This is a genomic window from Accumulibacter sp. (assembly GCF_036625195.1).
GTDB lineage: Bacteria > Pseudomonadota > Gammaproteobacteria > Burkholderiales > Rhodocyclaceae > Accumulibacter.
Genome location: NZ_JAZKUG010000001.1, coordinates 2861974 through 2916378, shown reverse-complemented (window position 1 = coordinate 2916378; position 54405 = coordinate 2861974). Strand labels below are relative to the sequence as shown.

58 protein-coding genes (2 of these 58 cut by a window edge) are annotated in these 54405 nt (G+C 66.3%); 24 read left to right on the top strand and 34 right to left on the bottom strand.

Annotated features, from left to right (window positions below; genetic code table 11):
* The 6 genes from V5B60_RS13010 to V5B60_RS12985 all read right to left on the bottom strand — a co-directional run.
* Nucleotides 1-464 carry the 5' end (the start) of a sensor domain-containing protein gene (locus tag V5B60_RS13010; RefSeq protein WP_332347463.1) on the bottom strand. 2605 nt of this gene lie to the left of the window's left edge, so the window shows 464 of its 3069 coding nt (coding positions 1-464); its start codon is at nt 462-464; the stop codon falls past the left edge of the window.
* Nucleotides 465-467: 3 nt separating this feature from the next.
* Entirely contained in the window at nt 468-1784 is a 1317-nt protein-coding gene (locus V5B60_RS13005) for a diguanylate cyclase domain-containing protein (RefSeq protein WP_332347462.1), read from the bottom strand.
* Nucleotides 1781-2311: a response regulator gene (locus V5B60_RS13000; protein ID WP_332347461.1), complete on the bottom strand. Its 531-nt coding sequence runs from the start codon at nt 2309-2311 to the stop codon at nt 1781-1783. Before V5B60_RS13000 ends, V5B60_RS13005 begins: the two co-directional genes overlap by 4 nt.
* The gene (locus tag V5B60_RS12995; protein ID WP_332347460.1) at nt 2308-3954 is read right to left on the bottom strand and encodes a sensor histidine kinase; all 1647 of its coding nucleotides are present in this window, start codon (nt 3952-3954) and stop codon (nt 2308-2310) included. The genes V5B60_RS13000 and V5B60_RS12995 overlap by 4 nt, the downstream gene beginning before the upstream one ends.
* Nucleotides 3951-5588, bottom strand: coding sequence for a sensor histidine kinase (locus V5B60_RS12990; protein ID WP_332347459.1), 1638 nt, complete (start codon nt 5586-5588; stop codon nt 3951-3953). The genes V5B60_RS12995 and V5B60_RS12990 overlap by 4 nt, the downstream gene beginning before the upstream one ends.
* Before the next feature lie 245 nt (nt 5589-5833).
* On the bottom strand, nt 5834-7627 hold the full coding sequence (locus tag V5B60_RS12985) for a GspE/PulE family protein (protein ID WP_332347458.1): 1794 nt from the start codon (nt 7625-7627) through the stop codon (nt 5834-5836).
* Nucleotides 7628-7792: 165 nt separating this feature from the next.
* Between V5B60_RS12985 and V5B60_RS12980 the strand changes: the two genes are divergently transcribed.
* Entirely contained in the window at nt 7793-8305 is a 513-nt protein-coding gene (locus tag V5B60_RS12980; protein WP_332347457.1) for a hypothetical protein, read from the top strand.
* A 75-nt stretch (nt 8306-8380) separates the two neighbouring features.
* Here the strand turns inward: V5B60_RS12980 and V5B60_RS12975 are convergent, their stop codons facing one another.
* The 4 genes from V5B60_RS12975 to V5B60_RS12960 all read right to left on the bottom strand — a co-directional run bounded on the left by V5B60_RS12975 (nt 8381) and on the right by V5B60_RS12960 (nt 12029).
* Nucleotides 8381-8890 carry a DNA-deoxyinosine glycosylase gene (locus V5B60_RS12975; protein WP_332347456.1) on the bottom strand — a complete coding sequence of 170 codons (510 nt, stop codon included), beginning with the start codon at nt 8888-8890 and terminating at the stop codon, nt 8381-8383.
* The gene (gene htpG, locus V5B60_RS12970) at nt 8890-10809 is read right to left on the bottom strand and encodes a molecular chaperone HtpG (protein WP_332347455.1); all 1920 of its coding nucleotides are present in this window, start codon (nt 10807-10809) and stop codon (nt 8890-8892) included. The genes V5B60_RS12975 and htpG overlap by 1 nt, the downstream gene beginning before the upstream one ends.
* Nucleotides 10810-10985: 176 nt before the next feature.
* Nucleotides 10986-11561, bottom strand: a complete 576-nt coding sequence (gene greB, locus V5B60_RS12965; RefSeq protein ID WP_332347454.1) for a transcription elongation factor GreB — start codon at nt 11559-11561, stop codon at nt 10986-10988.
* Nucleotides 11562-11708: 147 nt separating this feature from the next.
* The gene (locus tag V5B60_RS12960) at nt 11709-12029 is read right to left on the bottom strand and encodes a hypothetical protein (protein ID WP_332347453.1); all 321 of its coding nucleotides are present in this window, start codon (nt 12027-12029) and stop codon (nt 11709-11711) included.
* Nucleotides 12030-12095: 66 nt separating this feature from the next.
* Between V5B60_RS12960 and V5B60_RS12955 the strand changes: the two genes are divergently transcribed.
* Genes V5B60_RS12955 through V5B60_RS12940 form a run of 4 tightly spaced genes read left to right on the top strand, consistent with a single transcriptional unit; the run spans nt 12096 to nt 14232 of the window.
* On the top strand, nt 12096-12794 hold the full coding sequence (locus V5B60_RS12955) for an AzlC family ABC transporter permease (RefSeq protein WP_332347452.1): 699 nt from the start codon (nt 12096-12098) through the stop codon (nt 12792-12794).
* A gap of 44 nt (nt 12795-12838) precedes the next feature.
* Nucleotides 12839-13141: an AzlD domain-containing protein gene (locus V5B60_RS12950; protein ID WP_332347451.1), complete on the top strand. Its 303-nt coding sequence runs from the start codon at nt 12839-12841 to the stop codon at nt 13139-13141.
* 31 nt (nt 13142-13172) lie between these two features.
* Entirely contained in the window at nt 13173-13382 is a 210-nt protein-coding gene (locus V5B60_RS12945) for a DUF465 domain-containing protein (protein ID WP_332347450.1), read from the top strand.
* 34 nt (nt 13383-13416) lie between these two features.
* The gene (locus V5B60_RS12940; protein ID WP_332347449.1) at nt 13417-14232 is read left to right on the top strand and encodes an alpha/beta fold hydrolase; all 816 of its coding nucleotides are present in this window, start codon (nt 13417-13419) and stop codon (nt 14230-14232) included.
* Here the strand turns inward: V5B60_RS12940 and V5B60_RS12935 are convergent, their stop codons facing one another.
* From V5B60_RS12935 to V5B60_RS12925, 3 genes are read right to left on the bottom strand one after another with little or no spacing between them, the layout of a single operon-like run.
* Nucleotides 14233-15147 (bottom strand): DMT family transporter, encoded by a 915-nt coding sequence (locus tag V5B60_RS12935; RefSeq protein ID WP_434735330.1) that lies wholly within the window; start codon nt 15145-15147, stop codon nt 14233-14235. It lies immediately after the preceding gene.
* On the bottom strand, nt 15131-16852 hold the full coding sequence (locus V5B60_RS12930; protein ID WP_332347447.1) for a potassium channel family protein: 1722 nt from the start codon (nt 16850-16852) through the stop codon (nt 15131-15133). Before V5B60_RS12930 ends, V5B60_RS12935 begins: the two co-directional genes overlap by 17 nt.
* A gap of 21 nt (nt 16853-16873) precedes the next feature.
* Nucleotides 16874-17257, bottom strand: a complete 384-nt coding sequence (locus V5B60_RS12925) for a DUF6394 family protein (protein ID WP_332347446.1) — start codon at nt 17255-17257, stop codon at nt 16874-16876.
* A 188-nt stretch (nt 17258-17445) separates the two neighbouring features.
* On the opposite strand from V5B60_RS12925, the gene V5B60_RS12920 reads away from it, so the two are divergent.
* Nucleotides 17446-17715 (top strand): BrnT family toxin, encoded by a 270-nt coding sequence (locus tag V5B60_RS12920; RefSeq protein ID WP_332347444.1) that lies wholly within the window; start codon nt 17446-17448, stop codon nt 17713-17715.
* Nucleotides 17684-17974 carry a BrnA antitoxin family protein gene (locus V5B60_RS12915; protein ID WP_332347441.1) on the top strand — a complete coding sequence of 97 codons (291 nt, stop codon included), beginning with the start codon at nt 17684-17686 and terminating at the stop codon, nt 17972-17974. The genes V5B60_RS12920 and V5B60_RS12915 overlap by 32 nt, the downstream gene beginning before the upstream one ends.
* A 279-nt stretch (nt 17975-18253) precedes the next feature.
* On the opposite strand, the gene V5B60_RS12910 is transcribed toward V5B60_RS12915, so the two are convergent.
* From V5B60_RS12910 to V5B60_RS12900, 3 genes are all read right to left on the bottom strand, one after another.
* A complete protein-coding gene (locus tag V5B60_RS12910) occupies nt 18254-19135 on the bottom strand; it encodes a hypothetical protein (RefSeq protein WP_034942133.1) in 882 nt (293 codons plus the stop codon).
* Complete coding sequence (locus tag V5B60_RS12905) at nt 19135-20850, bottom strand: AAA family ATPase (RefSeq protein WP_332347437.1); 1716 nt, start codon at nt 20848-20850, stop codon at nt 19135-19137. Before V5B60_RS12905 ends, V5B60_RS12910 begins: the two co-directional genes overlap by 1 nt.
* A 123-nt stretch (nt 20851-20973) precedes the next feature.
* Entirely contained in the window at nt 20974-22485 is a 1512-nt protein-coding gene (locus V5B60_RS12900) for a sigma 54-interacting transcriptional regulator (protein ID WP_332347436.1), read from the bottom strand.
* 177 nt (nt 22486-22662) lie between these two features.
* Here V5B60_RS12900 and V5B60_RS12895 point away from each other — a divergent pair, with 177 nt between their 5' ends.
* The gene (locus tag V5B60_RS12895) at nt 22663-23298 is read left to right on the top strand and encodes a putative metalloprotease CJM1_0395 family protein (protein WP_332347434.1); all 636 of its coding nucleotides are present in this window, start codon (nt 22663-22665) and stop codon (nt 23296-23298) included.
* 16 nt (nt 23299-23314) lie between these two features.
* Complete coding sequence (locus V5B60_RS12890) at nt 23315-23794, top strand: OsmC family protein (protein WP_332347432.1); 480 nt, start codon at nt 23315-23317, stop codon at nt 23792-23794.
* Between the two features lie 30 nt (nt 23795-23824).
* Here V5B60_RS12890 and V5B60_RS12885 read toward each other — a convergent pair whose 3' ends face one another.
* The 3 genes from V5B60_RS12885 to V5B60_RS12875 all read right to left on the bottom strand — a co-directional run bounded on the left by V5B60_RS12885 (nt 23825) and on the right by V5B60_RS12875 (nt 26783).
* Nucleotides 23825-24757 carry a branched-chain amino acid transaminase gene (locus V5B60_RS12885; protein ID WP_332347430.1) on the bottom strand — a complete coding sequence of 311 codons (933 nt, stop codon included), beginning with the start codon at nt 24755-24757 and terminating at the stop codon, nt 23825-23827.
* Nucleotides 24758-24933: 176 nt separating this feature from the next.
* Nucleotides 24934-25836: a transcriptional regulator GcvA gene (gene gcvA / locus V5B60_RS12880; protein ID WP_332347429.1), complete on the bottom strand. Its 903-nt coding sequence runs from the start codon at nt 25834-25836 to the stop codon at nt 24934-24936.
* A gap of 107 nt (nt 25837-25943) precedes the next feature.
* Nucleotides 25944-26783 (bottom strand): cytochrome C assembly family protein, encoded by an 840-nt coding sequence (locus V5B60_RS12875; protein ID WP_332347427.1) that lies wholly within the window; start codon nt 26781-26783, stop codon nt 25944-25946.
* 30 nt (nt 26784-26813) lie between these two features.
* Between V5B60_RS12875 and ffh the strand changes: the two genes are divergently transcribed.
* Nucleotides 26814-28169 carry a signal recognition particle protein gene (ffh, locus tag V5B60_RS12870; RefSeq protein ID WP_332347426.1) on the top strand — a complete coding sequence of 452 codons (1356 nt, stop codon included), beginning with the start codon at nt 26814-26816 and terminating at the stop codon, nt 28167-28169.
* A gap of 29 nt (nt 28170-28198) precedes the next feature.
* Here ffh and V5B60_RS12865 read toward each other — a convergent pair whose 3' ends face one another.
* Together V5B60_RS12865 and V5B60_RS12860 are read right to left on the bottom strand one after the other, a co-directional pair.
* Entirely contained in the window at nt 28199-28801 is a 603-nt protein-coding gene (locus V5B60_RS12865) for a lytic transglycosylase domain-containing protein (protein ID WP_332347425.1), read from the bottom strand.
* Nucleotides 28789-30513, bottom strand: a complete 1725-nt coding sequence (locus V5B60_RS12860) for a proline--tRNA ligase (RefSeq protein ID WP_332347423.1) — start codon at nt 30511-30513, stop codon at nt 28789-28791. Before V5B60_RS12860 ends, V5B60_RS12865 begins: the two co-directional genes overlap by 13 nt.
* Nucleotides 30514-30749: 236 nt before the next feature.
* On the opposite strand from V5B60_RS12860, the gene V5B60_RS12855 reads away from it, so the two are divergent.
* The 3 genes from V5B60_RS12855 (at nt 30750) to coq7 (ending at nt 32630) form a co-directional block, all read left to right on the top strand.
* Nucleotides 30750-31295: an RNA pyrophosphohydrolase gene (locus tag V5B60_RS12855; protein ID WP_332347421.1), complete on the top strand. Its 546-nt coding sequence runs from the start codon at nt 30750-30752 to the stop codon at nt 31293-31295.
* Complete coding sequence (locus tag V5B60_RS12850) at nt 31292-31867, top strand: CNP1-like family protein (RefSeq protein WP_434735329.1); 576 nt, start codon at nt 31292-31294, stop codon at nt 31865-31867. The genes V5B60_RS12855 and V5B60_RS12850 overlap by 4 nt, the downstream gene beginning before the upstream one ends.
* A gap of 139 nt (nt 31868-32006) precedes the next feature.
* The gene (gene coq7 / locus V5B60_RS12845; protein WP_332347417.1) at nt 32007-32630 is read left to right on the top strand and encodes a 2-polyprenyl-3-methyl-6-methoxy-1,4-benzoquinone monooxygenase; all 624 of its coding nucleotides are present in this window, start codon (nt 32007-32009) and stop codon (nt 32628-32630) included.
* Here the strand turns inward: coq7 and V5B60_RS12840 are convergent.
* The gene (locus tag V5B60_RS12840) at nt 32627-33046 is read right to left on the bottom strand and encodes an OsmC family protein (protein WP_332347416.1); all 420 of its coding nucleotides are present in this window, start codon (nt 33044-33046) and stop codon (nt 32627-32629) included. The two genes, coq7 and V5B60_RS12840, sit on opposite strands and share 4 nt — an antisense overlap.
* Nucleotides 33047-33624: 578 nt before the next feature.
* Here V5B60_RS12840 and V5B60_RS12835 point away from each other — a divergent pair.
* The 3 genes from V5B60_RS12835 (at nt 33625) to V5B60_RS12825 (ending at nt 35910) form a co-directional block, all read left to right on the top strand.
* The gene (locus V5B60_RS12835; protein WP_332347414.1) at nt 33625-34050 is read left to right on the top strand and encodes a hypothetical protein; all 426 of its coding nucleotides are present in this window, start codon (nt 33625-33627) and stop codon (nt 34048-34050) included.
* 161 nt (nt 34051-34211) lie between these two features.
* The gene (locus V5B60_RS12830) at nt 34212-34334 is read left to right on the top strand and encodes a hypothetical protein (protein ID WP_332347412.1); all 123 of its coding nucleotides are present in this window, start codon (nt 34212-34214) and stop codon (nt 34332-34334) included.
* Complete coding sequence (locus V5B60_RS12825; protein ID WP_332347411.1) at nt 34315-35910, top strand: hypothetical protein; 1596 nt, start codon at nt 34315-34317, stop codon at nt 35908-35910. Before V5B60_RS12830 ends, V5B60_RS12825 begins: the two co-directional genes overlap by 20 nt.
* A 246-nt stretch (nt 35911-36156) precedes the next feature.
* Here the strand turns inward: V5B60_RS12825 and V5B60_RS12820 are convergent, their stop codons facing one another.
* The 3 genes from V5B60_RS12820 to V5B60_RS12810 all read right to left on the bottom strand — a co-directional run bounded on the left by V5B60_RS12820 (nt 36157) and on the right by V5B60_RS12810 (nt 37785).
* Nucleotides 36157-36405 carry a hypothetical protein gene (locus V5B60_RS12820; RefSeq protein ID WP_332347409.1) on the bottom strand — a complete coding sequence of 83 codons (249 nt, stop codon included), beginning with the start codon at nt 36403-36405 and terminating at the stop codon, nt 36157-36159.
* 412 nt (nt 36406-36817) lie between these two features.
* A complete protein-coding gene (locus V5B60_RS12815) occupies nt 36818-37057 on the bottom strand; it encodes an FAD-dependent oxidoreductase (RefSeq protein ID WP_332347407.1) in 240 nt (79 codons plus the stop codon).
* Between the two features lie 290 nt (nt 37058-37347).
* Complete coding sequence (locus tag V5B60_RS12810; RefSeq protein WP_332347406.1) at nt 37348-37785, bottom strand: hypothetical protein; 438 nt, start codon at nt 37783-37785, stop codon at nt 37348-37350.
* On the opposite strand from V5B60_RS12810, the gene V5B60_RS12805 reads away from it, so the two are divergent.
* The 3 genes from V5B60_RS12805 to V5B60_RS12795 all read left to right on the top strand — a co-directional run bounded on the left by V5B60_RS12805 (nt 37776) and on the right by V5B60_RS12795 (nt 39409).
* A complete protein-coding gene (locus tag V5B60_RS12805) occupies nt 37776-38366 on the top strand; it encodes an SCO family protein (protein ID WP_332347404.1) in 591 nt (196 codons plus the stop codon). The genes V5B60_RS12810 and V5B60_RS12805 overlap by 10 nt on opposite strands.
* A gap of 18 nt (nt 38367-38384) precedes the next feature.
* Nucleotides 38385-38807 carry a DUF1318 domain-containing protein gene (locus V5B60_RS12800; RefSeq protein WP_332347402.1) on the top strand — a complete coding sequence of 141 codons (423 nt, stop codon included), beginning with the start codon at nt 38385-38387 and terminating at the stop codon, nt 38805-38807.
* 143 nt (nt 38808-38950) lie between these two features.
* On the top strand, nt 38951-39409 hold the full coding sequence (locus V5B60_RS12795) for a copper chaperone PCu(A)C (protein WP_332350554.1): 459 nt from the start codon (nt 38951-38953) through the stop codon (nt 39407-39409).
* Between the two features lie 29 nt (nt 39410-39438).
* On the opposite strand, the gene trhA is transcribed toward V5B60_RS12795, so the two are convergent.
* Complete coding sequence (gene trhA, locus V5B60_RS12790; protein WP_332347400.1) at nt 39439-40056, bottom strand: PAQR family membrane homeostasis protein TrhA; 618 nt, start codon at nt 40054-40056, stop codon at nt 39439-39441.
* A 245-nt stretch (nt 40057-40301) separates the two neighbouring features.
* Between trhA and V5B60_RS12785 the strand changes: the two genes are divergently transcribed.
* Both V5B60_RS12785 and V5B60_RS12780 read left to right on the top strand, forming a co-directional pair.
* On the top strand, nt 40302-41747 hold the full coding sequence (locus tag V5B60_RS12785) for a DUF2868 domain-containing protein (RefSeq protein ID WP_332347399.1): 1446 nt from the start codon (nt 40302-40304) through the stop codon (nt 41745-41747).
* Nucleotides 41747-43237 carry a GTPase domain-containing protein gene (locus tag V5B60_RS12780; protein ID WP_332347397.1) on the top strand — a complete coding sequence of 497 codons (1491 nt, stop codon included), beginning with the start codon at nt 41747-41749 and terminating at the stop codon, nt 43235-43237. Before V5B60_RS12785 ends, V5B60_RS12780 begins: the two co-directional genes overlap by 1 nt.
* Nucleotides 43238-43310: 73 nt before the next feature.
* On the opposite strand, the gene V5B60_RS12775 is transcribed toward V5B60_RS12780, so the two are convergent.
* Entirely contained in the window at nt 43311-44168 is an 858-nt protein-coding gene (locus V5B60_RS12775) for an amino acid ABC transporter substrate-binding protein (protein WP_332347395.1), read from the bottom strand.
* A 419-nt stretch (nt 44169-44587) separates the two neighbouring features.
* Between V5B60_RS12775 and V5B60_RS12770 the strand changes: the two genes are divergently transcribed.
* Entirely contained in the window at nt 44588-44977 is a 390-nt protein-coding gene (locus V5B60_RS12770) for a VOC family protein (RefSeq protein ID WP_332347393.1), read from the top strand.
* A 117-nt stretch (nt 44978-45094) separates the two neighbouring features.
* Here the strand turns inward: V5B60_RS12770 and V5B60_RS12765 are convergent, their stop codons facing one another.
* The 4 genes from V5B60_RS12765 to V5B60_RS12750 all read right to left on the bottom strand — a co-directional run bounded on the left by V5B60_RS12765 (nt 45095) and on the right by V5B60_RS12750 (nt 49404).
* Complete coding sequence (locus V5B60_RS12765; protein ID WP_332347391.1) at nt 45095-45499, bottom strand: response regulator; 405 nt, start codon at nt 45497-45499, stop codon at nt 45095-45097.
* A gap of 130 nt (nt 45500-45629) precedes the next feature.
* Nucleotides 45630-46049, bottom strand: a complete 420-nt coding sequence (locus V5B60_RS12760) for a hypothetical protein (RefSeq protein ID WP_332347389.1) — start codon at nt 46047-46049, stop codon at nt 45630-45632.
* Between the two features lie 271 nt (nt 46050-46320).
* Nucleotides 46321-46959, bottom strand: coding sequence for a response regulator transcription factor (locus V5B60_RS12755; protein WP_332347387.1), 639 nt, complete (start codon nt 46957-46959; stop codon nt 46321-46323).
* 6 nt (nt 46960-46965) lie between these two features.
* Nucleotides 46966-49404, bottom strand: a complete 2439-nt coding sequence (locus tag V5B60_RS12750; RefSeq protein ID WP_332347385.1) for a sensor histidine kinase — start codon at nt 49402-49404, stop codon at nt 46966-46968.
* Between the two features lie 452 nt (nt 49405-49856).
* Between V5B60_RS12750 and V5B60_RS12745 the strand changes: the two genes are divergently transcribed.
* Both V5B60_RS12745 and V5B60_RS12740 read left to right on the top strand, forming a co-directional pair.
* Nucleotides 49857-50093 (top strand): GlsB/YeaQ/YmgE family stress response membrane protein, encoded by a 237-nt coding sequence (locus V5B60_RS12745; protein ID WP_034942166.1) that lies wholly within the window; start codon nt 49857-49859, stop codon nt 50091-50093.
* Between the two features lie 94 nt (nt 50094-50187).
* Entirely contained in the window at nt 50188-51114 is a 927-nt protein-coding gene (locus V5B60_RS12740) for a restriction endonuclease (RefSeq protein WP_332347383.1), read from the top strand.
* Between the two features lie 555 nt (nt 51115-51669).
* On the opposite strand, the gene V5B60_RS12735 is transcribed toward V5B60_RS12740, so the two are convergent.
* The 3 genes from V5B60_RS12735 to V5B60_RS12725 all read right to left on the bottom strand — a co-directional run.
* Complete coding sequence (locus tag V5B60_RS12735) at nt 51670-51990, bottom strand: hypothetical protein (RefSeq protein WP_332347381.1); 321 nt, start codon at nt 51988-51990, stop codon at nt 51670-51672.
* Nucleotides 51991-52120: 130 nt separating this feature from the next.
* Complete coding sequence (locus V5B60_RS12730; RefSeq protein ID WP_332347379.1) at nt 52121-52864, bottom strand: hypothetical protein; 744 nt, start codon at nt 52862-52864, stop codon at nt 52121-52123.
* Nucleotides 52865-53002: 138 nt separating this feature from the next.
* Nucleotides 53003-54405 carry the 3' portion of a hypothetical protein gene (locus tag V5B60_RS12725; protein WP_332347377.1) on the bottom strand. It continues 52 nt past the right edge of the window, so the window shows 1403 of its 1455 coding nt (coding positions 53-1455); its start codon lies beyond the right edge, outside the window — the gene reads right to left on this strand; the stop codon is at nt 53003-53005.

Here is a 54405-nt window from a genome sequence, read left to right as displayed (position 1 = left end):
AGCAAGGCACTGACCAACACGCCGGTCAAGGTGGCCAGAGCGAGCGCTGCCCACCCTCCTAGAAGCCAGCCACCGGTGATGATCAGAAGCGGATAGAGGATCACCAGCGAGCCACGCAAGCCGCCATAGGACAGGGTGATGCCGACGACAGCAAGCCAGGTGCCCCAGACGAGGACGGCGAGGGAAGCGCGCAGGTTCCCGACCGCGAGAAAGCGCAGCGTCGCAGCCGCGACGACGATCAAGGCAGCCGGTCCGAGCGAGCGCAGAGGCTGCTCCGGAATCAGCAGCAGAATGGTTGCAAGCACTCCGCAGGCCGTGAGCAGGATCGCCCAGCCCGTATATTTCAGGAAGGCGATCGACGGCGCCCAGTACAGCGGCTGATCATCGTCACCACCGACAGGGGCGGTCGCCGGCGCGGGCGAGCGGTTCTCTTCTGCACGGCTCGCCGATTTGCTGACTGCCACGCGTCAGGCTCCCGCAGCTTCGGTCACTACCCGGAAGAACCGGTAGCAGTTGCGCCCGGCCTTCTTCGCGTAATACATCGCCGTATCGGCATTCTTCAGCAACTGGCCGACGTCCTCGCCGTGCTGCGGGTAGACGGTGATGCCGATGCTGACCGAGATGGCGATCGCGTGCGGACCGATCAGGAAGGGCCGCCTGAGTGCCGCCAGTACCTTGTTGGCGACCAGAACGGCATCCATCGCCCGTTCGAGCTGCGCCAGCAGGATCACGAACTCGTCGCCACCGAGACGCGCCACGGTATCCGTTTCGCGCGGCACACAGGATTTCAGGCGCAGGGCCACCTCCTGCAGCAACAGGTCGCCGACGTCGTGCCCGAGCGTGTCATTGACCGGCTTGAACTGGTCGAGATCGAGGAACATCAGGGCAAGCGTCGCCCGGTCCCGGCGCACCTGCGCCAGCGCCTGCGCCAGGCGATCGCTGAGCAGCGCGCGATTCGGCAGATCGGTGAGCTGATCATGGTGGGCGAGGTGCTGGACGCGCTCCTCGCTTGCCTTGCGCTCAGAGATGTCCTGCTTGATGGCGACGAAGTGCTGGATGCGGCCGTTGATGTCGGTCACCGGCGAGATCGTCAGCGCTTCGTCATAGAGGCTGCCGTCCTTGCGCCGGTTGACGAGCTCGCCGCTCCAGACCCGTCCGTCGAGAATCGTCTCCCACATGCGCTGATAGAACTCTTGGTCCTGCTGGCCGGCGTTGAGCATTTCGCTCGGCCTGGTTCCCACGGCGTCTGCCAGGCTGATGCCGGTCATCCGGGTGAACGCCGGGTTGGCCCACACCACCGTCGCATCGACATCGGTGATGACGATGCCGTTGGCGGCGGAGTTCAGCGCCGCCTCGAACAGGCGCAGGCGTGACTCGAGCTTCTGGCGCACGACGGCATGCCGGATCGCACGCCCAAGCCCGTCATGTTCGAACTGTCCCTTGACCAGGTAATCCTGCGCGCCGGCCTCCAGAGCCGCCGCCGCCAACTGATGGTCGTCGGCCCCGGTGAGGACGATGATCGGTACGTCGGGCACCACCGAGCGCATCATCTGCACCGTCGCGATCCCAGCCGAATCGGGCAGCGAGAGGTCGAGCAGGACGACATCGGGTCTGGCGGCCGTCGCCATGCGCACGCCATCGACCAGCGTCGACGCCCATGCCAGCGGCTCGCGGTCGCCGAGGCGGAGCAAACCGGCGCGGCGGATGCTCGCCTGGATCAGGCCAAAGTCGCCTGCGTCATCCTCGACCACCAGGATCGAGACTTGCGGCGTCGACTCGCTCATTTCCTCTTCTCCATGCCATAGACCGCCGTGGTGACCTTGTTGCCATTGTGCGCCAGCAATGCCTCCCGTGACCAGTGCTCGCCGAGCCGCCGGATATCGTCGATGAACACGCCGACATCGGCGGTCTTGACGATGTAACCAGCGGCGCCGAGACGACGGGTGGCAAGCACGTCCCGTTCGACTGCCGAGGTGCTCAGGACGACGACCGGAATACTGCGCAGCGAGTGATCATCCTTGATCTCGGTGAGGAACTCCCGTCCATCCATGCGCGGCATGTTGAGGTCGAGCAGGATCAGGTCAGGGCGTCTCGCCGACAGGTAGCGACCCCCCTGCCGGCGCAGATACTCAAGCGCCTCGCGTCCATCGACGACATGCTCGACCTCCGCCTCGACCCGGCTTTCACGCAGCGCGACACGCAACAGATGGGCGTCCGCCGGCTCGTCCTCGACGAGCAGGATCAGCATCCGCACACCCCGGCCGTCACTCGCGCCGGTCGCGCCCGTCGCCGTCGCCAAGGGGCCGCTCATGTCGCACCACCGACGCCTGTCGGCGGCTCGGCCGCCGGCAGCTGCAGCGCCAGTCGGCAGCCGCCACCCGGCGCCTCCTCGATCCACGCCTGGCCGCCGCAGCTCTCGGCAACGCGACGGACGATCGCCAGCCCGACACCCGTTCCCTCGCCGCTCGACGACAATCGTTCGAACACGCGGAAGACGCGCCCACGATACGCCTCCTCGACGCCGGGGCCATTGTCGCTGACGTGGTAGACGACCCACTCGCCACGGCGCTCGCCGGAAATGTCGATGCGCAGCGCCTGCGTACCGCGGCCATGCTGCAGGGCATTCTCGATCGCGACGCGAAACAGGTCGCTGAGCCGCGGCAGGTCGATCAGGACAGGCGGCAACTGGCGGAAATTGAGCCGGGCACCGGCCTCGGCAATCGGCCCGGCAAGCTGCGTCAGCAAGGCCTGCAGTACCGGTTCGACGGCACAGCACTCGAGCTGCCCGCGCGGCTGGTCAGCCGACAGGTAGAGTTCGGCATCCCGCAGCAGTTCCTGCAACCTCTCCGCCTGCTGGCCAATGAAGTCGAGCGACAGCTGCGCCTCGGGGTCGTCGACGCGCCCGCTGAGCTGGCCACGCAGGCGACCCGCATAGGTTGCGACGCGCCGGGCCGGCTCCTGCAGGTGGTGCGCAGTGACTTCGGCGAAGCGCTGCAAGTCGGCAGTCCGTTGCGCAACGCGCAGTTCCAGCGTCCGTTCGTGCGCTCGCGCGGCGGCGATCAGCCTCGCCTGCCATGCCGCCTGCCACGCCAGCACGAGGCAGAAAAGCAGGCCCACAGCCGCCTGCAACAGAAGTCCGCTGACATCCGACCAGCCGGCGAGCGGCGCCACGCTCAGGCTCCAGGGCACGTTGGCCACCACCAGTTCCTTCTCCACCGGGTCGACCAGGTTCGCCCGCGCAGAAGCCGCTAAGAGCTCCTTCTCGCGCGTCTCGGGGTCGCGACGGAACAACTGATAGGCGTAACCCTGTGCTTCCAGATCGTCGAGACCGCTCTCACGCAGCAGCTCCGGAAAAGCGATCCGGGCGACGGCAAAGCCCCAGAATGCACGGCCATGGGCCGGGTCATCGCCGACGATCGGCAACAGCGCAGCGACCTCGAAACCACCGCCCTCCAGCTTGATGGGTCCGGCCAGCAGCGGTATGCCCCCGTTGCGGCTCTGTCGCGCCGGTCTGCCGAGATCCGGATCATGCAGTAGACTGAACCCGATCATGCCCTCGTTGCCAGCCAGCGGAACGACCTGCCGCACCACTCCGGCCGGCGCCAGTTGCAGCGCGGAGACGCCGGGAAAATGGCGCAGCAACCGCTCGCCCATTGGCGTGAAAGCCGCGGTGCTTTCCCTTCCCGGTTGCAGGATGGCGGCCAGGGCATAGGTTGCCGCGAACGTCCGCTCGACGCTGCTCTGGATGTCGCGCGACCGTTCGGCGGCTACGCCGGCCGCCTGGATCCGGGCTTCGCGCTGCCGCTGCTGTTCCTGGCGCCAGATCAGCCCGCCAGCCAGTGCGCCCGCCAGCACGAAAGCCAGCAATCCGACGAGCCGTGGCCGACAGCCCAGGCTGTTGCCGGCGCCTGTACTTGCGCGCTCGCCGACCGAGGACGCGGCTGCGACCGTCATGCGGCTCCCCCTGGCATCGGCAGCGTGACGCAGAATCGACTACCACTGCCGTCACCGTCGGACTCCGCCCAGATGCGTCCCCCGTGGTGCTCGGCAATCTTGCGACAGAGTGCCAGACCGACGCCGCTTCCTTCGAAGGTGGCACGGCTGTGCAGCCGCTGAAAGACCTGAAAAAGGCGGCCCAGCTGTGCCGGTGCGATGCCGACACCGTTGTCGGCAACCACCAGATTCCATTCCGCGCCGGCGGGCCGGCTGATCACCGCGATCTCCGGCCTTCGTCCTGGGAAGCGAAACTTGACCGCGTTCGCGATCAGGTTCTGCAACAGCCGCAGCATCTCGTCCGGCCGAACGAAGACGCGCGGCCATTCACCGCAGATGTCGATCTTGGCAGCGGCCTCGGCAATCGTCGGCTGCAGAAACAGCAGAGCTTCATCGAGTACGACCCGGCTTTCGATCCACGCCGGCGGTTCACCGAGGCGACCGACCCGCGAGTATTCGAGCAGCGCCACCAGCATCCGGTCCATGCGCTTGGCACCGTCGATGGCAAAGCCGAAGTACGCGCTCTGTTCATCGTTCAGCCGGTCGGCGAGACTGGTACCAAGCAGCTGCAGGTAGCTGGCAATCATCCGCAGGGGTTGCCGCAGGTCGTGCGAGATGGCGTAGCTGAACTGCTCGAGTTCGGCATTCGAGCGTCTGAGCTCCACTTCGGCCTGCTTGCGCTCGGTGATGTCCTGCGTCGTCCCCAGGCTGCGCAACGGCTTGCCATCGGCACCAAAGGTCAGGTCGGCACGCTGCCGGACGTAGCGGACCGTGTTGCCGACGCGGATGCGATGCTCGTGCTCGAACGCCCCGCCGAGGCGCAGGAAGTGCCGCCACGCCGCCTCGAGCGATGCACGATCCTCACTGCAGACGATTTCCAGATACCCGCGGTAGTTGCCCACCGTGCCTTCCGGAAGACCGAAGATGCGACAGGTTTCCGCCGACAGATGCATCTCGTCGCTTGCCAGCTCATAATTCCAACTGCCGACGTGGGCCACCGACTGCGCCCTGATGAAGTTGGCCTGACTCTCACGCAAGGCGGCCACCGCCGCATCGAGCTGCCGCACCTTCAACTCCAGGTCTTGCTGCAACTGCTCCTGTTCCCGCACCAGGCGGTAAGTGCGCAGCGCCGAGTGGACCTGGGCGAAGATCTGGTTGCCGTGCAGTTCCGACTTCAACCGATAACCGTCGATCTCGTACCCGCTGATCACTTCGCGCTGCGGGGCATGGCCCGGCTGGCCAGTGACCAGGACGATCTGTACGGTCCGGTTGGCCAGTTGCTCGCGAACGTGACGGACGAGGTCGAGGCCCGCCCGGCCCGACTCCATCACCACGTCCAGCAGGATCAGGGCGATGTCTGGATGGGCCGCCAGGACCGCCTTCGCCTCCTCCGCCGAGAAGGCATCGAGCACCTGCAAACCGCGACCTTCGATCACCACGTCGAGCAAGGCGAGGCGCAGCACCGCGTGCACGTCCGCCTCGTCGTCCGCGACGAGGACTTTCCAGGGGCGACCGGCAGCCGGCGCAGGCTCGTCTGCATCGGCCTGCAGCAGGTTGGGAAAGAGGTCCGGATCGTCGCTCAGCGGGTTGCGCATCCGCTCATCTCCACTGCCAGAGCCACCGCGCACTCGTCCCGACACCGCTCAAGCGAGCGCTTGCCGCCACCTTGTCGCCACAACCAACGGTTCTCCATACACGCAACTGCCCCGAGGACTCATTCACGGCAACGACCCGGCATCCGCTCTACGCCGACTGCCGGTCCATGCTTCCAGCTACGGCCCGGCAACCCTGCGACTTGAGGCCCATCCTGTCGACACCAGGCAGAGACAGGCGCCACAGTTCATTTCTGTTCGATCGGTGGCGCCACCTTGAAGACTTCCGCCAGCGTCGTCACCCCGGCTGCCACCTTCATCGCTCCCGAAATGCGCAGGGGCTTCATCCCCTCGCGAAACGCCAGGTCGCGAATCCTGGCAATGTCCTTGTTCTCGCTGATCGCCTGTTTGACCTCGGGCGACAGCATGAGGATCTCGTACAGCCCGACGCGGCCGAGGTAGCCGGTCATCCGGCAATCGAGGCAGCCGACGGGGCGGTAGAAGCGCGACGGGCGGTTCGACTTCCACGGCGCGACCAGCTGATCCCACATCGCCTCCTCGACCGGGCTGGCCGGATGCACCTGCTTGCAATGCGGACAGAGGATGCGCACCAGACGCTGCGCCATCACTCCGAGCACCGTCGCACCGAGCAGGTAGGACGGCAGGCCGAGGTCGAGCAGGCGCGTGATCGCCGACGGCGCATCGTTGGTATGCAGCGTCGACAGCACCAGATGACCGGTCAGCGCCGCCTGGATCGCCACTTCGGCAGTCTCCAGGTCACGGATTTCGCCGATCATGATGATGTCCGGGTCCTGCCGCATCAGGGCGCGTACGCCCTGCGCGAAACCGAGGTCGATGACGTTCTGCACCTGCATCTGGTTGAAGGCAGGCTCGACCATCTCGATCGGATCCTCGATCGTGCAGACGTTGACCGCCGGCGTCGCCAGCTGTTTCAGCGTCGAGTAGAGCGTCGTCGTTTTTCCCGATCCGGTCGGCCCGGTGACCAGGATGATGCCGTTCGGCCTCTCGGCCATCGCCTTCCAGCGCTCCTGGTCGTCATCCGAGAATCCCAGCTCGGCAAAACCCCGCACCAGCACCTCGGGATCGAAGATGCGCATCACCAGCTTCTCGCCAAAGGCCGTCGGCAGGGTGGACAGGCGCAGTTCGGCCTCCTGGCCGTCGGCGGTGCGCGTCTTGATGCGTCCGTCCTGCGGGCGGCGCTTCTCGACGACGTCCATGCGTCCGAGGATCTTGACGCGATTGATCATCGCCGCCAGGACGCTCATCGGGATCTGGTACACCTGGTGCAGGACGCCGTCGATGCGGAAGCGAACGATGCCGGCTTCCCGCCGTGGCTCGATGTGGATGTCGCTGGCGCGCTGCTCGAATGCGTACTGCCACAGCCAGTCGACGATGTTGACGATGTGCTGGTCGTTGGCGTCGAACTGCCGATTGGTGCGGCCCAGCTCGACCAGCTGCTCGAACGAGGACAGGTTGCCGGCAGGGCCGCCGAGCTGCGCCGCCTTCTTGACCGAGCGCGCGAGGTTGTAGAACTCGACCAGGTAGCGCGCGACGTCGACCGGACTGGCGAGGACGCGACTGATCTCCTTCTTGCTGATCGCGCGGATCTCCTTTTCCCAGTCGCGCAGGAAAGGCTCGGTCGTCGCCACCAGCACTTCCCGGGTCGTCACGGCCACCGGCAGGACGCCGAAACGTGTCGCGTAGGCACTCGACATCACCTCGGTCACGGCGGTGAAATCGACCTTCAGCGGATCGATGTGGTAGTACTCGAGACCGACGCGGCGCGCCAGCCACTCGCCGAGATCGTCGAGGGTCAGCGGGCGGTACGGTTCGAGCTGCGATTTCCATTTCTGGTCGCCGATGATCACCAGCGGGTGCGCCGCCAGTCGCTTGAGCCGGCTCTCCTTGAGCAGGTTGTCGGCATCCGTCGAGGTGACGAGACCGTCGGCGACGAGCCAGCCAAGCACCTCGGCCAGTGTCAGACGATGTTCATGAACGGCGTTGACCGTTGCCTGCAGCATGTGCGGGTTTCCGGGGAGGGGTATGGACACTATACCGGAGAGCACCATCGCGACTCAATGGTCGCGCCGCGACGGGGGTATGATGCACCCCTGCCGCGGCCACACGCGCAACCGGTCGACCGGGCCGCGTGCCGGCCACCGTCAACCAGACCCGTGGAGGAAGCGATGCACGCCAGTTCCCTGATCATCCTCGCCATTGCCAGCACTCTCTTCACCCTGCCGGCCGTCGGGCAGACCGCCCCCGGCGGGATGGGGCCGGGAACGCCGGGTGGCGGCCGCGGCATGGGCCGCCCGGCCGAGTGCAGCAAGGCGGCCGACCCCGCCCAGTGCACGGCGCGCCAAGCCGCGCACGAGCAGGTTCGCGCCGCCTGCCGCGACAAGACCGGCAGCGAGCGCCAGCAGTGCATGCATCAACAGGCGCAGCAGATCGACTGCGCGCGCGCCCGCGTCCCGCAGCAATGCGAGGCGCGCAAGCAGGCCTACGCCGCCTGCCGCGAGCGTAGCGGCCCCGACTTCAAGCGCTGCGTCCAGGAGCGGACACCGCCCGTCGATTGCGGCCAGGCGGCCGACCCGGCACGCTGCCAGCGCCACCAGAAGGCGCGCGAACTGTGCCGCGACCAGATCGGCCCCGAGCACCGGCAGTGCCTGCGCGAGGCACTGGCGCCACCCGCTCCGTAGCACACGCCCCCGGGCGGTCGCACGGCCGGCCGGCGAGCGGCGGCCGTGCGACGCCGGCAGGCCGCGCGCTGCCGCTCAGGCGACCGCCCGGGAATCGGCCAACGCAGCCCGCCAAGCCGCCAGCTTGTCGGCGAACGCCAGCGTATGCGCCGGGCTGGTCGACGGCAGGACCTGAGTGGCATAGCCCTGCTCGCGGAACCTGGCCGCGAAACGGCCTGCGGTCTGGCCATTGAAGCAGACGCAGCGCAGTTGCGGTGCCACCTCCGGCAGACGCGAGAAGTCGTTGGCGACCGCCGACTCGATGGCGGCATCCAGCGCGCCGCGACGCCGGCACTCGCGATAGACGTCCCAGAGGCCGATGCGGTGCCGCAACAGACATTGCTGCTTGCCGGCGTAGTCGAGGACGCAAAGCGGCTCGTCCAGCAGCACTTCGAGCAGACGCCAGAACTGGTTCTGCCGGTGCGCGTAGTAGTGCGCGGCGGCGAGCGATGCCGGTGAGGGAAAGCTGCCGAGAATCAGCGTCCGCACGCCGGCATCGATGATCGGCGGCAAGCCGGACAGCAACTCCGGCCTGCCGGCCGCCATCAGCGCCCGCCGGCGAGCGACAGCGCCAGCATCAGGTCGTTGATGCGCCTGACGAAGCCGGCCGGGTCATCGAGCGAGCCACCCTCTGCCAGCGTCGCCTGCTCGAGCAGCAGGTTGGCCCAGTCGTCGAAACGCGCCTCCTCGTACTTCAGCCGTTGCACCGCCGGGTGCTTCGGATTGATTTCGAGGATCGGCCTGCTCGCCGGCGCCTGCTGCCCGGCCGCCTTGAGGATGCGCTGCAGGTTGCCACCGAGATCATGCTGGTCGGCAACCAGGCAGGATGGCGAATCGGTCAGGCGATGCGTGACGCGCACGTCCTTCACCTTCTCGCCGAGCGTTGCCTTCACCTTGTCGATCAGTTCCTTGTACTCGTCGGCAGCCTTTTCCGCCTCCTCTTTTTCCGCCACGTCCTCGAGCTTGCCGAGGTCGAGGCCACCCTTGGCGACCGATTGCAGTGGCTTGCCATCGAACTCGGTGAGGTGGCCGGTCACCCACTCATCGACGCGATCCGACAGCAGCAGCACCTCGATCCCCTTCTTGCGGAAAATCTCGAGATGCGGGCTGTTCTTCGCGGCCGTGAAGGTTTCCGCCGTGACGTAGTAGATCTTCTCCTGCCCATCCTTCATGCGCGCCACGTAATCGGCCAGCGAAACGCATTCCTCGTCGGTATCGGCCTGCGTCGAGGCGAAACGCAGGAGCTTGGCGATCCGTTCCTTGTTCGCGAAGTCCTCGCCGACACCCTCCTTGAGAACCCGGCCGAACTCCTTCCAGAACTTGACGTACTTCTCCTTCGCCACCTCGTCCTCGCTGTCGGCAAGGCTCTCGAGCAGACCGAGGACGCGCTTGACGCAACCGCCGCGAATCGTCTCGATGTCGCGTGACTGCTGCAGGATCTCGCGCGAGACGTTCAACGGCAGGTCGTTCGAGTCGACCACCCCGCGCACGAAACGCAGGTACAGCGGCATCAGCTGCTCGGCGTCGTCCATGATGAAGACGCGCCGGACATAGAGCTTGATGCCGTGCCGAGCGGTTCGCTCGAAGAGGTCGAACGGCGCCCGCGACGGGATGTAGAGGAGTTGCGTATACTCCTGCTTGCCTTCGACCCGTGCATGGACGTGCGCCAGCGGATCCTCGAAATCATGCGCGACGTGTTTGTAGAACTCGTTGTACTGTTCATCGCTGATTTCCGACTTCGGGCGGCTCCAGAGTGCCGATGCCTGATTGACCGTTTCGTCCTCGTCGGTCGACACCTGCGCCTTCTGCTCCTCGTCCCAGCGCTCCTTCTTCATCAGGATCGGCAGCGTGATGTGATCCGAGTACTTGCGCAGGATCTCGCGCAACTTCCAGCTCGAGAGGAATTCGTCCTCGCCCTCGCGCAGGTGCAGGATCACCTCGGTACCGCGTTGCGCACGCTCGACCATCTCGACCGTGAAGTCGCCCTCGCCCGATGATTCCCAGCGCACCGCCTGAGCGGCTTCGAGACCGGCACGGCGCGACAGCACGGTCACCTTGTCGGCGACGATGTACGACGAGTAGAAACCGACGCCGAACTGGCCGATGAGGTGGGCATCCTTGGCCTGGTCGCCGGTCAGCGCCGAGAAGAACTCGCGCGTCCCCGACTTGGCGATCGTTCCCAGGTGCTCGATCGCTTCCTCACGCGACAGCCCGATGCCGTTGTCGGCTATGCTCAGCGTGCGCGCCTCCTTGTCGAAGGAGACGCGGATCTTCAGCTCGCCATCATCGCCGTAGAGGGCGGCATTGTTGAGGGCTTCGAAGCGCAGCCGGTCGCAGGCGTCGGAAGCGTTCGAAATCAGCTCGCGCAGGAAGATTTCCTTGTTGCTGTACAGCGAGTGGATCATCAGGTTGAGAAGCTGCCTGACTTCGGCCTGAAAGCCCAGTGTTTCCTTCTGTGCACCCATGCGAGGACTCCGTGAATGACGTTGGCGAAAGACGAAAAGGCGCAAGGCTTGCGCCGCGGACGATGGAGCAGCAAGTGGGGACGATCGCCACCATTTCAAGCCCGCGCCGCGCCACCCGGCCGGGGCGCCGGCGCGGCCTGCGCGCCGGCCGCTGGCGACGATCCGTTCCCGGCCGCTCAGGCCTCGTCGCCCGGGTAATCGACCGCAACGACATCGACCTCGCGCCACCCGGCCGGACTCTGGAAGCGCACGACATCGCCGGCACGCGACTTGAGCAACGCGCGCGCCAAAGGTGAAACCCAGCTGATCCGTCCGCGCGCCAGGTCGGTCTCGTCGACCCCGACGATCTGGTAGGTGTTCTCCGTCCCCTGTTCGTCGCAGATGGTGACCACCGCACCGAAGAAGACCTGGCCGGTGTTCTCGCGCCGCGCCGGGTCGACGATCTCCGCCAGGTCGAGGCGCCGGGTCAGGAAGCGGATTCGCCGGTCGATCTCGCGCAGCCGTCGCTTGCCGTAGATGTAGTCGGCGTTTTCCGAGCGATCCCCGTTGGCGGCTGCCCACTGCACGACGCCGACCACCTGCGGTCGCTCGCTGCGCAGCAGGTGATCGAGTTCAGTGCGGATGCGCGCGTGCCCGGCGGGCGTGATGTAGTTGCGCGTACCCTGCGGCAGCCGAAGCGCCGGATCGAGCGACTCCTCATCGTCCTCATCGTTCTCATCGCCCGTCGCCTCGCGGACGAAAGCCTTGTTCATCGCCTGTCACCCCAGCAAGTGCCGACCGCCGCGGCGGCAGGCCCCCGGTCGGGCAGACTGGCAAACGGGCGCCGAGCCCCGCCGGCCGGGGAAAAAACAAACGGCGCAAGCCTTGCAACCTGCGCCGCGCCGCCCACCCAGGGCTGTTCAGTAACCGATGTTGAACGCCTCGACATCGATGCGGACGGTATCGCGACCGAGCGCCAGGGCGGTGTAGCGGGCAAAGCGGGTCGCCCAGTCCTTGCCTTCAATGAAACGATGTTCGCCACCATAACGGGCGACATTGAGGATCTTGTCGATGATCAACACCTTGCCCATCGGGTTGCTGGGCTCGCATTCGAGATCGGCGAACTCCTTGTCGAACCATCGCCGCGCTTCTTCCGGAGAGCCTGCCGCCAGTTCGGTGTGCGAGAACCTGTACTCGTACTCTCGCTCCCGCCCAAACGAAACGATAATGTGATGGACCATCTGCCTCCTTCCGGCTCTCTCTCAGGGTTACAATTTCAACCTCTATTCTATTCGCAAAAGCACCCCGTGCCGCAAGTCCCAGGCGAGCGCGCAGAGTTTATCGACGGTCTGCGCGCCTTCGTTCCGATGAGCATGAGCATCCTCCCCTTCGGCCTCGTCTGCGGCGCCGCGGCCAGCAACGCAGGACTGACGACCGGCCAGGCCTTGGCGATGAGCTGGGTCATCTTCGCCGGCTCGGCACAGATCGCGAGCACACAGCTCTTCGCCGGCGGCGCGCCGCTGCTGGTCATCCTCGCCACCGCGACGATCATCAACCTGCGCTTCCTGATGTACGGCGCCTCGCTGTCGCGGCACTTCGGCGGCCTCAGCCGCCAATGGCAGGCAGCCATCGCCTACCTGCTCACCGACCAGGCATTCGCCCTGACCATCCTGCGGCGCAGCGCCGACCCGCGACAACCGCACCTGCACTGGTTCTACCTCGGACTCGCCGGCGCGACCTGGGTCTGCTGGCAGCTGGCGACGATCGCCGGCATCCTGCTCGGCAGCCTGGTGCCACCGAGCTGGTCGCTCGACTTCATCGTGCCGCTCACCTTCATCGCCATGCTGGTGCCGCTGCTCACCGGTCGCGCCATGGTCCTCGCCGCCGTCACCGGCGGCAGCGCCGCAGTCCTGCTCGTGGTGCCGTTGCAGCTCAACCTGATCGTCGCGGCACTGCTCGGGGTCGCTGCCGGGGTGGCGGCGGAGAAACTCGGGAGCGACCGCTGAGCGCAACCACCTCCGCGCCGGGTGGCGAGTTCTTCGTCTGGTCGATGATCATCGCCATCGGCCTCATCACTTTCTTCCTGCGCTTCGCACCGCTCGCCCTGCTCGCCCGGTTCGAACTCGCCGGCTGGCTGCAGCAGGCCCTGCGCTTCGTGCCGGCGGCGGTGATGGCGGCGATCATCGCGCCGCCGTTGTTTTTTGCCGTTGGCGCGCCTAACATTGTCCCCGACCCGGCACGCATCGCGGCCGCCGCGCTGGCGGCCCTGATTGCCTGGCGGACGCGCAGCACCCTGTCAACCGTCGTTCTCGGCATGCTCGCCCTGTGGGCGCTGCAGGCCCTGCTCGGCTAGCCACAACACGATCCGAGGGATATCGCCGACCATGCTGACCGAAGAACAGATCACCGAAACCCGCGCCAGCCTGCGCGAACTCCAGGTCGAGCATCACGATCTCGATCAGGTCATCGACCACCTGATGCTCAACCCGCCAGCGGACGACCTCCTGGTCCGGCGGCTCAAGAAACGCAAGCTGCTGCTCAAGGACCGCATCGTCGCCCTCGAGCACCTGCTGCAGCCCGACGTCCTCGCCTGAGCCGGCAGCGTCCGCGAGCCGTCGCAGGCACGACATGGAACTCGTGGTCGCCGGCCACCGCTGCCATCTGGGCACCGGCGGCCAACCGTGGCAGCGCGGCGACTCGCACTCGCCACCGCTGCTGCTGATCCACGGCGCCGCCAACGACGGCGACGCGTGGCAGCGGGTGGCAGCCGGCCTCGCCGCTGCCGGCTGCCGCGTGCTGGCCCCCGACCTGCCCGGTCACGGCCGCTCCGGCGGCCCACCGCTGGCCAGCATCGAGGCGCTTGCCGACTGGTTGCCGGCACTGCTCGACGCGGCCGGTGTCGAACGGGCCGTGCTGGTCGGTCACTCGATGGGCTCGCTCATCGCCCTCGAAGGCGCCGCCCGCCACCCGCAGCATTGCAGCGGCCTCGCGCTGCTCGGCACGTCGGTGCCGATGCCGGTCGCCGACGCGCTGCTCGGCCGCGCCGCCAGCGCCCCCGACAGCGTCTACCGTTTGATGACCGAGTATTCGCTGACACCGCGCTTCCAGCTGCATGGTGGCGGCGGCCACGGCATCTGGGGACCCGGGGTGAACCTGGCGATCATGCGCCGCAGCCCGCACGGCGTTCTCGCCATCGACCTCGCCAACTGCAACGACTATGCGCACGGGCTGGCAGCCGCGGCACGCGTGCGCTGCCCGACGCTGCTGCTTGCTGCCCGCCGCGACCGGATGACGCCGCGGCGCAACCTGCCACCGCTGCAGGCGGTGCTGCACCAGGTCCGCTACGTCGAGATCGCCGATTGCGGACACGCGATGATGAACGAGGCACCGCAGGCGGTCATCGACGAACTGCTTTCCTTCCTGCCGTTCGTCAGCGCCGCGTGACTACGACGCCGCCGGCTGCGAACGCGCCAGGACGATCACCGCCGCCAGGATGATCGTACCGCCGGCAAGCTGCCAGCCACCGATCTGCTCGCCGAGGAAGACCCCCGCCAGGACGACGGTGACCAGCGGTTCGAGCGTCGACAGTGTCGCCGCATCGGCGGCGCCGAGACGTTCCATGCCGGCAAAGAAGGTGATCATCGCGACCACCGTCGACAACAGGGCAATGCCGCCGATCGCCGCCCAGGCGACCGGCGAAGCCGGAAAGGCCGGCCCCTGCCAGCAGACGATCAGGCCGAAGACGGCCGCGGCAGCCAGCATGATCACCGTCGACGAAGGCATCGCTCCGGCGAGCGGCGTCACCCGCTCGCCGACCAGGATGTAGATCGAGTAGATCATCGCCGCCGCGACACCGAGCAGGATGCCGAGCGGGCTGCCGGCGAGGCTGCCGCCGATCGCCAGACCGGTGCCGAGCAGCGCCGCCGCGACGGCGAGCAGGCGCAGCAACGACAGCCGTCGGCGTGCGAGGACGGCGGCGAGGACGGTGACAATCGCCGGATAGAGGTAGAGCAGCAGGGCGGTCAGCCCCGCCGTCGCGTGTTGCAGCGCGGCAAAATAGCAGAACGACTGCCCGACGTAACCAAGACCGCCCATCGCCAGCAGCAGCAGCAGGGTACGGCCGTGCGGCCAGCGCAGGCGACGCAGGCGCATCAGCACCGCCATCAGCAGGCCGGCGATGGCAAAGCGCAGGAACAGCATGCTCGGCAGGTCGACACCCTCGGCGTACGCCAGCTTGGCGAGAATCGGCATGGCGCCGAATCCCGCCGCCGAAGCGGCGATGCACGCGCAACCGACGAGACGCCGCTGCGCCCCGGCAACGGCCGGCGCCGGCGCTGCCGCGTCAGCCACGGCCGGCATCCTGCGGCGACTGGCCCGCCAGGCCCAGCGCCCGCCACAACCAGCCCGGAGCATCGCGCCCGGTGAGCACGTAGTCGAGCACGTTGCGGTTGTCGAGCGCGAGGTTCTGCGCCATCTTGGCGGCGCGTGTGCCGGCGAAGAGCAGATCGTCGCCCGGCTGCAGCATCAGCTCGTCGGCCGGAAGTTCATGATCGCGGCCGTCGCGAACGAGCAGCAGCGGCAGCAAGGGCAACGCCTCCTGATGGGCGGCCGGATCGCGGCGCAGGGTGCCGAGGGGAATCGATCCCTGCTCGATCATCAGCAGGCGGTGCGCGGCCGGCGCGTCGGCGGCGTTCAGCCGGACACCCCAGATCAGCGGCACGCGTCCGCTGCAGAGATCTTCCAGCCGAGCGACGACCAGTGCCGCGCGCTCCTCCGGCCAGGCACGAATGAGTTGCAGGAAGCGGCTGAGCAGCGGCGAAGTGATCAGGGCGAGACACTCGCGCGCGACGATGCGCGACGGAACCATCGTGAAGTCGGCGTCGTAGGCGTCGAACAGCACCTGGTTCGCGACCCGGTTCTGGCGCACGACGACGAACAGGTCGGGGTTGATCTCCTTCGCCGTGATGGCGATCGACAGGTTGTTGGTGTCGTTGTCGCCGGCGGCGACGATCCCCACCGCGCTCTCGACTCCGGCTGCGCGCAGCGGCTCCGCCTCGGTACCGAGGCCGACGACGTGCCGGGCGGCGATCGGCAGTTCGGCCTCGGGCGAGATGACCGTCAGGCTGACCCCCTGCCGCTCCAGGTTGCGCACCACCGCCTGGCCGAAGTGGCCGTAGCCGCAGACCACCCACTCCCCGGCCGGCGGATCGTGCCGCTCCGGCACTTTCTGCCCGGCCAGACCGGTCAGGATGTCGACCAGCCGGTACCAGTTCGGTGAGTGAATCGCCTCTGCCAGGTGATCGGCGAACTTTTCGAAGTGATTGACCACGTAGTGCGTGCCGAAGGACATCATGTTCCGTTCGACGGACGGGCTGGCGACGCGGGCAACGACCATCAGCCGCGGGTTGATCAGCCGGCTGGCGATCGCCACCGCCAGGTTGACGCCATCGTCGTCGGTCACCGCCAGCACGCCGCGGCAACTGCGGTGCTGCAGGCCGGCGAGCAGCAGGTTCTGTGGCTGCGCCGCGTCGGCGCCGAGAACAAGCAGGTCAGCGGCGAAGTCCTCGAGTTCGAGTTCCTGCATGCGCGCCTCGCTGTGCTCGATGGCGACGACGCGGATGCCGTCGCGGTCAAGCGCGCGCGCGATCAACAGGCCGGTCTCGCCACAGCCGCAAAGAATGTAGAACGGCTCGCCGAGATGCCGCACGCGGCGCACGAAGCGCCCGCTGAGCAGGACCTGCTGGAATCCCCGGTCCTGCACCAGCGTCAGCAGGCTGATGATCGAATACGACCAGCCGATCACCGAGAGGAAGATGACCGCCGTCACCCACATCCGCTGCGCCTCGGAAAAGGCACCCGGCAGTTCGCCGAAACCGATCGTGCTCGCCGTGTAGCTGACGAAATAGAAGGCGTGGAAGAAACTCATTGGCGGTGTCGGCCGGCCGTCGGCATCGACTCCGGGAATCAGCGTCAGACCCAGCGTCGACACCGCGTAGATGACGATCAGCACGATCAGCGGCGCGCGCATCCGCCGCAGGGCGAGAAAGAAGACGCTGGCGTTCATCCGGTCTGCGTCGCGCGCGCGTCAGCGGCGCAGCATCACCGTTTCGACGATCAGCAGGATGACCGAGACGACGTTGGCGAACAGCGCGCCGCCGCTCAACGAGACGACGCTGGTGGTGACGTCGGGAGACATCCCCTCGCCGGTGACATGCACCGCGATCGCCCAGACGACCGCCGCCGCGACCAGTTGCAGGTCGGCCACCAGGCTGGTCGACAGGTGCACCGCGCCGATCTGCGTGCGGTCACCGAACTTCAGCACCGTCGCGATCAGGTTGACGACGATCGCCGCGAACAGCTCGTAGATGTGGTGGTGTCTCGGCTGGTCGATGTCGCCGATGAAGAAACCGAAGTTCAGCGTCGCCGCCAGCACGATGAAGAAACCGAAGACCACCTTCTCGAGGTTCATGAAGCGCCTTTCGCTGTCGCGGGAAGCCACTGCGCCAACCACAGCAGCATGGGGGCGAAGCATACTCCCCCGGACGGATCCTGAAAACAGCCGCCGTGGGCAGCGCCGCCGCGAGAAGCGTCCTGCCCACCGCAAAGCGGCAAGAGCGTGACCACCCTGGCAATGGAGACAATGGCCTATACTGACGCATGAACTTCACTTGGAGCGATGCGAAGCGACAGGCCAACCTGAAGAAGCATCGGCTTGATTTCGCTGACGCGTCACGGGTGTTCGCGGGGCATACCCTGACGCGCCCCGATGCTCGCTTCCCCTACGGGGAGGCACGGTTCTCCACGGTGGGGCTGTTGGGAGTCGAGGTGGTGGTGATCGCGCACACCGAAGCCGAAGACACGATCCAGGTCATTTCGATGCGAAGGGCGGAGCGCCATGAACGGGAATACTACTTTGCCAGCCTCTGACGATTTCGATGAAGCGCCCGTCTGGTCGCCCGAAGACTTCGCACTGGCCGTGCACCGTGTCGATTTGCAGACCACAGCGATGAAGAAGCAAAAGATCAACATCACGCTCGATCCGGATGTGCTGGCGTGGTTCAAGCAGCAGGCGGGAGGACGTGGTTACCAGACCCTGATCAACGCCGCCCTGCGCCAAGCGATGCAGAAAAGCACGATCGAAGAGACGCTGCGACGAGTGATCCGGGAGGAGTTGCACTCGGCCTGAAAGCAGGGGATCGTCGGATCATCGCGCCGCATCGGCTGGCATTGCCCTGAACGACCAAGAAGTGGCAGTAACCGTGGCAAGATGGATTGCCCCGAATCTCTTCGGCCACCGCCTGCCGCATGTCCGGGCATTCATCGAACACCTGCCCAAACAGACCCAGAAAAGGGGCATCGCTGGTTGCGATGCGGCGCCTCATCACTTTCTCGGATTGATCGAGCAGCAGGCGCCGCTTCAGTTGGGTGGGGTTGATCTGCGCCATGTGTTACCTTGCGTAAGAGTTCAGTTGCTCGGTGGGTAGGAAAGGAAGGGGTGGTCGGACGACGGATAGGCCCTCCACTCGCGTTCAAAAGTGGCAGGTTCCAACAGTGTCACCAAGTCCTCATCGGTTGATCTGCCTTCCTTGTTGTCATCCAGGCCAGTTTGATACGAGGCACCGCCGCGTTCTGTCAGGATGAAACGGTTGTGTAGGGCCTGCTCGGGATGCAGGTGCACGCTCAAACACACCCCACGGGGCAACATTTGGGGGATCGCACGTTCGAAATAGCTGCGGATGTTGCCGGGCAGGGCGCTGTTGGCGCGATGCACTTCGATGGACACGCCTTTTCGGCCGCTTTCGCGCAACAGCTTGAGCAAGTGCATCAGGGGTCGCTTCCAGCGCAACTCGTTCGGTTTGAAATGCGGGTCTACCAGTTTGATGGTGTGGGCGCAGGAAACCAGCAACGCCACGCAATCGACGATCTCGTCCGCCGTGCGACGGATATGCTTCTGTCCCGTGGCTTGGAACAGCGGGGGATCGTCGTCTACCTCGTCGGTGGTCAGTACCTTGGGGTGAGCGTTCTGCCGCTCCCGAACAATGATTCCGTCAAACGGTAGACGGCCATGTTCCATCAGTACACGATCCAGCCATGGCAAAGCGCCATCACCGCTCGGACGCTCCCGATTGAGCAGAACCAGCCCTTCCAACCGGCGCAATTTTTCCTCAATCCGCGCACGTTCCACATCCCGCGCCTGTTCCTGGGCGGCTCGCAGAACCGCTTGGCGCCACTTCCGAGGAAACGCAGCAATCACCCTTCCCTTCGACACCCCGAACTTCTCGATCAAGTCCTTGAAGCTGGCCCAGGTGGCGACGGCCTCAGGCTCCAGAGCGAATTCCTTCAGCATCAGAACAACTCCTCGCTACGCTCCACGAAGAAGCCTCTCGGCCAGCGTTCAGTGAATTCACCGCTGTCGTCAATCGGCAGCGATGAAATGCGCATACCGCCCTCGTCCTTGTCCACATAGAGGACGCTGACGTCCTCCGGTTTTACCTCCGGCAAGCCAAGCAGCAATTCGCCGTCGCTGGTTTCACGGATTCGCCGCAAGAGACGAAGCATCAGGTGTTCGCTGTGCGTTTCGATGAGAAAGCCCATCTCCCGCGTCTTGACCCCTTCGATGAACAGATCGCCAAGTGCCACCTGCATGGCCGGGTGAATATGAAGCTCCGGTTGTTCGATGGCAACCACGCTCCCGCCAGGGACCAGTGCGCCAACAACGATGGGCAGCACCTGCGAGATGCCGACCCCGACATCGGAGGGGTCGAGTCGGAGCCCGGATCGCGTTTCGACGATCTTCATCTCGATATTCTTCAGAGACTCCTTGAGCAGGTCACGGAGTTGCGCCCTATCGAGATCACCCTCGACGATCTGACGAAAGACTTTGGCATCTACTTGCGCCAGATGCTTCCTTTCCAGCTTGTATCCGGAGTTCAGTTGCTCCTTGCCGGCAAGCCACCGACTCACCTCCTCTACCACGTTCAGCGAAGTGGCGTCGTCTTCCAGCGCCTTCCACGCAGCAAGTCCTTCGGACCAGTCGCTCAGTTCGTCCGATGGAATGCCCTTGCGCGGCGGTCGAGCTCGCAACGGGCCAATATAACGCAGATTTTTGAGCCAGTCGCGCACGAGTTTTCCCGGACCAATGATCAATTTCGCGAGGAATGAGGTACCCTCCCAAGCCCATTCGTTCGCGATCTCCATGGCATCGCGGCCCCACTGCATGTCGTCCCAGCAGTGCATGTTCTCCCAGTCGACTGCGGGAAGCTCCAAGGTCTCTCGCTTGTCGAATGTTGGAATCGGGTCAAGTCGGTTGAACCAGTTCTTCAGGCCCATGTGGGGGCCTTTGTCAACAAAGCTTGGGAGGATGCTGTCGAGCAGGCTCTCGTATGCGTCCGGTTCACAAGGACTAAGACTGACTTTCAGCTCCTCGAAAAGTTCTTTGTCTTTCTGATAACGTCGTCTGTTACCTTCTATCACCTCCTCAGGAAGAAGTCGCCGAACTGCGGGATTCAACTTGTTGAACTTGGCAATTTTCAGGATGCCGCTGGCACGTTCGATGCGCATTAGATCGGCACCGTTGAGCCCCACGGTGTAGGCAAAGGCGACAGGAGACTGCTCGTTCTCGTCCCAGCACACTTCAATCTCGACTGATGCCGAGCGCACAGAACGGAGCACGTCCGACTGGGCCTGACGGAACTCCCCGTCACGTATTTCCGATTCCGTTGAGTAGATCACAGTGTCGTCCACCTTGTAACCGGAATCCATAGGCGGCAATTCCTCACCCGTCACTTCGAGATGCACACCAATCCGGATGGTCCGACCGAGCTCCTGTCCATGAACAAACCTACGGAACCCGCCCAAATCCAGAGCCCGTCCCGAAACCGGCGTCCTGACCGCATCCAGATTCCGCCGATCGAGCACATCCTTCATGTACAGCAGCGCATGCAGGATCGTGCTCTTGCCGGCGCTGTTGGCACCGAACAGTAGCGTGATGGGTTTCAGGTCCACGCGCACCCGCTCGGAGATGCCCTTGAAGTTCTCAATTTCTATCGCGGTGATGCGCATTTCGAATCCTTGTCGGCCAATGTTGAAGACACGGTCAAACTGCTCTCAGACTGGCCGTGCTGAAAATCTCCCACGTAGCTCCACTAGCAACGAGCGTGCCAGGGCAATACCGCCGCGACCGGGTCACTGCTCAACATGCCCGACGTCATAGCGGTTCATCCAGTTGGTGAAGGTCTGGTAGTTGCCGAAACCCAGCAGTCTGGCAGCCTGTGTCTTGTTGTTGCGGGTGTGGGCCAGCGCCCGTTCGATGTAATGGCGTGCGACCTGTCCCATCAGCGCCTCCAGCTCGACGCCCGACTCGAGCGGGCGATTGAGAATCTCGTGCTCACCGTACCGCGTCCGCGGCGAGAGCAGAAGTGCGTCACTGATCGCATCCAGGCCAATGGTCTCGTCGTCGGACCAGACGGCGGCGCGCTGCAGCGTGTTGAGCAGCTCGCGAACATTGCCCGGCCAGGGATGCTGCAGCAGAAGATTTCTTGCGCTGGCAGATAATTTCTTGTGCTGCACGCCCAGTTCGCTGACGGCAACGTTGAGCTGTTGCAGAAGCGCGTCGATCAGCAGCGACAGGTCGCCGGCGCGCTCGCGCAGCGGGGGCAGCCGGATGATCGCCACCGCCAGGCGATAGAAGAGGTCCTCACGGAAAGTGCCGGCTGCGACCTCGCTGAGCAGTTCGCGGTTGGTCGCGGCGACGACGCGGACGTCGACCCTCCTGGCTTCACTGGACCCGACCGGAGTGACTTCGCTTTCCTGCAGGCTACGCAGCAGCTTGACCTGGATCGCCTTCGGCAACTCACCGATTTCGTCGAGGAACAGCGTGCCGCCGTCGGCGCGCTCGAAGTGACCCTTGCGGTCGCTGACGGCGCTGGTGAATGCACCGCGGCGATGACCGAAAAACTCGGACTCGACCAGTTCCGGCGGGATCGCGCCGCAATTGACCGTGATGAACGCTCTGGCCGCGCGTGGGCTCGCCTGGTGGATGGCACGCGCCACCAACTCCTTGCCGGTACCGCTCTCGCCTTCGATCAGTACCGGAATCGAGCGAACCGCGACGCGTCTTGCCAGCGCAATGACCCGCACCATGGCTGGGCTGCGGTGGATGATCGCTGCGAACTCGGCCGCCTCGTCCGGTGCGCCCTGAGCCAGCAAGCTCAGTCGCTGATCGGATTGCCGCAACAAGCGGGGGATGAACTCGGCCGCTATCGCGAACGGGACTTCAGCTTCCGCAACCCCGGCTTCTGGAGACGACTGGATCAGCCGTGCCGGATGGGTCGTTTTCGCCAGCAGGATCCAGACGGAGGCCATCGCCGGCGTCCCTGGACTCAGGTGGAAAGTGAGGGCGATCTGGCGGCAGTCCAGGTCCTCCAGAGCCTCGACGGCACGCTGATAGATCTCGCCAAAATCGATCGGCGAGGTCAGCTTGACGCAGCGCAAGCGAATCTTCGCCGCAGTCTGCGCCCTCAACCAGCCGACGAAGGGCTCGGCCTGCTCGGACGGGAAATCACTGAGCAGGAGAATCTGCTGGTAGTCCGATGCCAGCACAGCCTGCGCGAGGGGTCCCATGCCGACTGCCATCTCGCCGGCCGCCGCTCGCAAGTCGGTACGGCCGATCCAGGAAACGAGGACAGCTTCTGGCATGGAAGTTTTCTTCTACAAGACAAGCAATCTTATACTCGGGCGAGCGAAGCGACAAACGGCGGGTGATCCGGGCCCGCCCGGCGTGCGGAATCCGCCTGCCCGCACAGCCTGTCGCCGCGCAAGCGCAGCACAGACCGCCTATACTTCGCTTCTCGTCCGGCCAAATCTGAATCCCGCATGATCGCTTCCCTGTCATCGGCGGTCTCGACCGCGCCGTCGTTCCCGACCCGCCCGCTGCCGGCGCGCACCGGTGCCGGCGTGGCTGCGGCCGATGGCGCGCCAGCGGGCGAAGCGACGGCCGACGGGCCGCCGGTTGCTGCCGCCGGCGGGCAGGAGAAAGGCCAGCTCTCCGAGGCCGACCGCCAGCGCCTGCAGAGCCTGCAACGGAGCGACCGCCAGGTGCGCGCGCACGAGATGGCGCATGTCGCCGCCGGCGGCAGTCTGGTGCGCAGCGGCGCCAGCTTCAGCTACGCCATCGGGCCCGACGGCCAACGCTACGCCGTCGGCGGCGAGGTCGCCATCGACACCTCACCCGGGCGCAGCCCCGAGGAGACCCTTGACAAGGCGGCGCGCATCCGCGCTGCGGCACTGGCCCCGGCGGACCCCTCGCCGCAGGATCGGCAGGTCGCGGCCATGGCGACGCGGATGGCGATGCAGGCGAGCATGGAACTGGCGCTACGGCGCGACGGGACGGCCGGCACCGCGGCGGCAGCCGACAGCAGGCCGGCCGGCGCGGCGACGGTCGCTGCCTATGCCGGGGTCGCGGCGACGACTGGCGATGCGCCGGCCGCCGCCATCGACCTCTTCGCCTGAACGGGAGGAATCCAGCATGGCCGAGTATTCCGCCGAGGTCCTCTGGCTGCGCAGCGAACAGGCTTTCGTCGACAACCGCTACAGCCGCCGCCACCTGTTGCGCTTCGACGGCGGTATCGAGCTGGCGGCTTCATCGTCGCCGCATGTCGTGCCGCTGCCCTACTCCGACGCGGCGGCGGTAGACCCGGAAGAAGCTTTCGTCGCCTCGCTCGCCAGTTGCCACCTGCTCTGGTTCCTCGCCATCGCCGCCGGCCGCGGCCATCGCGTCGACCGCTACAGCGACCAACCCAGCGGGGTCATGGGCCGCAACAGCGACGGCAGACTGGCGATGACGCGCGTCACCCTGCGACCGGCGGTGCAGTTCTCCGGCGATCGCCTGCCGACCGACGAGGAAATCCGCCAGATGCATCACGCGGCGCACGACGAGTGCTTCATCGCCAATTCGGTGCGCTGCGAAGTCTGCTGCGAGCCGGTCCTCGCAGTGCCGCCCGGCTGACGACCGGCTCCCGCGTCGACCGGCCGGCACCTACCCGTGCTCGACGACCGGCGTCAGCCACGCGCCCCGCGCCGCGTCGCGTCCGTGCACGCAATCGAAGTAGCGGCGTTGCAACTCCCGCGTCAGTGGCCCCGGGCGTCCATCGCTGACCCGCCGCCGGTCGACCTCGACCACCGGCGTGATCTCGGCGGCGGTCCCGGTGAGCAGGACTTCGTCGGCACAGTAGAGTTCGTCGCGCGTGATGCGCCGTGACCGCACCGGCAGACCCATGTCGCCGGCGATTTCGATGATGCTGCGGCGGGTGATGCCGTCGAGTGCCGACGTGACCTCCGGCTCGAGCAGCGTCCCCTGCCGCACGAGGAAGAGATTGGCGCTGGCGCCCTCGGCGACGAAGCCGGCGGTGTCGAGCAGCAGCGCGTCGTCGTAGCCGTCGGCGCGCGCCTCGCGGCTGGCAAGGATCGAGTTGGTGTAGGTCGACACCGACTTCGCCCGGCACATCTGGACATTGACGTGGTGCCGCGCGAAGGACGAGACGCGGACGCGGATGCCATCGTCGAGCGCCCGCTCGCCGAGATGGGTGCGCCACGGCCAAGCGGCGATCGTGGCATGCACGCGCGCGCCGACCGGGTCGAGACCGACCTTCTCGGCGCCGAGGAAGAGCAACGGCCGGATGTAGCCGGCGGCGAGACGATTGCGGGCGATGATCCGCCGACAGGAGTCGGCGAGCGTCGCACGATCGAAGTCATGCGTCAGGCCGAGGATGTGCGCCGATTCGAAGAGCCGCTGCAGGTGCTCGTCGAGCCTGAAGATCGCCGGCCCGCTGGCCGTCGCGTAGGCGCGAATGCCCTCGAAAACGCCCAGGCCATAATGCAGCGAGTGCGTCAGCACATGCACCCGGGCTTCGCGCCAGGGAACGAACTCACCGTCGAGCCAGATCCAGCCATCCTGATCTTCGCCGCTCATTGCCTTCTCCCGCGTTGACTGTCGAGCGCACAGCATCGCAGCCGCCGGCGAGCCTGACAAACGAAAAGACTGCGTGCGAGGATGAGCCGGATTCATGCCGGCCGCCTTGCCGCCGGGAGGATCACCGTCGGCCGACGGGCAGCGCGCGTCGCCGCGCGAGCGGGCCGGCCGCGGCGCTACGCCGTGCCGCCGCTGGCCTGGGGCCCGGCTTGCGCCGCCGCCAGCAACCAGCGGACGAAGGCCATCACCCACGGCCGCGACGAGCCATCGGGCGCGAGCAGCACGTGGTAGCCGCGATCGAGCGCTGCCACGGCGAAGGGCTGGATCAGGCTGCCCGCCGCCAGCTGCGACTCGACCAGGCGGCGCGGGCACAGGGCAACGCCGTGACCTGCCGCTGCCGCTTCGATCATCATCACGGCATCGTCAAAGCGGACACCGCCCGCCGGCTCCGGCCAGTCGAGACCGGCGGCCTCGAGCCAGGGGCGCCAGGGCAGGATCGGGTGGTGCAGCAGCCGGGCACGAAGGAGCTGCGCGGGCTCGCCGAGTCCGCCGACGCTGGCCGGGTAGGCGGGGCTGCAGACTGTCACCAGGACCTCGTCCGACATCTTGAAACTCTCCAGACCCGGCCAGCGGCCGTCACCATAGCGCACCGCGAGGTCGACCTCGCCCGAGCGGATGTTGCCGAGCTGGGTCGACGTGGAAAGAATCAGGTCGACTGCCGGGTACTGGCGCTGGAAATCGGCCAGGCGACTGACCAGCCACTTGCTGCCGATCGCCGGTGCCACGCTGACGCGCAGTTCGTGCCGTGCGCCGTGGGCGATGACGCGCGTCGCGCTTTCGATGTCGGCGAGGGCGCCGCGGATGCTGGCGAGGTAGGCCTCGCCCGCTGGCGTCAGGACGATGTTCCGGTTCAGGCGCAGGAAGAGCCGCACGCCGAGATCGTCCTCGAGCTGCCTGATGCGATGGCTGACTGCCGACTGCGTGACACAGAGATCCTCGGCCGCCTTGACGAAGGACTGGTGGCGGGCGGCTGATTCGAAAGCCTCGAGCGCATGCATCGGCGGCAGACGGAAGGCCATCGCACTCAGCAGCGGGGGTTGAATCGACCGCGCGATCGCCGTGCGGCATCGCTCAACCGCCGATTCCCTGCATCTCGGCCTGCTGGAGACGATTTCTTCACAACCTCTCAGATGCGGCCGAGCACGACTTCGACGACGAAGCGGCTGCCGATGTAGGCCAGCAACAGGACCATGAAGCCGGCCAGGGTCCAGCGCATCGCGATGCGCCCACGCCAGCCATAGACGCGACGCCCGACCAGCAGCGCGGCGAAGATAGCCCACGAGGCGAAGGCAAAGAGCGTCTTGTGGTCGAGTGCCGCCGCCTTGCCGAAAATCTCCTCCGAGAACCACACGCCGCTGACCAAGGCGACGGTCAGCAGGCAGAAGGCGACGGTGATCATGCGGAAGAGCAGCGCCTCCATGGTCAGGATCGGCGGCAGGCTGCCGAGGCTGCGGGTCATCGAGCGCTGGTGCAGCTTGCGTTCGGCAAAACCCATGAAGACGGCGTGCAGCGCCGACAGCGTGAACAGGCTGTAGGCGAGCATCGCTGCCAGAAAGTGGACGAGGAACCCGGCACCGCCGGCATGGCCGATGACCCGCAACTGCGGGAAGATCGCCGGTGCCGCCGCGCCGGCGGCGGCGAGCGGCAGGACCATCGGCTGCAGGCCGTCCATGCGCGAACGGAAGCTCTCCAGCCAGTAGATCAGCACCGCCAGCCAGAGCATCAACGACAGCGCGTAGCTGAACGAGAAGCGCATGCCGCCGCCAGCGAAGACCCCCTGATAGAGACCGAAACCCTGGATCAGCAGCGCGACGACGATCGCTGCCCGCTCCCACGGCTGCATCGGCAGCGTCACCAGCGAGCGCTCGGTCTCGCGCCAGCGCGTGTGCCAGAAATGGATCCCGAGAGCGGCGTAGAGCAGCGACGAAACGACGTGCGGCAGCAGGTGCAGTAGAATGTCGGGCATTTTTCGAGTTTACACCAAGCCGGAATCCAGATGCTCGACAACCTGACCCAACGCCTTTCCCGCGTCATGAAGACGCTGCGCGGTGAAGCACGCCTGACCGAGTCCAACATCGCCGACGCCTTGCGTGAGGTCCGCCTCGCCCTGCTCGAAGCCGACGTCGCGCTGCCGGCGGTCAGGCACCTGATCGCCGCCGTGAAGGAGAAGGCCGTCGGCGAGGAAGTCATCGGCTCGCTGAGCCCCGGGCAGGCGCTCGTCGGCGTCGTGCACCGCGAGCTGACACAGTTGATGGGCGAAGCGCACGCCGGTCTCAACCTGGCGACGCAGCCACCGGCGATCATCCTCATGGCCGGCCTGCAGGGATCGGGCAAGACGACCACCGTCGGCAAGCTGGCCAAGCTGCTGCGCGAGACGCAGAAGAAGAAGGTCCTGGTCGTCTCCTGCGACGTCTATCGGCCCGCCGCGATCGAGCAGTTGAAGACCGTTGCCGGCCAGGCCGGGGCGGATTTCTTTCCCTCGACGGCCAGCGAGAAGCCGGTCGACATCGCGCGCAACGCGGTCGACTGGGCGCGGCGCCACTACCACGACGTGCTGCTGGTCGACACCGCCGGCCGGCTGTCGATCGACGAGGCGATGATGCGCGAGATCGCCGAGCTGCACGCGGCGATGCGGCCGATCGAGACGCTCTTCGTCGTCGACGCGATGCAGGGCCAGGATGCGATCAATACCGCGCGCGCCTTCAACGAAGCCTTGCCGCTGACCGGGGTCATCCTCACCAAGCTCGACGGTGATGCGCGTGGCGGCGCCGCGCTGTCGGTCCGCCACGTCACCGGGCGGCCGATCAAGTACGCCGGCGTCGGCGAGAAGCTGACCGGCATCGAGGCCTTCCACCCCGAGCGCATGGCCTCGCGCATTCTCGGCATGGGCGACGTCCTGTCGCTGATCGAGGACGCCAAGAAGGGTATCGACGAAGAGAAGGCGATCGAGTTCGCGCGCAAGCTGAAGTCGGGCAAGACCTTCGATCTAAATGATTTCAAGGACCAGATCAGCCAGATGCGCAAGATGGGCGGGCTGTCGTCGATGCTCGAGAAACTGCCGGCGCAGTTCTCACAGGCAGCCGGTCAGTTGCCCGCCGGTGGTGAGGAGAAGGCGGTGGCACGCATCGAGGGGATCATCAACTCGATGACGCCGGCCGAGCGCAGCCACCCCGAGTTGCTCAAGGCCTCGCGCAAGCGGCGCGTCGCACTCGGCGCCGGGGTACAGGTGCAGGAGCTCAACCGTCTGCTGAAGCAGTTCGAGCAGACGCAGAAGATGATGAAGCAGTTCTCGCGCGGCGGCATGGCGCAACTGATGCGCGGCCTCAAGGGCATGCTGCCGGGAATGCGCTGACGGAACAGAAGCTGGGGCAGGATGGCGGGTCAGCGCATCGCCAGGTTGCGTTTGCTGTAATTCCAGTGCGTCTGCCAGGCGGCGCGCACCATGTTCGGGTACTGTGGCTGGCCGAGGCTGCCGTTGTAGCGGCCGAGCGCCCGGTAGAGGTCACCCCGTTCGATGTCGAGGTAGTGACGCAGAATCGTGCAACCGTAACGCAGGTTGGTACGCAGGTGGAAGAGATTGTCCTCGCTGCCACCGACGAGCTTGACCCAGAACGGCATCACCTGCATGAAGCCGCGGGCGCCGGCAGTCGACACGGCATACTTCTTGAATCCGCTCTCGACCTGAATCAGGCCAAGCACCAGTTGCGGGTCGAGCCCGGCGCGCGTCGCCTCGTAATGTACGGCGCGCAGGAAGTCCAGGCGTGCATCGCGATCAGGAATCCGTTTCTCGAGCCGCTGCGACATCTCGCTCAGCCAGCCGATGGCCTCGGTCGAATCGGTGAATGAACTGCGTGGCGGCGCACGATCGGACACCGTGCGCGAGAGGGCTGCCCGCACGCTCGCCGACAGTGGCTCATACTTCTGCGCGCCGGCGTGCACCGCCAGCGGCAACAGCAGAGCGACGAGAGCGATCAGGCAGCGCACAGGCGGTCCTGCAGGAAGCGGCCGATCTCGGCCATGGCGACCATCCGCGGCTCGCTGTCGAGGCGTCCCTTGTACTCGAAGCGGCCCTCGGCGAGACCGCGCTCGCCGACGACGACACGATGCGGAACGCCGATCAGTTCCATTTCGGCGAACATCACCCCCGGTCTTTCGTTGCGGTCATCGAGCAGCACGTCGACACCGGCAGCGACCAGTTCGGCGTAGAGCGCATCGGCAGCCGCCCTGACGGTGGCACTCTTGCCGTAGCCCATCGGGACGATGCACACGGCAAAGGGCGCGATCGCTGCCGGGAAGACGATGCCACGCTCGTCGTGCCCCTGCTCGATGGCGGCTCCGACGATGCGGGTGACGCCAATGCCATAGCAACCCATTTCCATGATGCGGCTCTGCCCCCCTTCGTCGAGGAAGCTGCACTTGAGCGCCTCGGCATACTTTCTGCGCAACTGGAAGATGTGGCCGACCTCGATGCCGCGACACAGTTCCAGCCGACCCTTGCCATCGGGTGACGGATCACCGGCCACAACGTTGCGCAGGTCGCCGACCTGCGTCGGCTCCGGCACGTCGCGAGCGAAGTTGACTCCGGTCAGGTGATACCCCGCCTCGTTGGCGCCGCAGACGAAGTCAGCCATCGCTGCCACGCTGCGGTCGGCATGGACGGCGATGCCGCTGATGCCGACGGGACCGATGTACCCGGGTTGACAGCCAAGCGCCGCCAGAATCTCGTCGTCGCGCGCGAAACGGAATTCGCCGAGCAGCTTCTGCGCCTTCAGCTCGTTCAGGTTGTGGTCGCCGCGCAGCAGGATCATTGCAAAACCACCGGCGACAGTCTCGCTCCCGGCGAGGACGACTGCGATCGCCTTCACCGTCGTGTGCAGCGCGACCCGCAGCAGATCGGCCACGTCCTCGCAGCGGGTGCGACCGGGTGTCGCCACCTTCTGCAGCGGATTGCCGGCAGGCGGGCGGTCGCCCGCCGGGGCCAGCGCCTCCGCCAGTTCGACGTTGGCCGCGTAATCGGATTGCGGACAATAGGCCAGCGCGTCCTCGCCCGATTCGGCAAGCACGTGGAACTCGTGCGAACCGGTACCGCCAATCGAGCCGGTGTCGGCGGCGACGGCGCGGAACTTCAGACCCAGGCGATCGAAGATGCGCGTGTAGGTCGCGAACATGTTGCGGTACTCGCGCTGCAGGTCCTCGAAGCTGGCGTGAAACGAGTAACCGTCCTTCATCAGGAACTCGCGCCCGCGCATGACCCCGAAGCGGGGCCGGATCTCGTCGCGGAACTTGACCTGGATCTGGTAGAAGTGGAGAGGCAGTTGTCGGTAGCTCTTCACCTCGCGACGCACGACGTCGGTGATCACCTCCTCGTGCGTCGGACCGATGACGAAATCCCGCTGGTGTCGATCCTTGCAGCGCAGAAGCTCGGGACCGTACTTCTCCCAGCGCCCGGACTCCTGCCACAACTCACCCGGTTGAACGGCCGGCATCGACAGCTCGATGGCACCGGCGCGATCCATCTCTTCGCGGACGATCGCCTCGACCTTGCGCACGACGCGCAAGCCGAGCGGCATCCAGGTGTAGATGCCCCCCGCCAGCCGTTTGATCATGCCGGCGCGCAGCATCAGCTTGTGGCTCACCACCTCGGCGTCAGCGGGCGCCTCCTTGAGCGTTGACAGAAAGAACCGTGAAGTGCGCATCGGGATTGGCGGCAGACGAAATGAAACCGCGATTCTACTGGACGGATGGCCAAAATGGTTGCGCTGGCTGCCCGCCGCGGGCAACGACCAGGCCGCTTGGCGCGCAGCGCACACAAGCCGCAGCGGGCTGACCGCGGCGAACACGGCCGCAGACTCCCTTCGCTTCCCGCGATGCTTTGCAAGCCACGGGAATTGTGGAAGAATGCTCTCAACGATTTGATTGGCAGGTGTCGGACATGCTTGACCGTGAAGGCTATCGCCCGAACGTCGGCATCATTCTTTGCAATGCCAGGAACGAGGTCTTCTGGGGCAAGCGGATACGAGAACATTCATGGCAGTTCCCGCAGGGCGGCATCAAGCGGGGTGAGACGCCCGAGCAGGCCATGTATCGGGAACTCCATGAAGAGATCGGCCTGCTGCCGGAGCACGTACTCGTTCTCGGCCGGACCAAGGACTGGTTGCGCTACGACGTACCCACCCACTGGGTCAGGAGGGAGTGGCGCGGCAGTTACCGCGGACAGAAACAGATCTGGTTCCTGCTGCGCCTGGTCGGTCGCGACTGCGACGTATCGCTGCGTGCCTGCGACCACCCCGAGTTCGACGCCTGGCGCTGGAACAGCTACTGGGTCTCGCTCGACGCAGTGATCGAGTTCAAACGCCGGGTCTACGAGCAGGCCCTCAACGAGCTCGCCCGCTTCCTCAATGCCGATGCACGCCGCGCTCAGCGCGCCGCGGCGCAGTTCCGCTCGCCGCCGCCGACCGGGCTGCCCGCCAAGGAATGAGGGTGCCGACGACCGCTCGCGCCCGTAGCGCCGCCATCCGGCTGCGCCTCGTCGCCACCCGCGCGTGCTGGCTGCTGGCCGTCGTCCTGGCCTGGCCGTCGGCGGGACGGACGGAAAGCTACGACCCCGATGGCGAGCAGAGGCCTGCTCCGGAAGCGGAAGTCGAGTTGCCGGCCTTTCCGCGAAGCGAAAACCTGGTGCCCTTCACCGTCAGCGCGACGACGAACAACCAGTTCCTGATCGACAGCGCCTCGCTCAGCGTCGGCAGCGATGGCGTCATCCGCTACGCGCTGGTCATCATCAGCCCCTCGGGGGCGCGCAACGTCAGTTACGAAGGAATGAAGTGCGCGACCGGCGAACGTCGCCTGTACGCGCTCGGCCGCAGCGACGAGACGTGGGCCCGGGCACGGAACGATCGCTGGGTGCGGATCACCAACAGCACACTCAACCGGCATCATGCTGCTCTCTTCTCCGAGTATTTCTGTCCGATCACGGTCGTGCAGCAGACACCCGAACAGATGCTCGATACCTTGCGGCGCGGCGGGCACGCGACGCTGCGCGTCAGGCCATGATCGACCGCCGGAAGCACGCAGCACCACGGCTGCAGGCAGCGCCTTCTCGCCCACTTCCCGCTGCTGCCGCCAGCAGGCGAGGCACTCGTCGGCAGCGGGTGGCGCGACCCTCGAAGGCAACGGCACCTCCGAGGCAACCATGATCAGCGATCGCTTCATCATCGAGTTCGACAGGGCGTTGCGCACGCTGTGCGCACCGGCCTCGACGGTACGGGAAATCCCGGGCAACAGCGAGGCGGAGCCCGTCATGTCGGAAGCCGAGAAAGCCCATGCCGCAGCGCTGATGCGCGTGAACCACGTTGGCGAAATCTGTGCGCAGGCGCTGTATCAGGGTCAGTCTCTGACGTCGCGCGAGGACGGCGTTCGCCGGGCACTCGAGGAGGCCGCGCGCGAAGAGACCGAGCATCTGGCATGGACCGAACGTCGCCTGGCTGAACTGGGGAGCCGCACGAGCCTGCTCAACCCGCTCTGGTATCTGGGTGCACTGGCGATCGGCGTCGTCGCCGGCAAGCTGGGAGATGACTGGAGTCTTGGCTTCCTCGCCGAAACCGAGCGCCAGGTCGAGGCGCACCTGGACCACCACCTCAGCGAACTGCCCGAGCAGGACACGCGGTCGCGAGCGATCGTCGCCCAGATGCGAAGCGACGAGATCGCGCATGCCGAAACGGCAATGCGCCTCGGGGCTCGCGAGCTTCCGCCTCCGGCGATCGCGGCGATGCGGCTCGCGGCAAAGGCGATGACGCGGACCGCCTACTACGTCTAGGTTTCGATGATCTCGAAGTCGTGGCTGATGGCAGCCGTCTTGCCAAGCATGATCGACGCCGAGCAGTATTTCTCCTTTGACAGCTCGATCGCCCGCGCGACGACATCCGGCTTGAGTTGCTTGCCACTGACGCGGAAGTGGAAATGGATGCTCGTGAACACGCGTGGCTCGGTCTCGGCCCGCTCCGCCCGCAGGCTGACTTCGCACCCAGAGACGGCTTGGCGACCCTTCTTCAGGATCAGTACCACATCATAGGCTGTACAGCCGCCGGTGCCGGCCAGCAGCAGTTCCATCGGCCGCGGAGCCAGATTGCGCCCGCCCGCTTCGGGAGCACCGTCCATCACCAACGCATGATTGCTACCCGTCTCGGCGAGAAAGGACATCCCGCTGCCGGTCCACTTCACCGTACATTCCATTTGCTCCTCCTTGGCTGCAGAACGCTTCGATCAGGTTGCCGATTTTAGCCGCAAGTGTTTGCACGCACACCGGCGCATCATGCTGCGGCGCAGCATGATCAGTGAAAAAAAGGCCGGCCGTGCAAACGAGCAGCGTTGCACATAGTGAAAGGCATCTCCGATACGAGAGTCAATATAATGAATATTAAAAGGCTTTTGCAATTCACGGCGATCGCCCTCGAACCCGGAAAAAAAAGATTCCGCAACGCACAAAAAATAGTTGACCTTTGCTCTCGGAGCAGCCATAATGCACTCAACGTAACACTTGCAGCGGGATCTTCCTCCCACTCGGCTTGTCTCCTCCACCGTCCTCCTTTGGTGTGGATTTAGCGCGACTCCCACGAGTCGCGCTTTTTTTTGCATCTCCCACCCCGGCTCCCGTCCCGGGTAGTCGAACACGCCGCTGCTGCCGGCGACGAGGCTTGCGCCACGCCAGCGTTGCTTCCGATGGCGAGCCGGGCGTAAGATGACCGCCGGTTTCGTCGGGGGAGAGTTCATCGTTTGCGACGAGGCCCCATGGCGATATGGGCGCGTCGCCCTTGACTGCCTTCGGCGGCTGCGTCCGGCTTGGCATCGCAGCGGACCGCTTCTTCATCGCACCCACAAGACGGGTTAGCCACAGCTCGATCAGCCGTCCTGCCAATCAGCAGGCATCCAACATGCTCAGACGCTCCGTTCTCCTCCTTGCCAGCAGCGCACTCACCCCCTGTATCGCGACCCCCGCAGCACCGCCAGCCGGTTCATTCGGTTTCGACTGGCTGAGGCCGGGCACGGCCAGATGTAGCGTGATCAGCGAGACAGCCCTGAAAGGCTTTCGCTCATGCGAATATCACGCGGATGGTACATTCGGCTTGCGCGACCCCGCATTCGCCTGTCGCAGGAACGAGAAGAGCGAGTACCTGGTTTACGCAAGCAAGGCCGCATGTGTGCGCAATCTCGAAACCATGAAAGCGAATGCTCCCTGACGCCGCAAACCCGACGACCAGCCAATGCTGCGGACACCCCCGTTGCACGCCGGCCGGAGCCGCTCCCCGGCTCGCCAGGCGCCGTAACCTGCGCTGCCCATCCGCTGGCGTGCACTGGCTCATCGCCGCGTTCGCCGCGGGCGGTCGTGATTCGATGCTGCATGGCTGCCGCCGCCGACGACGATCAAGCGATCACCAGCGGTGAGCAGGATTTCGGTCTTGCCTTCCCGGCCCGGGTAACAACCACCTTCGAGGAGACAGTACATGCCCCTGATCAATCGTAGTTCGAGCCCGATCTACTGGCGGATCTTCAGTCCCGATGATCGGACGCGCGCGTTCGGGATCGCCCCGGCCTATGAAGGAACGCTCCTCGCTGGCGCTCAGGCCGGCATCGGCTACAGCGCCTCCCGCTTTCAGCTCGAGATTCGTGATCGGCAGCCGCTGTCGCTGATTCCGCCGAGCCGCGTTCTCGTGCCTGCCGGCCCACCGGGAATCGTCGGCGAGCTCCATCGCGCGAGCGACATGCTCGAGTACATGGGTGGATCCGAACTGCGCCTGACGACCCAGGAGCGCGTCGACGTGCCCGGTTTCCTGCCGAGCACGCACGGGTTCCGCTTTGCCAACCAGTTCCCCGCCAACACGGCGCACGTCAGCGTACGCGTCGGCAACGTCGACATGGCGATCGGCGACGCCGCGAACGGGCTGTGCGGCGGCATGGTGTACGCGGTGCGTGACTATTTCCACGCCGGCATGGCGATCCCATCGCACAAGGCGGGACCGGTCTCGGGTGTACTGTATGACTACCTCGTCGCTCGCCTTTACGACAGTTTCGATGGCCTGGGATGGACCGAATACCTGCGTTTGATGAGCCCGGGGTGCAGCGCCGGCGAGCGGGCCAGGACCGCGTATTTCAGCGCGCTGCCCGGCATCGAGAGCGACCTTCGCAACGGCGCCCCATCGCCGATCGGCCTGGTGCAGGTGAATACCGACGATCCGCTGAAAGTGGGGAACAACCACCAGGTGCTGGTCTACGGCCTCGAGCGCAACGGACGACGGCTGTGCTTGCGAATATACGACCCGAACCACCCCGCTCGCGATGACATCACGCTGGATTTCGACACCGGCGCGACGCCGCCGCTCTTCTCGTACAGTGTCCCTCCCGGCGGCGACGGCCGGATCTACAGCTTCTTCTCCCACCGCTACCAGCAGCGGCAACCCCCGGCGGCGAACCAGATTCCGCCGTGGGTCGACTTTCCGTTTCCCAACGCACTCGCCGAAGGGGCGAACAACATCATTGTCGGCAATGGCTGGCTGGGTCTGCTGCGGATCGAGCGCGTATTCGGCAACCGGTTCAACGGCACCCTCTATGGCCAGCCAATGGAAGGTGAGTGGAATCCCGGTACGCGCGCCATCCACTTCACCCGTTTTCTCGGCCCCGGCTACGAGCAGCGGTACACGGGCGTCCTCGAACTCGACCCGGCGACACGCAGCCTGACGGGCCGCATGACGGGGTCCTTCCAGGAGATTCACGACGGCGCAACCGGACAGTCCTCCTACGACTGGCGGGCCGTACCCCGCCTGCTCGTCGACGGCAACGGCTGGCAGACGGAACTGCGCCTGCACCGCATCGACGGCGATGGCAGCGTTGCCGGCGAGATGTACGGTGACGCGGTAAACGGACGCTGGGAGCAAGCCGCGCAGCGCCTGCACCTCACCCGTCGCTCCGCGGATCCCAACTACGCGCAGGAGTGGACGGGCCGCCGTACCGACGGCCTGACTTTCGCTGGAGACTTCCAGGAAATCGTCGGCGGCGTCCGCCAAGCCCGCCAATACCGCTGGATGGCCTTCGATGGGCGATGACCTTTTTTCTTTTCGGTGCTTTTCGGTGACAGTATACTAAATTTCGGATCGCCCCCCACCCGGAGGAGCGACGACGCGATGCGCTGCGACTGACCTGCATCGACCGTCTGCCTGGACGCACGGGCGCAAACGGACCGAACAGCCTTGCCGGCAACGACCGATCCCAGCGCGTGGCCGATTCGGCAGACATCGCCAGCGGCAGCGAACACCCTCCCGGCATCGCCGGCACGGTCCGCACAGTCACGCTCACGCCGACAGCTGACAGTCGCCCCTGTTCGCTGCTTGTACCTGCCACTGCTGGCGGTAGGCACAGGCATGTGCTGCGATCCATGCCAGGGTGCGGAACTCTCTCTGGTCATCAGGGAAGTGCTGCAGATAGTCCTCGATCACCGCCAGCTGGGTCTGCAGGAACTCGATTTCCGGGGAATCGGCATCCACCACGCTGCCTGCAGGGCCGGGAAGAAACTGTTTGGCCGGGTCATCTGGCATATCCATGCTCTGCTCCCATCGAGGCAAGTGGACCTTGCAGCGACAGCGCGCAACACGCACTGTCAGCTGCCGCCTGACAAGCTTGCGTGAATGGACGACCACGCGGGCGGGCGCGAGCTCGCCGGCAGAAGTAGCCACAAACAGATTTAACTACATCGCCTAAATCACTATAGCGGTGGAATATTGTTTCATCTCCAACCGGCCTGATGTCAACCGGGATGGGCCGCTGACGGCGGTCTTTCGCCACCCCTGGTGCAAATCCGCGACAGGCGCCGGCCGGCGACTCGAGCTTGCGCCCATCTCCTGGCGGGACCACACTGACCGTCAACCCCATGCACACGACCCTGGTTCCGCCTTCCGTCGCCACGTCCAAGGTGGCGGAGGCTGCAGGAGTCGCCGGCGCGATCTTCCGTTCAGGTCAGGCGTTGGCGAGCAGCAACGGAATGGCATCGATGCAGCATGGCCGCCCGGCCAGGAAGTCGGCCAGCAGTTCGGCACTGCCCGCGGCCAAGGTCAGGCCGAGGGTGCCGTAGCCGATGTTCACGTACAGGTTGGCATGGCCAACGCGGTCGATCAGCGGCCGGCCGGAGGGGGTCGCCGAGACGGGCGAAGACGGTCCTGTGCCGACTGTCGGTGACCGACAGCGAAGGCACCACACCGAGCGCGCAGTCGACGGTCAGAGAGTAGCCCTTGAGGTCGAGCAGCGGCACACGCAGCCCCATGCCGAACTGCGCCTGGAACCTGAGCCGCCGCAGCGCGGCGCGAAACGAGTCGGCATCACGCTAGCGGACGAGTTTGCCGTTCCGCCGATAATGCAGCGCCGGATCGGGATGCTCATCGAGCAGCGCGTGCAGCCAACGACGAGACAGGAAGCCCAGCGCCAGCAAATGGCACCTCGTCCGCCGCGCGCGCAGTCGTGCAATGGGCGGCGAAGCGGCCGCACCAGGATCAGAAACAGGGCGACAGCGACGGCCGAAAGCCGAGCGGCGCACGCGCGTCGAGCAGGTATCCGGCAAAGCTGCCGAGGGCCGCCGGTTCCGCCAGCGGTGCGACGCAGCTGTACGGCCACTGCGCGCCGTTGGCGAAAGTCGTCGCCAGTCCGCGGCCGTCGCGGCCCTCGACCAGCGTCACGCGATGCCCCTCGCACAGAAGCCGCCATGAGGAAAACAGCCCAACGATGCAGCCGTGCGGGCTCATCGCGACGCCGATAGCGATGGTGATCCGCTTGCGGCAGGCGCCCGATCGACCGTCGGCCGGCAAGCTGCGGCGTGCCGCAAGCCAGACCTTGCCCAGAATGCCTTCGCGGACGACAATGTCGGGCCGTAGATGCCGCCCCAGTTCCTGCAGCGGCCCCGTGCCACCGAAACTCGACGACGATGAAGACAACTCCCTCCCTCGCCAGCCTGGTCCTGCTCCTCAACTTGCTGCTCGTCGCCTGTTCCGGACCGCCGGCCTTCAAATCGACCGACATCACGGGTGTCGACTGGGGCAAGGAACTGGCGCTCACCGATCACCTGGGCCAGCCGCGCCGGCTGGCCGATTTCAAGGGCAAGGCGGTGATCGTGTTCTTCGGTTACACGCAGTGTCCGGATGTCTGCCCGACGACGCTGCTGTCGATGCGCGAGACCGTCGCCCGCCTCGGCAGCGACGCCGGACGCGTGCAGGTTCTCTTCGTCACCCTCGACCCGGCGCGTGACACGCAACAATTGCTCGCCGAATACGTGACCGCATTCAACCCGGGGTTCATCGGCCTGCGCGGCGACGACGCGGCGACCGCAGCGGCGGCGAGGGAGTTCAAGGTCTTCTATGGCCGGCAACCGGGCAGCACCCCCGACAGCTACAGCATCGATCACTCGACCGGCAGTTATGCTTTCGATCCGCAGGGGCGCCTGCGGCTGCTCGTCCGCCACGGCGAGGCACCCGACAATGTCGCTGCCGACCTGAAGCTGCTGCTCGCCGGCAAGTGATAACCCTGGAGCCCTGAAATGAAACGCCTTCTGCTGCTGCTCGCCGTTCTGGCCCTGCCGGTTGCCGCGGCGCCGAGCCCCGACCAGGTCAACCTTGATCTGGGCACGCCACCGGTGGTGATCGTCAAACACGGCCTGGCGCAGCGCGCCTCGCGCCTCGTCCGTTTCTACGACGCGGGCATCATCGGTCTCGGCTACGATGGCATGGTCAGGCTGCGCGATGCCAGCCGCCTCAACCTGGCGCAGCGCCAGATCGCGGAGAAGCTGATCGACAGCGAGAATCCCGACCGCAACTCGCTGATCTACGCGCTCGCCGAAGGGCATGGCGGACAGTACTGGGAACCCGCGGTGCGGGCCGCACAGGTCCAGCGCTGGAAGGCACAGTGGCACGCTGGCTGGTGGATCGAGGACGCGCAGGGCCAATGGTCGATCAAGCGCTGATCTCCTTGGCCACCATCCGGCATGGCGGCCGGTCCGCTGGGTCCGGCCAACGCCGGCTGCGCCACCGTGCCGCGGAGTGATCCGCAAGTATCGGTTCATGATCGTTTTTCTGACAAGGAAGGGAGGCTGCATTGAACAAGAGGATGATGTTTTCCGCGTCGCTGCTGCTGTTCGGGGTGGGATCGGGCGCGGCGCTGGCCGCCGATGTCGAGGTGCACAACGCTTGGGTGCGTGGTACCGTCACCGGCCAGCAGGCCACCGGCGCGTTCATGGAGATCAGCAGCAAGACCGGCGCGACGCTCGTCGGCGCCAGCAGCCCGGCAGCCGCCGTCACCGAGATCCACGAGATGAAGATGGACGGGCAGGTGATGCGCATGCGCGCCATTCCCCGCCTCGAACTGCCCGCCGGCAAGACGGTGCAACTCGGTCCGAGCGGCTACCACGTGATGTTGATCCGTCTCAAGCAGCCGCTGCTGAAGGGCGAATCGGTGCCGCTGACCCTGCAGATCGAGGGCAAGGACCGCAAGATCGAAACCCTCGAGGTCAAGGCGGAAGTGCGCGACCTCACCGCCGCTTCCCCGGCGGGCGAACACAGGCACTGAGCGCCCGGCGGCGAAGCCGCGCCTGTCCCTCAAAGCACATGGAGCACGATGGCGACGTACTGGGCAGCGCTGCCGGCAAGTACGAAGAGGTGCCAGATGCCGTGCGCGTGCCGCAGGCGCGAGTCGAGAGCGTAGAAGACGATGCCGAGCGTATAGGCAGCGCCGCCGGCCGCCAGCCAGACGAAGCCAGCCATGCCGAGCGCCTGCAGCAATGGAGGCAGTGCGCCCAGCACCGCCCAGCCCATGACGACGTAGATCACCACAGACAGCACGCGCGCTTCGCTCTTCAGCCAGAACTCCTGCAGCGAGCCGACCACCGCCAGACCCCAGACGACGGCAAAGAGCGACCACCCCCAGGGGCCGCGCAGGGTGACCAGGCAGAAGGGCGTGTAACTGCCGGCAATCAGCAGATAGATGCTGAGGTGGTCGAGCTTCTGGAAGATCTCCTTGGCGCGGCCACGGAAGCTGTGGTACAGCGTCGAGCAGCTGTAGAGGAGAACGAGGGTTGCGCCGTAGATCGAGACGCTGACGATCTTCCACGGGTCGCCTGTCCGCGCCGCGAGAACGACCAGGACGACCGCCCCAATCAGCGCCAGAACCGCCCCGACCAGATGCGTCCATGCGTTGAGTTTCTCACCGTGATACATGCGAGTTCCCGTCCTTGCTTGAAGGCGTCGGCGACCGCGCCATTCTCGGGGATTGCCTCTGCGCCGGTCAATCATCGTCGGCAACCGCCGGCACGCGGGAAGATGCCCTGATGCCCGCGGAATCCGGTGACGGCAAACTCGCTTCGTCGACTGGACACCTCGACCGCCCCGCCTCGCGATTGAGCCCACGTCCATCAAGCCGCTCACCTCATGACACGTGCTCGATTGAATATACTGTCACCGAATTGAGGGCGCTGGAGATCGTCGCCGTGCGGGCCTTCGAGACGGCGGACCGCGCGCACGTGCTGTGGTCCGATGGCGACCGGGCCTGGGCCAGCCGGGCCGCCGCCGAGGTCGTCGGCGAAGGAGCAGCGGACGCTGACTTCGTGGCGGAGCGCGCGCGACTGGCGCTCGGTCGGTTCGGAGAACGCTTCCCGGTCATCCCCCGCGCGGTTCGCGCGCTGTCCTGGCGTCCCTGGCTGGCGGGTGCGATCGCCGTCGCCGCCTTCATCGGCGGCCTGCTGGTCGACCGGATCGGCGGTGGCCAGCGAATCAACATCCTGATGCCGCCGGTGCTGGCACTGATCGCCTGGAATATCGCCGTCTACCTGCTGCTGGCGGCGAGGTTCTGCCTGCGCCGCCCGGGGAATACGCTGCCGCAGCCCTGGCGACGAGCCATGGGCCGCCTCGCGACAGGGCTGCACCCTCGGCCAGGAGGCGAACTCGGGGCCGCGATCGCCCACCTGGCAAGCGACTGGAGCCGCCTCTCGGCGCCGCTGCATGGCGCCCGCGCGGCGCGCATCCTGCATCTCGCGGCAGCGCTGCTGGCGACCGGCGTGCTCACCGGCTTCTATCTGCGCGGCCTCGCCTTCGCCTATGAGGCGACTTGGGAGAGCACCTTTCTCGCTGCCAGCGACGTGCATCGGCTGCTCGCCATCGCGCTTGCACCGGGAACGGCGCTGAGCGGGATTCCCCTGCCGACGGCGGAAGAGATCGCAGCCATCCGCGCACCCGCCGGCGAGAATGCGGCGCAATGGCTGCACCTGCTGGCGGCGACCGTCGCCGCCATCGTCATCGTGCCGCGTCTCGTGCTCGCCCTGCTCGCCTGGCTGGTCGAGCGCCGTCGCTCCAGGAGCCTGCCGATCGACTTCGCCGAACCCTACTTCGATCGCCTGCTGCGCGACTTTCGCGGCGGCCCGCTGCGGCTCACCGTGATCCCCTACAGCTACACGCTGCCGCCCGAGGCAACCAGCGGCCTCGAGCGACTGGTCACCCACGCGCTCGGCGGCAACACGCTGCTGACTGTCGGCCCGGCGGTGCGCTACGGTGAAGAGGATGCGCCGCCCCACGCTGGCGCGGAAGATGGTGGCGGCCGGATCATCGCACTGTTCAACGCGACGGCGACGCCGGAACGCGAGGTGCATGGTGCTTTCCTGCGCGCGCTCGGCAGTCCCGGCGGCGGCGCCCGGCGGCTCGTCGCGCTGGTCGATGAGAGCAGCTTTCTCGCCCGTGGCCGCGACACGGGGCGAATCGAGGGACGCCGCACCGCCTGGCGCGAACTGTGCGCGACGCTGCGCGTCGGCTGCGTCTTCGCCGACCTCGCGGCGGTCGCCAGCGCCGGCCGCACCGGCGACGGCAGCCTCGACGCAGCCGCCAGCGCGCTCGCCGGCAACTTGGCGGAGCGCGGGTGATGAGCACCGACGTGCGTGCCATCGCCCTGTCGCTGATCTCGCACACCAACGCCGGCAAGACGACCCTGGCGCGCACCCTGCTCGGGCGCGACGTCGGCGAGGTGCGCGACGCCGCGCACGTCACGACCGAAGCGACGCCCTACCCGCTGATCGACACGGCCGAGGGCGACACCCTGCTGCTCTGGGACACGCCCGGCTTTGGCGACAGCGCCCGCCTGGCGCGACGGCTGGCGCAGCAGGGAAATCCGATTGGCTGGTTCCTGTCGCAGATCTGGGACCGCTTTCGCGACCAGCCCTTCTACCTTTCGCAGCAAGCGGTGCGCAACGTCCGTGACGAGGCCGATGTCGTGCTTTACCTGGTGAACGCTGCCGAGGCGCCTGCCGACGCCGGCTATCTCGCGCCCGAACTCGACGTGCTGGCGTGGATCGGCCGGCCGGTAGTCGTCCTGCTCAATCAGACTGGAACGCCGCGGCCACTCGCGGCGGAACAGGCGGACGTGCAACGCTGGCGCATGGCGCTCGGCGAACGAGCATTCGTCCGCGACGTGCTGACGCTGGATGCCTTCGCACGCTGCTGGGTACAGGAGATCGTCCTCCTGCGGACGCTGGCCGCGTCGATCGTTGCCGACAAGGCGGCTGCCTGCCAACGCTTGGTCGCTGCCTGGACGAGCCGGCGCGAGCGGCAATTCGCCGAGGCGATGGCGGCGCTGGCGACGGCGATCGCCGGCGCCGCCTGCGACAGCGAAGCGCTCGCCACCCCTCGCCTGCGCGACCAGCTGCGCACGGCGCTGCGCTCGGTCGTCGCCGGCGAACAGGTGAACGTCGACCGGCAGCGTGCCGCGAAAGCGCTGGCCAGCCGTCTCGACGGACGGCTGCGCACGAGCACCGAGCGCCTGATCGCTCTCCACGACCTCAGCGGCCACGCCGCCGACGCAGTGCGCGCACGCATCGACGCGCACCTGCGCACGCAGGCGCCGCTGCACACCGGCAAGGCAGCGGCCGTCACCGGCGTCGTTTCCGGGGCACTCTCCGGGCTGGCAGCCGACCTGGCTGCCGGTGGACTGAGTCTCGGCGCCGGCACCCTGCTCGGCGCACTCGCCGGCGCCGCCGGCGGCGCCGGCGTGGCGCGCGGCGTCAACAAGCTGCGCGGCCACAGCGAGACGCGGCTCGGCTGGGACGACGAACTGCTCGACAGCCTCGTCGTCTCGGCCCTGCTGCGCTATCTCGCCGTCGCACACTTCGGCCGCGGTCGCGGCGAATGGGCCGAAAGCGAGTACCCGCCGTTCTGGCGCGAACTCGTCGAGGAGGTCCTTGCAACCCGCCGACCGGCTCTCGCCGCACTCTGGGCACAGCGGCCACCAGCCGGCGACGTGACCAGCGCCAGCGAGGAAATGCTCGCCGCAAACCTGCGCCGGCTGCTCGCGGATGCTGCTCGCGAGGTGCTGCAACGGCTCTACCCCGGAGCGATCGGCGACGCGACGCGCGGCTGAGTGATCGCCGCCCGGCGCGCCGGCATTTCGGCGACCGCCGCGCGCAACACGCGACCACCCAGGTGCGAGTCGGCTATTCGGGCAGGCCGTTTAGCAGGAACATGGCCTGCAGGGCATCACCCGGCTTGCCGAAGGGCTCGAACCAGCGCTTGACGATCGGACCGATCTCGCCCGAGCGATAGAGGCGCGCCAACGTCCGGTCCACCGCCAGACGGAGATCGTCATCGCGGCGCATCATCAGCCCGTAGGGCTCATAGCTGAACTGCATCTCGGCCAGCGCGAACGGCTGTCCCTTGCCGCGAATCAACGCCGTGGTGACGAGGACGGTGCGATCGGCGGCGTAGGCCGTCGCCGTCTTGTCGGTCAGCGCCTTGATCGCCGCGTCGTGATCCGGCACCCGGATCAGCAGCATGCCGAGCTTGCCCGCCTTGATCATCTGGTCCAGCGTCGTCTCGGTCGTCGTGCCGGCGACCACCGCCACCCGCTGGCCCTTCAGCGACTCGACCGTGGTCGGCACCTCGCCCTCGCGGAAGAGCAGCCCGGCGCCGTCGACAAAGGTCATCAGGCTGAAATCGAAGTCGGCCCGACGCGAGATGGTCTGCGTCGTGTTGCCGCATTCGAGGTCGATCTCGCCGCTTTTCAGCGCCGCGAAGCGGCTCTGGGCGGTTACCGGCACCCAGCGGACATCGAGTTTCGGCAGGTTCAACTGCTTGCCGATGTCGTCGGCGACGATCCGGCAGAGGTCGACGGTGTAGCCACGCGGCTGCCTGTCGTCGCCGGTGAACGAGAAGGGAACCGAGTTCTCGCGGTAGCCGAGCTTCAGCGTGCCGCTCTGCTTGATCCGGTTGATGGTCGATTCCGAAGCGCTGACCGGCGCGGCAAGAGCGAGACTCGCGGCAACGCCGGCAAGCAACAGGGTTCTTTTCAGCATGATGGGTTGTCCTTGATGGGGGTTGGGGTGAGATTCGGCCCGGCAAGCCGATCGCCGGGCGCGGCAAGTATGCCCAAGAATGGGTTTTCTTTCCACCTCCGGCGCCCGCCGGCCTTGAGCAATGTTGCCGGACGCCGGGAATGATTACGCACAGGTTCCGGGTTGACCACGGGTTGCTGGAGCGGAGATACTTCCCGCATGGCGCTTGACCATTTGCAACGTGGGCGATCGTCGCACACGCGGGGGTGTGATCCCCTCGTCGTGCGCGCGATCCGCCGCCAGCACCGGATTCGCTCCGCCGGGCATCGTCCCTTCGGCCTCCCGGGCGCGAACGGCTGCCGGCAGCGTCCTCGCAGGGCTGGGCGCGAACGGGCCTCGCAGGTCAGCGAGGTGATTCCCACGACACCGGCGAGGCAGCCATGCTGACCCTGGGCCTCAATCACTACAATCTGCGCGCTCCTCGCCCACTCATGGAACAACTGCGCCGCTTCTACTGCGACGTGGTCGGCCTGATGCCCGGCGAGCGGCCGCCGTTCGCCAGTTTTGGCTACTGGCTGTATGCCGGCGACCAGCCGGTCCTTCACCTTTCGGAGACCCGGGCCGGCGATCCAGCTGTGCCTGCCAGCCCATCGACCTTCGACCACGCGGCGTTCAGCTGTTGCGGGCGCGCCGAGTTCGAGCGCAAGCTCGAGCAGTCGGGAATCGCCTTCACAACGGCCCGCGTGCCGGGAACGACGCAGGTCCAGCTGTTCATCAAGGATCCGGCAGGCAACGGCGTCGAACTCAACTTCGCTGCCGAAGACGCCTGACGGGAGCCTGCCGCGGACGCGTGCCCGGCACCTGCAGCGGCGGCCGCGGGCGAATCGGCTGGCAGTGCGCCAGCAGTGCTCGGCCGGGAATCCGTCGGCATGACAGCAGGCGCAAATTCAGGCGCCCCTGCCGGTGGGTTCGCTACCGCTCTCGCGACGAAGCTCAGCCAGGCGATGCAGGTCTTGCCGAAGTGCCTGCAGGTCGCTCTTCTTGTCATAGAAGCCATGGGCCCCAGCTCTGAGGCATCGCTTGCGGTACACCTCCTCCGCGTGATTCGTGAACATCAGGACTTTCGTTCGCTGATGGTTCGCACGTACTTCGCGCAGGACGTCCAGCCCACTGCCATCGACGAGCTGGATATCGAGCAGGACGATGTCCGGCGGGTTTCCGCGCAGCCTTTCGATGGCCGGCGCGGCACTTGCGAACTCGCCCACCACTTCGGCACCTGCCACCTCCGCGAGCATCTCGCGCAGCATCTGTCGGGCCACTGTCGAATCATCGACGATCACGATTGTTGACATCACGTTCGGTCACGGAGAGAGGTGAGCGACGACAGGGCGAAAAGCGAGCCCGAGTCGTCGGGTACGCGCTGGTCCCCGGCCGGGCTGGATCGCCATGGTCGCCCCACGGGATGCCGCTGCGCCAGCAGCCTCAATGCGCCCGCTCGGCCCGCTTCGCGGGACCGCGTCGGTGCAGCAGTCGGTCGAACTGGTCCTGCATCAACAGGGCAACGTTGGGTAGCAGACTGAGCGAGGTCAAGCCCGGGACACTGGTGATCCCGCGGCGCAGGACGATCACCACCAGAGGGTCGGGGAGGCCATCGGATCGCCCGGCCAACGTGGCATGGACGAAAGCCCGCGAACCCTTGCCCCAGCCGATCACGATCACATCGGGCATGGCCCTTGCCGCACATTCGTAGGCATCTTCGATGGAGCGAGTGACGGCGACGACCACGAGTTCCTCATGCGCCCGCAGCGTTCCACCCACATCGTCGCCAAGGAAGCCGTCCGTATCCACCAGCAGGAGGCGGGTGCAGCGTTGCTGCGAAGCGGGCGATGTGCAGGCATCCAAGGTGGTCTCCGGTCATCGATCCGCGTCGGGAAAGGGCGCCCTGTCGCGCAAGTCGATTTCGAGACCGCATCATCCCGCAGACCTCAATGCTCGGCTATCGGCATTGCGTGTCATCTCGCTGTAGGCGATGGACGACACGAAGACGGTAGGGGATCCCCGACACGAGGTCGGCAACGGCACTCAGGATGCCCGCACCGGCAGCGCCGAGGCGACGAACGCGGGGCGTAGCGGCAGGGGACTCCTGCCCACTGCTGCGGGCGACGTCCGTTGATCACAGCAAACCCTTCTCGACGGCATGCCGTGCGAGCTCGGCGTTGCTCTGCAGCCCGGTCTTCTCGACGATTCGGGCACGGTAGGTGGTCACCGTCTTCGGGCTGAGATGCAGCGCCGCGGCGATATGGGTCAGGCTCTCGCCCGCGGCAATCCGCCGCAGCACCTCGATCTCCCGGTCAGACAGGGCATCCGACCCCGATCTCCTGCCCTGTCCCACCTCGACGGCCAACTGCTCCAGGAGCCCCGGGCTGACGTGCTTGCCGCCGCGGGCCACCTTGTGGATCGCCGCGAGGAGCGTTGCCGGCGCGCTGTTCTTGGTCAGGTAGCCCGCCGCACCGGCTTTCAGCGCCCGCACGGCATAGACCTCCTCGGCGTACATGCTCAGCATCAGCACAGCCAGTCCGGGCCGCTCCGAGCGAAGCTGCTTCAACAGATCGAGGCCGCCCTTGCCTGGCAGACCGATATCGACCAGTGCGACATCGAACTCGTTCTGGCGGATCATGCTGATCGCCTGCTCGGCACTTTCGGCCTCGCCTGCCACCTCCATCTCACCGCTCTCGGCCAACAGAAGCCGCAAGCCGCCCCGGACCACGGCGTGATCGTCCACCAGCAGGATGCGCAGCTTGCGTCCGCTCATCGCTCCTCAAACCGGCATGTGCAAGACAAGGATGGTGCCCTCCTTGACTCCGCGCGACAGCGCGATGTCGCCACCGAAGCGGGCGGCACGCTCCTGCATTCCCAGCAAGCCCCAGGATTCGGTCCTGACCAGGGCATCGTCGCCGATGCCCACGCCGTCGTCCTCGACCGCAATCATAACGGCACCTGCTTCGCAGCGGATGCGGATTTCGGCGCGCGACGCGCGGGCATGGCGAACGCAGTTGTTCAGCGCCTCCTGGACGATGCGAAACATCGCGGTTGCGCGCTCCGGATCGACCTCGATTGCCGCCACCTCGTCGGCAAGGGCAACCCGGCACTGCAGGCCCGTCCGTTCTTCGATCTGCCCGGCATACCACTCGATCGCCGTCCACACCCCAAGGTGGTCGAGGACGCTCGGTCGCAGATCACTGATGATGCGACGCATCGTATCCACCGCCGAATCAAGCAGCTGTGACGCGTTGGCAAGCTGAGCGTCGGCTGGCAAAGCGGCGCGTCGCGCGCGCTCGATGGCGGTCGCGATCGCCCATTTGACGCCCGTCAGCGTGCTGCCGAGATCATCGTGCAGTTCGCGTGCGATGCGCACCCGCTCGTCCTCGCGAACCCGCTCCAGATACTGGGACAGTTGTCGCAGTTGGTCGTTGGACACCAGCAGGGAGTCCTGGCTGTTCTTCAGCGTCGTCATGTCGACCACGTTGACCAGGACACCATCGATGTCACCATTGATGTCCCGATATGGCGCGTACGTCGACAGGGTCCAGAAAAGGCGCGGATCGTCGCGCAGAGCCGCTGCTTCGTCCGGCGTCACGAGCTTCGTCGTACCACGCAGGCGCGGCAGGAAATCGTCAGCCACGCCGACTTCACCCGCCAGCGCGCGGGCCACAAGCGTATCGATGCCGTAGCGGGGCGCCTCCGGGAACAGCTCGAGCAGATGCCTGCCCATTGCTGCCTCGCGCGGCAAACCGATCGTCCGCTCGAGGAAGCGGTTCCAGACGACCACCCGGAGCGTCCGGTCATAGACGACAAAGCCCTGCTCGACATGGTCCAGGATCTCCTGCGCGAAACCCTCGGCCTGCAGGCGTGCCGTGATGTCCTGCACCATTGCGACGAAGAAGTCCACGCGGCCGTCCTCATGGCGAACCGTCTGCACGTCCGTCGTCACGTTGATCACCCTGCCATCCTTGCGAACGAAGCGCTTGTCGGCCCGGAAGCCGTCGCTCTCGCCGCGCCGCAGACGTTCGAAGTGCATGCCGTCGGCAGCGAGATCCTCGGGGTAGGTGAGCCGCGGCCAGCTCAGGTCGAGCATCTCGTCGCGCGAATAACCGAGGAGCTCGCAGAGGCGGTCGTTGAAATGCAGCCAGCGCATGCTGTCGGCCGCAAGAATCGTCATGCCGACGAGTGGAAGATCAAAGAAGAAGCGGAGCAGTCGGTCCTTCTCCATGCCCTGCGCAGCCAGTTCGAGCTCGTGCATTCGCCTTTGCTGGCGCAACAGCAGCAGGATCAGGACCGTGACGGCGAGAACGGCCAGGCTTGCCACGAGGCTGACCCAGAAAACCAGCCTGCGCAGCGGCGACAGGACCTCATCGCGATCGATCTTCGCCACCAGATGCCACGGCGTACCGCGGACCGGTCTCGTCGCTGCGAGGACTCTGACCCCGCGGTAATCCGTCCCCTCCATGATCTGCGCGCTGCCCGCCAGGACGGCACGAGCTGCCGCCAGTTGCGGATCATCGAGCGCCTGACTGAAGATCAGCGCGGTGTCCGGGCGATGGCGCAACTCGTTCAGATAGAGGACCCTGTCTGCGTGTCGGCGCACCAGCAAGGTCTCGGCGGTCGGACTCGGCGTCGGCCAGCTCTGGATCAACGGAAAGACGACCCGTTCGACCGGAGTGTCGAGGATGACGGCACCGACCACGCCCCGTCGGCCATCCACTTCCTTCACCAGCGGCGCGATCCAGTCCAGGTGGACACGGCCCGCAGCGCTCCGATAGAGATCCGTTGTCGCCACCTCGCGGGTCTCGAACGCGGTCTGCAGCGCCTTGCGTACGGGCACTTCGGCGCTGCTTTCGTGCGAGCCGGTGACCACGATCGGTCGCGCCTCGTCGTCGACGAGAACGAAACCGTCGTAGGCGTACGCCCGTCGCAGCGTTGCCAGACGTTCCTCGACGCGCTGTCGTGCGCCGGCATCGGCACCCCGTGCCAACCGTAGCGCATCGTCGATGAGCCCTGGGCTGGCACTGAGGACCAGCGCATCCCCTCTTCTCTCGTCCAGCCAGGCTTCGATCTGACCCACCTTCAGGTTGGCGATCGCATCCAGATCGGAGAACGCCTGCTGCTGCAGACGCGGGGACTCCAGGTAGTAGATACCCGCGCCGAGCAGCGGCACGATCGCCAGCAAGCCCAGGATGATGCCCGCGATGACACGCAAGCGTGACCGGGGAAGCAGACTTTCGTCGCGGGACAGTAAGTTCGCTGGCACCAAGCGAGGATACGCAGCTGCTCAACTGCGGTCAATCGGGGTGTCGGCGATGCCGGCCGGCCGTGAGTGGCTCCGGCGCTCGTCGGCAGCGGCCGAGGGTCAAGCCGGATGCGCGCATGCTGTACGCAGTCGTGCGGAGATCCCGAGGACAGGAAGTCCAGCCACCCGCGGGGCGCACATGGACGGCCAGCCAACGGCGTCAATCGCCGGGTCTGTTGCCCGAACCAGCGAAAGGCCCTCCGGACTCGAGCACTTCCGCGGTTGACGATCGCTTGCAGGAGCGGAGATACTTCCCGCATGGCGGTGCAGGTTCCTCTCCTTCTCGGCCAGGAACCAGGCCCCTTGACGACCGTCGTCCCGTCCGCCGGAGGACGGCCTGCCCTCCCACCCAGGACAAGACCATGGACCTCATCGTTACCCTGATCGTCGGCCTCATCGTCGGCGCCATCGCCAAGTTGCTGATGCCGGGACGCGACCCGGGCGGCGTGATCGTCACCACCCTCCTCGGCATCGCCGGCGCCTTCGTCGGCAACTTCGTCGCCAAGGGACTGGGACTGCATGCGCCGGTCGGCTGGATCGGCTCGATCCTCGGCGCCATGCTGATCCTTTTCGTCTACCGTCTGCTGAAGAAGGCCTGACACCGCTGGCATCCCGCCAGCGAGCTTGGCCATCGACCGCCCGATCCGTGCCAACGGGGCACTTCGCGAACTGGCCACGAGTCAAAGGAACCGCATGCCCATTCCTGACTACCAGACGCTGATGCTGCCGCTGCTTCGTTTTGCTGCCGACGGCAACGACCACACCACACGTGAAGCCGTCGAGGTTCTCGCCACCGAGTTTCAGCTCACTCCGGCCGAACGAAGCGAACTCCTGGTCAGTGGCCAGCAGGCGGCTTTCAACAACCGGGTTGGCTGGGCCAATTCCTACCTCAAGAAGGCGGGACTCCTGGAGTCACCGCGCCGAGGATCGCTGTGCATCACCCCTCGCGGAAGAATGACCCTTGACGAAAAACCGACGAGAATCGACGCCAAGTATCTTGAACGCTTTGCCGAATTCATCGAGTTCCGCGATGCATCGCGGAGCAATCGGGAACCGGCAACGACGGACCCCGTCGTCATCGGCGCGGTGCAGACACCCGAAGAAACGCTTGAACTGGCCCACCAGGGCCTGCGCCTCAGACTGGCTCAAGACATTCTCAGTCGCATCCTTTCGTGTTCTCCCACCTTCTTCGAGCGCCTTGTCGTCGAGCTTCTGGTCAAGATGGGGTACGGCGGCTCGCGTCGCGACGCGGGTGAGCGCATCGGACGAAGTGGCGATGGGGGGATTGACGGAATCATCAAGGAAGACCGTCTTGGTCTCGACACCATCTACATTCAGGCGAAGAAATGGCAGGGTTCGGTCGGTCGCCCGGAGATCCAGAAGTTCGTCGGCGCACTGCAGGGTCAGCGGGCGAAGAAAGGGGTGTTCATCACCACCTCGGCCTACACCGCCGAGGCGGTTGACTACGCATCCCGCATCGCCACCACCGTCGTGCTGATCGATGGACAGCTGCTTGCCAACCTGATGATCGACTTCGACGTGGGCGTTTCGGTTTCAGCCTCATACACCGTCAAACGCATCGACTCCGACTATTTCGAGGAAGGCGAGGTCGGTCTCTGACGCTGCGGGCCAGCCGACGCTCCAGGGCCGTGCCATCGCAAAGGGCGTGGCGTGGCGCTCCAGTGCGCGCAGCAGGCGCTGCGCAGCGGTGGCGTCTACGCTCGCGGCACGCAGCCGGCCGGCGACTGCCGGGTCGAGGTAGTCGCCGCGGCTGAACTTACCGCCTTCGCGCGGCATGCCGCTGCGCTGGCAGGCAAGCGTCCGGGCGCCGGTTCGCGCCAAAACGAGCTTCTCGCTCCAGACGCTCCGCCTCGGAACAGCGCTTCGCTGCGGGTGCCAAGTGCGCGAGCGCCCGCCGCAGACTCTCGTCGCTGATGATCGCGCTCATGCCGAGGATCTCCGGCGCCACGCCATCGCTGCGCAATCCCGTCACATGCGCATACCGCCGTTGTCCATCCAGAATCGACGGCAGCCAAGTACCTGGAACATTCCGCACAGAGGGCGCATTGGGGCTCGTCTAGGCCATGGGGCAGCCTTCCACGGCGGCAACAAAGCGCTGCCGGGTCAATCCCTGAGCAAGCGTTCACCTGGACCGGTATTCGATCCAGCTTCCGCTCATCCGAATAGATGGACCCCGCTCCGCAAGCGGGAAACGACCGTCATGATCGCTGAACAGACAACGATGAAGTATCCTCCGCCGGCCAGAGCGAGCACACAGAAGACCTTCCGCCAGGCCCTGCCGAGTTCGGGCGGCATCTCGCTCGCCCCCGGATGACCGGCAGGAAACCGCCTGATCGTGGAAAGACCGCGCTCGAGCACAAGGAACCCCAGACCAGCGAGGACGAAAAACAGCGCAGCGACGAACGTCACGACACGAAACCTTGTGGCGAGACTGCCCGTCAGGCCGTCATGGCCGTTGATCGCACCGAGAATCACGGACGCCCCTCCGGCAAGCCACAAGGCAATCCGGCTCGCCGCTGCTGGCAGTACCTGCAACGACAGATCACCCTTCGGGCAGGAATCCGGGGATGGTCGGCGCGCGCCTGGAAGCAAGCTCCAGTCCATCTCACCCGCCCGAAATCACCGCTTCCGGGATCGTGTAGTGCTCGTAGTCATTCACCTCGACCGACCAGTCGTAGCCCTGCTTCACGGCCTTGAGCTTCTCGCCGGGGTTGGTGGTGACCTTGTCGCCCATGAAGGTCAGCACGCGCTTCAAGCCGCCCGGCGGGGTGATGTGCACCTCGGCATTGCCCGGCTTGCCGCGGATGACACCAAACTGGCACTCGCTGGGCCTGTCGTTGCCCATGCGGCATGCCAGCGGGCCGGTGGCGTGGTAGTGGGTGCCCTTGACCTTGGCGTCGCTGGCCGGAGCCTGGCCCAGATCGGCCCCCTTGGCGGCGCCAATGATGCCGACCGTCAGCGTGTAGTTCGCCGTCTCGTTGCGGCGCGCCGCGCTGCGCATCAGATGGACGCGCAGCTTGTATTCGCCGTCGGCCGGCAAAGCGCCTGTCCACTCCTTGCCGCCGCTGGAGCCGACGAAGAGGGCCTCGTCATTGCTTCCCGGGGGCAGCACATTGAAATGGTTGGCACCGTTCGTCGTCGCCAGCCTGACGCTCATGGTCTGGCCGGCCCGGGCGCGCAGGGTGTAGTCGATCGTCTGGTCGCCCTTGAGCGAGCCCTTGATCGTTGCGGAAGACTTGCCTTGTGCAAACTGCACCGCACGGGCTTCGATTTCGTCCGCGTGGGCAAGGGAGAAAGCCATCAAGAACAGGGAAGCCACTGCGGCCAGGAGCATGCGAAAGGGTTTCATGTCGTTCCTCGAATGCAGCGTCAGGGGCAAGAAAGGCACTGTGCCAGATCCTGGTGACGATCATCAAGCCTTGAAACGGGCGCCCGCCGGATACAGGCCAGCGCTGGGCCGCCGCGCCGCCGGTGTTGCAGCCCCGGATCATGCGGGCGAGCCGTCCGCGTTGACCACCACCGCGTCGACGATCGCGTGGCCGGGAATCGGGCCGCTACTGAAGACTTCCTGGTCGCGGCAGGTCTTGGCCATGTAGCCGAAGGCCGTGAGGTCCCACCCGGGCTGGCGGTGGTCGCCGTGCTGGCCGTCGAGCGCGGCCCGCAGCGCCGGCAGCGCCAAGCCGAAGGCGACCTTGTAGCCGTGGCGCAGGGCAACGTCGCGCGTCTTCCCGTTCGCCAGGACCTCGATCGTCCGTGCCATCGCAAAGGGCGTGGCGCTGCGCATGGCGTGGCGCTCCAATGCGCGCAGCAGGCGCTGCGCAGCGGCGGCGTCTACGCCGGCGGTACGCAGCCGGCCGGCGACTGCCGGTTCGAGGTAGTCGCCGCTGCTGAACTCACCGCCTTCGCGCAGCATGCCGCCGCGCTGGCAGGCCAGCGTCCGGGCAACAGCGTCCCAATGCGCCAGGCAGCGGCCGGCGTCGAGCGGCCCGAGCGCGCGCACGATGGTCGCGAAGGTCTGCACCTCGTCACGCCCCATCATCGCTTCGCTGTGTGCCAGCAGCGTCAGCCAGGCATCGAAGACCGGGCCGCGTGCGCGCAGCGCGGCCGCGTCGATGCGAAAGACCAGCCCGCGCTGCCTGCCGCCGTTGCTGGCGTAGTGCGCCGCGACCTCGAAAGAGCGAGACATCGACGCGGTCCCCTGGTTCACGTAGCCTTGCTGCAGCAGCTGCGCCTGCACGCCACCGTCGAAGGCACGCGCCGCGCGGGTGGGAAAGCCGCGTGCCCGGAAGTGCGCCGCCAGTTCGTGCAGGTCGCCACACTGCCACCAGGGCGGCACCGCCACGCGGCCTTCGCCACGGTAGAACGCTTCGGCGTCGTCGTTCGCTACGCCGGCCAGGGCGCCGAGCCGGTTGCGGTTGCACAGGTAGGTGCAGCGCGGCGTGATCAGCGCGGTCGTCGTGGGTGCCGCGCCGAATGCCGTGAAGAGCCCGGGCACCGCGTAGCGCAAGGGCAAGGGTTCGTCCAACACCGGGTGACCGGCCAGCGAACCGGCATCGCGCAACGCCGCCGTGGCGGGCGCGTCGGACGGCCAGGCGACGCCCTCGACATCCATCGCGGCCGCCTTGGTCATGACGGCGGCTGCCCAGGCGCACGCCGCCGCAGGACTTTCATCGCCGACCCACCACGCTTCCACGAGCAGCAGCGCCGACTCGGCGAAGGGCTGCTCACCGACGGTCACCAGGCCCAGGGCCTGGACCTGCCCGTCGCCGGTCTGCAGGGTCACCACCTGGTACGCCTCGCTGGTGATGAACTCGCGCAGACTGTCGAGCCAGCGTGCGTCGCTGATCAGTGCCGGCCAGCGCGTCGACAACTCGGCCAACCCGTGCGCCT

What these genes read in the sequence shown, in the direction of transcription:
- V5B60_RS13005 (WP_332347462.1), bottom strand. Translation starts at nt 1,784, where the DNA reads ATGAGCGAGTCGACGCCGCAAGTCTCGATCCTGGTGGTCGAGGATGAC.
- V5B60_RS13000 (WP_332347461.1), bottom strand. Translation starts at nt 2,311, where the DNA reads ATGAGCGGCCCCTTGGCGACGGCGACGGGCGCGACCGGCGCGAGTGAC.
- V5B60_RS12995 (WP_332347460.1), bottom strand. Translation starts at nt 3,954, where the DNA reads ATGACGGTCGCAGCCGCGTCCTCGGTCGGCGAGCGCGCAAGTACAGGC.
- V5B60_RS12990 (WP_332347459.1), bottom strand. Translation starts at nt 5,588, where the DNA reads ATGCGCAACCCGCTGAGCGACGATCCGGACCTCTTTCCCAACCTGCTG.
- V5B60_RS12985 (WP_332347458.1), bottom strand. Translation starts at nt 7,627, where the DNA reads ATGCTGCAGGCAACGGTCAACGCCGTTCATGAACATCGTCTGACACTG.
- V5B60_RS12980 (WP_332347457.1), top strand. Translation starts at nt 7,793, where the DNA reads ATGCACGCCAGTTCCCTGATCATCCTCGCCATTGCCAGCACTCTCTTC.
- V5B60_RS12975 (WP_332347456.1), bottom strand. Translation starts at nt 8,890, where the DNA reads ATGGCGGCCGGCAGGCCGGAGTTGCTGTCCGGCTTGCCGCCGATCATC.
- htpG (WP_332347455.1), bottom strand. Translation starts at nt 10,809, where the DNA reads ATGGGTGCACAGAAGGAAACACTGGGCTTTCAGGCCGAAGTCAGGCAG.
- greB (WP_332347454.1), bottom strand. Translation starts at nt 11,561, where the DNA reads ATGAACAAGGCTTTCGTCCGCGAGGCGACGGGCGATGAGAACGATGAG.
- V5B60_RS12960 (WP_332347453.1), bottom strand. Translation starts at nt 12,029, where the DNA reads ATGGTCCATCACATTATCGTTTCGTTTGGGCGGGAGCGAGAGTACGAG.
- V5B60_RS12950 (WP_332347451.1), top strand. Translation starts at nt 12,839, where the DNA reads ATGATCATCGCCATCGGCCTCATCACTTTCTTCCTGCGCTTCGCACCG.
- V5B60_RS12945 (WP_332347450.1), top strand. Translation starts at nt 13,173, where the DNA reads ATGCTGACCGAAGAACAGATCACCGAAACCCGCGCCAGCCTGCGCGAA.
- V5B60_RS12940 (WP_332347449.1), top strand. Translation starts at nt 13,417, where the DNA reads ATGGAACTCGTGGTCGCCGGCCACCGCTGCCATCTGGGCACCGGCGGC.
- V5B60_RS12935 (WP_434735330.1), bottom strand. Translation starts at nt 15,147, where the DNA reads ATGCCGGCCGTGGCTGACGCGGCAGCGCCGGCGCCGGCCGTTGCCGGG.
- V5B60_RS12930 (WP_332347447.1), bottom strand. Translation starts at nt 16,852, where the DNA reads ATGAACGCCAGCGTCTTCTTTCTCGCCCTGCGGCGGATGCGCGCGCCG.
- V5B60_RS12925 (WP_332347446.1), bottom strand. Translation starts at nt 17,257, where the DNA reads ATGAACCTCGAGAAGGTGGTCTTCGGTTTCTTCATCGTGCTGGCGGCG.
- V5B60_RS12920 (WP_332347444.1), top strand. Translation starts at nt 17,446, where the DNA reads ATGAACTTCACTTGGAGCGATGCGAAGCGACAGGCCAACCTGAAGAAG.
- V5B60_RS12915 (WP_332347441.1), top strand. Translation starts at nt 17,684, where the DNA reads ATGAACGGGAATACTACTTTGCCAGCCTCTGACGATTTCGATGAAGCG.
- V5B60_RS12910 (WP_034942133.1), bottom strand. Translation starts at nt 19,135, where the DNA reads ATGCTGAAGGAATTCGCTCTGGAGCCTGAGGCCGTCGCCACCTGGGCC.
- V5B60_RS12905 (WP_332347437.1), bottom strand. Translation starts at nt 20,850, where the DNA reads ATGCGCATCACCGCGATAGAAATTGAGAACTTCAAGGGCATCTCCGAG.
- V5B60_RS12900 (WP_332347436.1), bottom strand. Translation starts at nt 22,485, where the DNA reads ATGCCAGAAGCTGTCCTCGTTTCCTGGATCGGCCGTACCGACTTGCGA.
- V5B60_RS12895 (WP_332347434.1), top strand. Translation starts at nt 22,663, where the DNA reads ATGATCGCTTCCCTGTCATCGGCGGTCTCGACCGCGCCGTCGTTCCCG.
- V5B60_RS12890 (WP_332347432.1), top strand. Translation starts at nt 23,315, where the DNA reads ATGGCCGAGTATTCCGCCGAGGTCCTCTGGCTGCGCAGCGAACAGGCT.
- V5B60_RS12885 (WP_332347430.1), bottom strand. Translation starts at nt 24,757, where the DNA reads ATGAGCGGCGAAGATCAGGATGGCTGGATCTGGCTCGACGGTGAGTTC.
- gcvA (WP_332347429.1), bottom strand. Translation starts at nt 25,836, where the DNA reads ATGGCCTTCCGTCTGCCGCCGATGCATGCGCTCGAGGCTTTCGAATCA.
- V5B60_RS12875 (WP_332347427.1), bottom strand. Translation starts at nt 26,783, where the DNA reads ATGCCCGACATTCTACTGCACCTGCTGCCGCACGTCGTTTCGTCGCTG.
- ffh (WP_332347426.1), top strand. Translation starts at nt 26,814, where the DNA reads ATGCTCGACAACCTGACCCAACGCCTTTCCCGCGTCATGAAGACGCTG.
- V5B60_RS12860 (WP_332347423.1), bottom strand. Translation starts at nt 30,513, where the DNA reads ATGCGCACTTCACGGTTCTTTCTGTCAACGCTCAAGGAGGCGCCCGCT.
- V5B60_RS12855 (WP_332347421.1), top strand. Translation starts at nt 30,750, where the DNA reads ATGCTTGACCGTGAAGGCTATCGCCCGAACGTCGGCATCATTCTTTGC.
- V5B60_RS12850 (WP_434735329.1), top strand. Translation starts at nt 31,292, where the DNA reads ATGAGGGTGCCGACGACCGCTCGCGCCCGTAGCGCCGCCATCCGGCTG.
- coq7 (WP_332347417.1), top strand. Translation starts at nt 32,007, where the DNA reads ATGATCAGCGATCGCTTCATCATCGAGTTCGACAGGGCGTTGCGCACG.
- V5B60_RS12840 (WP_332347416.1), bottom strand. Translation starts at nt 33,046, where the DNA reads ATGGAATGTACGGTGAAGTGGACCGGCAGCGGGATGTCCTTTCTCGCC.
- V5B60_RS12830 (WP_332347412.1), top strand. Translation starts at nt 34,212, where the DNA reads ATGGCTGCCGCCGCCGACGACGATCAAGCGATCACCAGCGGTGAGCAG.
- V5B60_RS12825 (WP_332347411.1), top strand. Translation starts at nt 34,315, where the DNA reads ATGCCCCTGATCAATCGTAGTTCGAGCCCGATCTACTGGCGGATCTTC.
- V5B60_RS12820 (WP_332347409.1), bottom strand. Translation starts at nt 36,405, where the DNA reads ATGGATATGCCAGATGACCCGGCCAAACAGTTTCTTCCCGGCCCTGCA.
- V5B60_RS12805 (WP_332347404.1), top strand. Translation starts at nt 37,776, where the DNA reads ATGAAGACAACTCCCTCCCTCGCCAGCCTGGTCCTGCTCCTCAACTTG.
- V5B60_RS12800 (WP_332347402.1), top strand. Translation starts at nt 38,385, where the DNA reads ATGAAACGCCTTCTGCTGCTGCTCGCCGTTCTGGCCCTGCCGGTTGCC.
- V5B60_RS12795 (WP_332350554.1), top strand. Translation starts at nt 38,951, where the DNA reads ATGATGTTTTCCGCGTCGCTGCTGCTGTTCGGGGTGGGATCGGGCGCG.
- trhA (WP_332347400.1), bottom strand. Translation starts at nt 40,056, where the DNA reads ATGTATCACGGTGAGAAACTCAACGCATGGACGCATCTGGTCGGGGCG.
- V5B60_RS12780 (WP_332347397.1), top strand. Translation starts at nt 41,747, where the DNA reads ATGAGCACCGACGTGCGTGCCATCGCCCTGTCGCTGATCTCGCACACC.
- V5B60_RS12775 (WP_332347395.1), bottom strand. Translation starts at nt 44,168, where the DNA reads ATGCTGAAAAGAACCCTGTTGCTTGCCGGCGTTGCCGCGAGTCTCGCT.
- V5B60_RS12770 (WP_332347393.1), top strand. Translation starts at nt 44,588, where the DNA reads ATGCTGACCCTGGGCCTCAATCACTACAATCTGCGCGCTCCTCGCCCA.
- V5B60_RS12765 (WP_332347391.1), bottom strand. Translation starts at nt 45,499, where the DNA reads ATGTCAACAATCGTGATCGTCGATGATTCGACAGTGGCCCGACAGATG.
- V5B60_RS12755 (WP_332347387.1), bottom strand. Translation starts at nt 46,959, where the DNA reads ATGAGCGGACGCAAGCTGCGCATCCTGCTGGTGGACGATCACGCCGTG.
- V5B60_RS12745 (WP_034942166.1), top strand. Translation starts at nt 49,857, where the DNA reads ATGGACCTCATCGTTACCCTGATCGTCGGCCTCATCGTCGGCGCCATC.
- V5B60_RS12740 (WP_332347383.1), top strand. Translation starts at nt 50,188, where the DNA reads ATGCCCATTCCTGACTACCAGACGCTGATGCTGCCGCTGCTTCGTTTT.
- V5B60_RS12730 (WP_332347379.1), bottom strand. Translation starts at nt 52,864, where the DNA reads ATGAAACCCTTTCGCATGCTCCTGGCCGCAGTGGCTTCCCTGTTCTTG.